Source organism: Micromonospora sp. NPDC049903, from assembly GCF_044460945.1.
In the GTDB taxonomy this organism is placed as follows: Bacteria; Actinomycetota; Actinomycetes; order Mycobacteriales; family Micromonosporaceae; genus Micromonospora.
The window spans coordinates 56282-113952 of the sequence record NZ_JBITKL010000020.1 but is presented as its reverse complement, the minus strand read 5'-3'; the positions used below and the strand labels follow the sequence as shown (position 1 = coordinate 113952).

The window sequence follows — 57671 nt, the reverse complement described above, 5'->3', positions numbered from 1 at the left end:
TCGCCGAGGCCGGGATGGCCGCCTCGCGGGGCGGCCGGCGGTCAACTCTCGTCGAACTGAGCCCTGACCTGCGGTTCGCGGCCGTCGACCTCGGGGCCAGCTCCATCGACGTCGAAGTGGTCAATGGCCGCCTCGAACCCGTGGCCGCGTACGCGGAGACGGCCGACATCCGCACCGGCCCCAAGGTGATCCTGCACCGGGTCAACGAACTGCTCGCCAAGGCCCGGGTGGACGGCGTCTACGACCGGCTGAACGCGGTCGGCATCGGGGTGCCCGGTCCGGTCAGCTTCCGTGACGGGGTGCCGGTGTCCCCGCCGATCATGCCGGGCTGGGACCGCTTTCCCGTCCGTGAGCTGCTGACCCGCGAGCACGGCTGCCCGGCGGTGGTCGACAACGACGTGAACATCATGGCGATCGGGGAGCGACACGGCGGCGTCGCGCACTCGGTCGACGACTTCCTCTTCGTCAAGATCGGCACCGGCATCGGCTGCGGGATCTATCTGAGTGGCGAGGTCTATCGGGGCACCGACGGCTGCGCCGGGGACATCGGCCACATCCAGGTGGACGGACATGGCCCGGTCTGCTCGTGCGGCAACGCTGGCTGCCTGGAGGCGCTGTTCAGCGGGGCCGCGCTGGCCAAGGACGCCGCCGCCGCAGCGCGCACCGGCGCCTCGCCCGCGTTGGCCGAGCGGCTGCGCGTGCAGGGGACGGTCACCGCCCAGGACGTCGCCGCCGGAGCCGTCGAAGGAGACGTGGCCTGCATCCAGCTCATCCGCGAGGGCGGTCGACGCGTCGGCAGCGTCCTCGCCGGACTGGTGAGTTTCACCAACCCGTCGATGATCGTCATCGGCGGTGGACTCGCCCAACTCGGTCACGTACTCCTCGCCGAGATCCGCAGCGTCGTCTACCGGCGCTCCCTGCCGCTGGCCACCGGCAACCTGCCGGTCGTCCTCTCCGAACTGGGACCGCGTGCCGGTGTGGCCGGAGCTGCGGTGCTCGCCAGCGACCTGGCTTTCCTGGAGGCAGCATGAGCGACGCGCCGCTGGTCGAGGCCCCGGACGACACCGTCGCCGGCGAGGTGGTCCTGCGACTGTCCGACGTGGTCAAGACCTTCCCGGGCGTACGCGCGCTGGACGGTGTGCAACTGGAGGTCCGGGCCGGCGAGGTGCACTGCCTGCTCGGGCAGAACGGCGCCGGCAAGTCGACGCTGATCAAAGTGCTCGCCGGAGTGCATCGACCGGACTCGGGGCTGGTCGAATGGCGCGGGGAGCCGGTCAGCTTCGCCAATCCGCAGGCTGCCATGCGGGCCGGGATCGCCACCATTTATCAGGAGCTCGACCTGGTCGAGGACCTGTCGGTGGCGGAGAACGCCTTCCTCGGGCACGAGCCGCGCCGGCTCGGCTTCGTCCGGCGGGGACAGATGGCCCGGCGTACCCGACAGATCCTCGGCCGGCTCGGGCACGCGGAGATCCCGCCGGGCCGGATGGTGCGGGCGCTGCCCGCAGCCGGCAAGCAGGTGGTCAGCATGGCCCGCGCGCTCTCCCACGAAGCCCGGCTGATCATCATGGACGAGCCGAGCGCGGTGCTGGCCCACGACGAGGTGGAGAACCTCTTCCGGATCATCCGCGAGCTGACCGCGCAGGGGATCGCGGTCATCTACATCTCGCACCGGCTGGAGGAGATCCGCGCGATCGGTGACCGGGTGACCGTCCTCAAGGACGGCCGGACCACGGCCGCGAACCTGGCGGCCCGGGACACCCCGACCGGGGACCTGGTCTCCCGGATGACCGGCCGGACCATCGAGTACGTCTTCCCGGACCGTCCCGCCGACACCGGCGTCGGCGAGGAACTGCTCCAGGTCGACGGGTTGACCCGCGCCGGGGAGTTCGCCGACGTCTCGCTCTCCGTGCGGGCCGGCGAGATCGTCGGCATCGCCGGACTGGTCGGCTCCGGCCGGTCCGAGCTGCTGGAGACCATCTACGGCGCGCGCCGGGCCGAGGCCGGCTCGGTGCGGATGTCCGGCCGGGCCCTGCGACCGGGCAGCGTCGGCGCGGCGGTCCGGGCCGGCATGGGCATGGCGCCGGAGGAACGCAAGAGCCAGGCGCTGCTGCTCGGCGAGCCGATCTACCGCAACGTCACGCTGGCCACCTTCAGCCGGTACGCCCGACTCGGGTTCACCGACGTCGGGAAGGAACGCGCCGAGGCGGACCGGATCGCGGAGAACCTGGAGATGCGCCCGCGCGACGTACGCCGGGCGGTGCGCACCCTCTCCGGCGGCAACCAGCAGAAGGTGGTGGTCGGGCGCTGGCTGCTCGGCGACACCAGACTGCTGCTGCTCGACGAACCGACCCGGGGCGTGGACGTGGGCGCCCGCGCTGAGCTGTACCAGGTCATCCGACAACTCGCTGCCGAGGGCGTCGGGGTGCTGTTGGTCTCCAGCGAGGTTCCCGAGGTGCTCGGTCTGGCCGACCGGGTGCTGGTGATGCGGGAGGGCCGGGTCGTGCGGACGGCCCCGGCGGCTGAACTCGACGAAGACACCGTGCTCGACCTCGTGATGGCGGGGTCTCTGATGGAAGGCGCACCGGCATGAGCGAGCGTCAGCGAGCGAATCATCGATACAGTGCGAAGGTGTCTCATGGCGGCGCGGAGCGAAGCGGAGCGCCGGCATGAGCGAGCGATCGCCCGCTACCACACAGTTGCCGGCGCAGTCGCCGCCGGTGGACCCGGCACCGGCCGGGGCGACCAAGCACGACCCGTCCGGCGGGTCGCGGCGTGGGCTCTCCTTCTGGAGCGGCGACGGCGGTGAGGGTGCCAAGCGGAACCTGGCCCTGATCGGGGTGTTGCTGGCGCTCTTCGTGATCGGTGCGGTCACCCGCTCCGACCTGTACTCGAACCCGGACTGGGTCTGGGCCAACATGCTCAGCATCCTCAAGCTCGCCTCGGTGGTCGGCGTGGTCACCGTCGGGATGACCTTCGTGATCATCGGTGGCGGCATCGACCTCTCCGTCGGCGCGATCGTCGCGCTCGCCGGGGTCTGGTGCACCACGGTCGCCACGCAGAGCTTTGGCGCCGGCGGCATGATCTTCACCGCGATCGTGGTCGGGGTGGCGGTCGGCCTGGTCAACGGGACGCTCATCGCGTACGGGCGGCTGGTGCCGTTCATCGCCACGTTGGCCATGCTGGTGGCCGCCCGGGGACTGGCCGCCGAGATCTCGCAGAAGCAGACGCAGATCTCGCAGAACACCACCATCAACGGAATCGCCAGCACCGACGTGCTCGGCATCCCGCTGCTGGTCTACATCCTGGCCGCGGTGGTCGTCGCCGGTTGGGTGCTGCTCAACCGCACCACCTTCGGTCGGCGTACGGTCGCCGTCGGCGGTAACCCGGAGGCGGCCCGGCTGGCCGGCATCAACGTCCGGCTGCACACCCTGTTGCTCTATGCGCTTTCCGGCCTCTGCTGCGGCATCGCCGCCATCATGCTCACCGCCCAGGCCACCTCGGCCCAGGCGGGCATGGCAAACCTCTACGAACTGGACGCGATCGCCGCAGTGATCATCGGCGGCACGCTGCTCAGCGGTGGGCGGGGAACGATCGTGGGTTCCCTGCTCGGCGTGATCATCTTTGCCACCATCACGAACCTCTTCGCCATCAACGGCCTCTCCAGCGAGGCGCAGAACATGGTCAAGGGCGGCATCATCGTCGCCGCCGTCCTGATCCAGCAGGTGCAGTTCCGCAGCGTCACGCAGTTCCTCCGCCGCAACAACCGGCTCACCACCACCTGACCCTCTTCCCTCGCACCTCCGCACCAGACCGGGCTACCCGAGCAGACGACGGTGGCCGGGTCGCGCACACCCAATTTCCCTCCACCACCTGACATCAGGAGGTCGTCATGACCCAGCACAGTCGCGACATGTCGCGGCGCCGGATGCTCTTCGGCGGGGCGGCCGTCGGTGCCGGCGTCCTGCTCTCCGCCTGCACCAGCAACGAGCAGGGGACGCCCACCGAGGCGCAGACGAAGGCGGCCGAGAACGGTGCCAATGCCGAGCCCGGTAAGCGGGTGACGATCGGTTTCTCAGCACCGGCCGAGAGCCACGGCTGGATCGCCGCCATCACCAACAACGCCAAGGCCCAGGCCGCCGCCTTCTCCGACGTCGAGCTCAAGTCGGTCGAGGCGGGTGCGGATGCGGCGGCCCAGCGCGCGGCGTTGTCCACGCTGATCTCCCAGCGGCCGGACGTGATCGTGCTGCTGCCGTTCGACGGCAAGGAGTTGAACTCGTTCGGCCTGGAGGCGATGAAGGCCGGCATCCCGGTGGTCAACCTGGACCGCGCCTTCCCGGACGCCAAGGCGTACCGGTTGCAGATCAAGGGTGACAACTACGGCATGGGCGTGGCCGCCGCCACCTTCATCATCGAACAGCTCAAGGCCAAGGGGGTGAGCAACCCGGTGATCGCCGAGATCGCCGGAATGGACGAGCTGGAGCTGACCCAGGAGCGGTCCAAGGGCTTCGCGGACACGCTGGCCCAGGAGGGTCTGCGGGTGGCCAACCGCCGGGCGGCCCGGTTCACCGTCGACACGGGACAGCAGGAGACGAGCCAGCTCCTCCAGGCCCTGCCGAAGATCGACGCAATCTGGAACCACGACGACGACCAGGGTGTCGGTGTGCTCGCGGCGGTCAGCCAGGCCAACCGCACCGAGTTCTTCATGGTCGGCGGGGCCGGGTCGAAGAAGGCGATGGAGGACATCCAGGCCGACAACACGGTGCTGAAGGCCACCGTGACCTACAGCCCGTCGATGGCCTCGTCGGCGATCTCGCTGGCCCGGCTGATCGGCCAGAACCGGGGCATGTCGGACCTGGTGGAGCTCCAGGTGCCCAAGGAGATCATCCTCGCCTCCGAGACGATCACGAAGGAGAACGCGAGCGACTACCTCAAGCTCGGGTTCTGACACCACGGGGGGAGACCCACCTTGTCCACGACTGACAACCAACTGCGGGTCGGCATGGTCGGCTACGCGTTCATGGGCGCCGCGCACTCGCAGGCCTGGCGGACCGTGAATCGAGTGTTCGACCTGCCGGCGCGGGCCCGGATGGTGGCCGTCTGCGGGCGCGATCCGGGAAAGGTGGCCGACGCCGCCGACCGGCTCGGCTGGGAGGAGCACACCACGGACTGGCGGGAGCTGGTGACCCGCCCGGACATCGACGTGGTCGACATCTGCACACCGGGGGACAGCCACGCCGAGATCGCCCTCGCGGCGTTGGCCGCCGGCAAGCACGTGCTGTGCGAGAAGCCGCTGGCCAACACCGTCGCCGAGGCGCAGGAGATGGCCGCTGCGGCGGCCACCGCCCGAGCCGGCGGTGCCCGTTCGATGTGCGGGTTCAACTATCGGCGGGTACCCGCGGTGGCGCTGATGCGTCAGCTCGTCGCCGACGGACGGCTGGGCGAGATCCGGCACGTCCGGGCCAGCTACCTGCAGGACTGGATCGTGGACCCGCAGTTCCCGCTGGTCTGGCGGTTGCAGAAGGACCAGGCGGGCTCCGGCGCGCTGGGTGACATCGGTGCGCACATCATTGACCTGACCCAGCACGTCACCGGCCAGCGGATCGCCGGGATCAGCGCGGTCACCGAGACGTTCGTCAAGGAGCGGCCGTTGCCGTCCGGGTCGAGCGGGCTGGCGGCGCAGGCCGACGGTGCCGCCGCCACCGGACCGGTGACCGTCGACGACGCCGCGATCTTCGTGGCCCGACTCGACGGCGGCGCGCTGGCCACGTACGAGGCGACCCGGTTCGCCACCGGTCGCAAGAACGCCCTCCGGGTGGAGATCAACGGGTCGCTCGGCTCGGTCGTCTTCGACCTGGAACGCCTCAACGAGCTGGAGTTCTACGACGCCACGCGCCCCACGGCCGAGCAGGGCTTCAGCCGGATCCTGGTGACCGAGAGCGAGCACCCGTACCTGTCGGCCTGGTGGCCGCCGGGCCACATCATCGGGTACGAGCACTCCTTCACCCACCAGATGCGCGACTTCATCGAGGCGGTGGCGACCGGCGTCGACCCGTCGCCCTCGTTCGTCGAGGCGTTGCAGGTGCAACTGGTGTTGGACGCGGTGGTCCGCTCGGCCGAGCTGGGGTCCGCCTGGACCGAGGTGGAGCCGACGCTGGCGACGGTCGCCGCCTGAACCGCCTCCGGTACCGACCGGCGAGGGCCGGCCGCGGTTGCGCCCCGCGGCCGGAACGGGGTCGGTACCGGAGGTCGTGCCACCGGCCACCCGGCCCGGGGGCACGAGGAAAGCGGTGCCTCCGGTGCGGCCGGACCGGGATTCCCCGGCCGCACCGGAGGACCGCCACCGACGGCAACGTCGCCGCCGGCCAGGAGATCCCGCCGGGTACGCACCACCCGATCTTCCCCGCCTCTGGGCGGACCTGTTCGCCACGAGTCCTCCGGCCCGGTCACCGACGCCGGTGGCCGACCGGTTGCGGGGGAGGCAGGGGCGCGACGCCGACCGCCCCTGCCTGCTAGCCCCGTCCGTCCGCACCGCCCGAATGCCGGCTGGCATCGTCGCCGCCGACCTCGACGTCAGCCGGTGAGCTTCATCGGGCGGCGCGGCGGACGGGGCGCATCCGCCCGAAGTGATCCGAAGGAGCGCCATGCGTACGGGTGTCTGGCTGGTGGGGGCGCGCGGCTCGGTCGCGACCACCAGCATCGTCGGGGCGCTCGCCCTGCGGGCCGGTCTGACCGGACCCACCGGGTGCGTCACCGAGCTGCCCGAGCTGCGCGGCCCGGCCCTGCCGACCTTCGCCGAGCTGATGTTCGGCGGCCATGACGTGGTCACCACGCCGCTCGCCAAACGCGCCGAGGCGCTCGCCACCGCCGGCGTGCTGCCGGTCCGCCTGGTCGCCGCGTTGACCGAGGAACTGGCCGCCGTGGAACGCGACCTGCGCCCCGCGCCGATCGGCGGCAGCCAGGCCGACCGGGCCGCCGCCACCGTCCGCGACCTCGTCGACTTTCGCGAGTGGCACGGGCTGGACCGGGTGGTGGTGGTCAACGTCGCGGCCACCGAGCCGACGCCCCGACCGCACCCCGGCCACGCCGACCCGGACGCGCTGCGGGCCGCCCTCGCCGGCCCCGACGAGGTGCTGCCGCCCAGCTCCCTGTACGCGTACGCGGCGGTGACGGCGGGCTGCCCGTACGTCGACTTCACCCCGTCGACCGGGCTCCGGTTGCCGGCGTTGACCACGCTCGCCGACACGCACCGGGTGCCGTACGCGGGACACGACGGCAAGACGGGGGAGACGCTGCTCAAGTCGGTACTCGCCCCGATGTTCGCGATGCGCCACCTCACCGTCCGCTCCTGGTCCGGGCTCAACCTGCTCGGCGGCGGTGACGGCGCGACCCTCTCCGAACCGGCCGCCAACGCCGCCAAGGTCCGCAGCAAGCAGCGGGTGCTCGGCGAGACGCTCGGCTACCTGCCGCAGGGCGACACCCGTATCGAGTACGTCGAGGAACTGGGCGATTTCAAGACCGCCTGGGACCTGATCACCTTCGCCGGCTTCCTGGGCACCGGGATGCGCCTGGAGTTCACCTGGCAGGGCTGCGACTCGGCGCTGGCCGCCCCGCTCGTGCTCGACCTGGCCCGGCTCACCGCCGCGGCGCACGCCGCCGGGGTCAGCGGGCCGCTGACCGATCTCGCCTTCTTCTTCAAGGACCCGCTCGGCACCGCCACCCACTCGCTCGGCGACCAGTGGACCCGGCTCGCCGCGTTCACCCGTCGCCTGCACGCCGGAGGTCGCGATGCCTCGCGTGGCTGACCTCGCCGAGCTGGTCCGGGCCCCGGCCGCGCTCTCGGTGCCCGGGGACGTGGTGGCTGGTGCCGCGGCAGCCGGTGCGCTCGGCCCGGGCACGCCCGTGCTGGCCACCGCGTCGGTGTTGCTCTACTGGGCCGGGATGGCCGCCAACGACTGGGCGGACCGACGGCTGGACGCGGTCGAGCGCCCCGAGCGCCCGATCCCCAGCGGCCGGGTCCAGCCCGGACTCGCGGTCGGCCTGGCCGCCGGCCTGACCGTGGCCGGCGTCGGGCTCGCCGCGCTGGGCGGGGGCCGTCGCGCCACCGCCGTCGCGGTGCCGTTGGCCGCCGCCGTCTGGGCGTACGACCTGGCCGCCAAGAACACCGCCGCCGGGCCTGCGGTGATGGCCACCTGCCGGGGACTTGACGTCCTGCTCGGTGCCGCCGGTGGCCGACCGGCCCGGGCGTTGCCGGCGGCGTTGACCGTCGCCGCGCACACCTGGACCGTCACCGCCCTGTCCCGCCGCGAGGTCACCGGCGCCGACCGGGCGCTGCCGAGACGTACCCTGGCCGGCACCGCGCTGGTCGCGGCGAGCGCCGCGCTGCCGTCCCGCCGGCGTGGACCGACGGCCGAAGGCCGGGTGGCGGCGGCACTGCCCGGAGTCCTCGCCGGTTGGTACGCCGCCCGTTACGGCACCGCCCAGGCCCGGGTGGCCGCCGATCCGAGCGCCGGCCGGGTCCGCGCGGCGGTCGGCGCCGGGATCACCGGGCTGCCCGCGTTGCAGGGCGCGCTGACCGCGCGGGCCGGTGCCGGCCTGCTCGGGCTGGCGGTCGCCGCGGCCGCGCCGCTGGGGCGGCGGCTGGCCCGGAAGGTCTCGCCGACATGACCGCCGCCGGCTCCGCGAACCCGGGCGGGCTGCGTTTCGGGTACGGCACCAACGGCTTCGCCAACCACCGGCTGGACGACGCGCTGGCGGTCATCGCCGACCTCGGCTACACCGGCGTGGCGCTCACCCTCGACCACGATCACCTCGACCCGTTCGCGCCGGGGCTGGCCCGCCGGGTCGACGCCGTCGGCCGCCGACTGGCCGACCTCGGTCTGGGTCTGGTGATCGAGACCGGGGCGCGGTACCTGCTCGACCCCTGGCACAAGCACGCGCCGACGCTGCTGCACGACGACCCCGCGCTGCGGATCGAGTTCCTGCGCCGCGCGGTGGCGATCGGCGCGGACCTCGACGCCGAGGCGGTCTCGTTCTGGGCCGGTGTCCGGCCCGAGTCGGTCCCACCTGCGGTCGCCTGGGACCGCCTGGTCGCCGGCTGCGCGCCGGTGGTCGAGGCGGCCGACGCCGCCGGGGTGACCCTCGGCTTCGAGCCCGAGCCGGGCATGCTGGTCGAGGACATCGCCGACTGGCGTCGCCTGTACGCGGCCCTCGGCGCCCCGCCCCGGCTGGGCATCACCCTCGACATCGGACACTGTCGTTGCCTGGAGCCGATACCGGTGCCCGACTGCGTCCACGCGGTCGCCACGCACCTGGTCAACGTGCAGATCGACGACATGCGGCGAGGCGTGCACGAACACCTGGAGTTCGGTACCGGCGAGATCGACTTCCCGCCGGTGCTGGCCGCCCTGCGCGAGGTCGGCTACCGGGGCCTGGTCGCGGTCGAGCTGCCCCGCCACTCGCACGCCGCCCCCAGCATCGCCGCCCGCTCCCTGCACTTCCTGCACACCGCCGCGTCGGTGTCGCCGACTGTGGCTGCGGCGGCTTCGCCGACCGTGGGTGTGGCCGGCATGGTGGCGGCGCCGATCGAAGACACCTCCTTGGGCGCCCTTTGCTCTGCTTCAACGGACGCAACGCCCGGCGTCCGATATCGGGACAGCGACCGTTGCGTGGGGTGAAGCAGGGCAAAGGGGCCGCAGGGAAGTAGTACGGGCGCGGACGGCGGTAGCGGAAGGGGTGCGGACGGCGATGACACCGGACGAACTGCGGGCGGCCCTGCGGGGCGTACCCGACCCGGAGTGGCTGGCGACGGCGCTGCGGCGCGTCGCGGCCGAGCCGGCCACGATCGCGCGGCTCTTTCCCGCCGCCGGACGGCACTGTGGTCGGGCCGAGCTGCCCGACCTGCCCGGCTGGACCGCCGACGAGGCGGCTCGTGCATTGCTGCTGACCGCCCTGCCGACCGCACATACCGGGCTCGCCGGGCAGGCCGAGACGTTGTACCGGACCGGCGACGCGGCCGAGAAGCGGGCGGTGCTCAAGGCGTTGCCGCTGCTGCCGATCGGCGCGGCCGGGGTGCCGCTGCTGCACGACGCGATCCGCACCAACGACACCCGGCTGGTCGCCGCCGCCCTCGGCCCGTACGCCCGTCACCTCGACCAGCCGGCCTGGCGGCAGGCGGTGCTCAAGTGTGTTTTCACCGGCGTACCACTGGCCGTGGTGGCCGACCTCGACGCCCGCGCCGACGGGGAGCTGACGCAGATGCTCGGCGGGCTGGCCGACGAGCGGCGGGCCGCCGGGCGGGAGATGCCCGCCGACGCCGTCGCGTTGCTGGACCGGCTGACCACCCACCACAGGGAGGTGTGATGCGGATCTTCGACCCGCACATCCACATGACGTCCCGCACCACCGACGACTACGAGCGGATGGCCGCCGTAGGGGTCCGGGCGGTGGTCGAGCCGGCGTTCTGGCTCGGCCAGCCACGGACCAGCGTCGGCTCGTTCACCGACTACTTCGACTCGCTGGTCGGTTGGGAGCCGTTCCGGGCCGGGCAGTTCGGCGTACGCCACCATGCCACGATCGCGCTGAACCCGAAGGAGGCCAACGACCCGCGCTGCCGGGCGGTGCTCGACGTGCTGCCGCGCTACCTGGAGAAGGACGGCGTGGTGGCGGTCGGCGAGATCGGGTACGACTCGATGACGCCGGAGGAGGACGAGGTCTTCGCCGCCCAGCTCGCGCTGGCGGTGGAGCACGGGCTGCCGGCGCTGGTGCACACCCCGCACCGGGACAAGGCCCGGGGCGTCGAGCGCACCCTCGCGGTGGTCGCCGAGTCGGGGATCGGCGCCGGGCGGGTGGTGGTCGACCACCTCAACGAGGTGACCGTACGCGCCGTGCGGGACAGCGACTGTTGGCTCGGGTTCTCCATCTATCCCGACACCAAGATGTCGCCGCCCCGGATGGTCGAGCTGCTCAGGGCGTACGGGACGGAGCGGGTGCTGGTCAACTCGGCCGCCGACTGGGGGCGCTCGGATCCGCTGCTGACCCGGGCCACCGGCGAGGCGATGCTGGCGGCCGGGTTCACCGACGACGACGTGGACCTGGTGCTGTGGCGCAACCCGGTCGAGTTCTACGGCCAGTCGGGGCGGCTCGACCTGACCGACGTCGACGCCGAGCCCACCTTCGCCGGCAACTCGATCCTGCGTGGCGGCGGCTGATGCGGCTACGCCATCCCGGCGGGCGCACCGTGCACCTCGGGTACTGCACCAACGTGCACGCCGCCGAGGACCTCGCCGGCATCGTCGCCCAGCTCGACCGCTACGCGGTGCCGGTCCGGGAGACGCTCGGCAGCGACCTGCTCGGCCTCGGCCTGTGGCTGGCCGCCCCGGTCGCCGCCGAACTGGCCGCCGATCCGGACACCCGTCGCCGGTTGCGCACCGAGCTGACCGTACGCGGGCTGGAGGTGGTCACCCTCAACGGTTTCCCGTACGCGGCCTTCCAGGCACCCGTGGTCAAGGGGGCGGTGTACCTGCCGGACTGGACCGACGTGCGGCGGCTCCGGTACACCCTGGACCTGGCCCGGGTGCTGGCCGACCTGCTGCCCGACGACGCCGTGCGGGGCTCCGTCTCGACCCTGCCGCTGGCCTGGCGTACCTCCTGGGACACCGCCCGTGCGGACGCGGCCCGGCAGCGGCTGGACCAGCTCGCCGCCGGGCTCGCCGCAGTGGAGCGGGAGACCGGCCGGACGGTGCGCGTCGGCTTCGAGCCGGAGCCCGGCTGTGTCGTGGAGAGCAGCGCGCAGGCGGCCACCGCGCTGTTCGGGATGGACACCGAGCGGCTCGGCATCTGCCTGGACCTCGCCCACCTCGCCTGTGCCTGGGAGGAGCCGGTCGCCGCCCTCGACCGGTTGGCCGCCGCCGGGCTGCCGGTGGTGAAGGTGCAGGTCTCCGCCGCGCTGGAGGCGGCCGACCCGGTCGGCGACGCCGATGCGCTACGCCGCTGGGTCGAACCGCGCTTCCTGCACCAGACCCGTGCCGCAAGCTGCGCCACCGCCACCGCCACCGACGGCCGGTCGAGCGGCCCGGCCTCGTCGTCGGCGGCGGGCGACCCCGCCGACCCGGCCTGGGCGGCCGACGACCTGGACGCGGCGCTCGACGCGGCACTGCCCGGCCCGTGGCGGGTGCACTACCACGTGCCGCTGCACGCCCCGCCCGAGCCGCCGCTGGGCTCGACGCTGCCGGTGCTGCGCGACGCGCTGGCCGTCCTGCTCGGGGGCGACGACGCGGGCTGCGACCACCTCGACGTCGAGACGTACACCTGGGGGGTGCTGCCGGTCCGGCGGCGCCCGCGCACCGATGCGGAGCTGGCCGCCGGGATCGCCGCCGAACTGGCCTTCACCCGCGACGAACTGGTCACCCTCGGGCTGACCCCGACCCAAGCGGTGGTGACGCCGTGACCGACCCTGGAGGACCGTCGTGAGCCGACCCCTGGTGGTGCTGGACGTGGTGGGACTGACCCCCCGGCTGCTGGCGCACATGCCCCGGCTCCGGGCGGTCGCCGACGCCGGTTTCCAGGCCGAGCTGGGTACGGTGCTGCCGGCGGTGACCTGCTCGGCACAGTCGACGTTCCTCACCGGGGCGCTTCCCACCGAGCACGGGATCGTCGGCAACGGGTGGTACTTCCGGGACCTCGGCGAGGTGCTGCTGTGGCGGCAGCACCACGCGCTGGTCGGCGGGGAGAAGCTGTGGCAGGCGGCCCGGCGGGCCGAGCCCGGCTACACCGTGGCGAACGTCTGCTGGTGGTACGCGATGGGCGCGGACGTGAACTGGACGGTCACGCCCCGGCCGGTCTACTACGCCGACGGCCGCAAGGAACCGGACTGCTACACCGACCCGCCCGAGCTGCACGACCGACTCACCGCGCGGCTGGGCACGTTCCCGCTGTTCACCTACTGGGGGCCGGGCGCCGGGCTGCCGTCGTCGCGGTGGATCTGCCGGGCCGCCCAGCAGATCGTCGAGGAAGAGGCACCGGATCTGACCCTGGTCTACGTCCCGCATCTCGACTACGACCTGCAACGCTTCGGCCCCTCCTCGCCCCGGGCCGCCGCGGCGGCGGCCGAGTTGGACGGCGTACTCGGGCCGCTGCTGGACGCCGCGCGGGACCGCGAGGCGACCGTGGTGGTGCTCTCGGAGTACGGCATCACCGACGTGTCCCGGCCGGTCGACGTCAACCGGCTGTTGCGGGCCGAGGGGCTGTTGCGGGTCTACACGCAGGCCGGGATGGAGTACCTGGACCCGTGGACGTCGCGGGCCTTCGCGGTCGCCGACCACCAGGTGGCCCACGTGTACGTGCGGGACCCGGCGGACGTGCCGACGGTGGCGAAGCTCTGCGCCGCGCTGCCGGGAGTGGCCGAGGTGCTCGACGCCGACGGCAAGGCGGCGTACGGGCTGGACCATCCGCGCGCCGGTGAACTGGTGCTGGTCGCCGAGCCGGACGCCTGGTTCACCTACTACTACTGGCACGACGACACCCGCGCGCCGGACTTCGCCCGACTGGTCGAGATCCACCGCAAACCCGGGTACGACCCGGCGGAGCTGTTCTTCGACCCGGCCGCCCCCGGTGCGGCGAAGCGACGGGCCGGGGTGGCCCTGGCGCGCAAGAAGCTCGGCATGCGGTACCTGATGAGCGTGGTCGGTCTGGACGCCGGTGCCGCCGCGGTGCGTGGTTCGCACGGCCGGCTGCCCGCCGACCCCGCCGACGGGCCGGTGTTGCTCTGCTCGGACGGCTCGGCGGCGCGGGACCGGATCGCTGCCACGGAGGTGAAGGGGCTGCTGCTGCACCTGGCCGGGCTCCCGGTGCGGTGACCGTCACGGTGCCGTCCGCCGACGCGGGCGCGTTACGAGCCAGGTTCGACGCCGAGCTGACCGCGTTCCTCGACCGGCAGGACCCGGACTGGCCGGACGGCGCGCCCCGGGGTGTCTTCACCACGCTGCACCGGTTCGTGCTGGCCGGCGGGAAGCGGCTGCGTCCGCTGTTCTGCTACTGGGGCTGGCGGGGCGCCGGTGGCCCGGACGGCACGCCGATCGTGACCGCCGCCGCGGCGTTGGAGCTGTTCCACGCGTTCGCGCTGATCCACGACGACATCCTGGACGGCAGCGACCGCCGCCGGGGTGAGCCCTCGGTGCACCGGATCTTCGCCGACCTGCACGCCCGCTCGTCGTGGCGGGGCGACCCCGAGGCGTACGGGCGCAACACCGCCCTGCTCTGCGGCGACCTCTGTGCGGCCTGGTCGGACCAGATGTTCCACGAGTGCGGGCTGACCGCCGAGGCGGTGCACCGGGGGTACGGCGTCTTCGCGTTGATGCGGACCGAGGTGATCGCGGGGGAGTACCTCGACCTGGTGTCCGGAGTCGGCGACGGCTCGGTGGCCAGCGCGCTCACGGTGATTCGGATGAAGGCGGCCCGCTACACGGTGACCCGGCCCTTGCAGATCGGCGCCACCCTGGCCGGCGCGCCACCCGAACTGGTCACCGCGCTGGTCGAGTTCGGCGACCCGTTGGGGGACGCCTTCCAGCTCCGCGACGACGTGCTCGGGGTGTTCGGCGATCCGGCGGTCACCGGCAAGTCCGTGCTGGACGACCTGCGCGAGGGCAAGCCGACGGTGATGATGGCCCTTGCCCGCGCCGCCGCCGACCGGTCGCAGAGCACCCGGTTGCGTGAGCTGTTCGGCAACCCGGACCTGGACGGTGACGGTGCCGCCGAGCTGCGGAAGATCATCGAGAGCACCGGCGCCCGGGACGAGATCGAGCGGATGATCCGGCGACGCGCCGAAGCGGCGCTGGCCGTGCTGGCGCACGTCCCGGTGACGCCGGAGAGCCGCGCGGCGCTGAGCGCGCTGGCAAGACAGGCGATCGACCGTCGGCACTGACCCGCCACCCCGGCAACTTTTGATCGAACTGACGAAAGTCAGTGCCGACTCGGCGGAAGATATAGACACATCGACCAATGTCGTTTAGTGTCATCGCCAGCACCGGATTGTTTCGTCGAGGTGAACCGGCGGCGCGGGAACCCACGACAGCACCACCGCACCCCTCCCGCTACGGCATCCGGCGCGACGGCGCGCGCCCCGCCCTGGCAGTCACTCGTCAGGAAGGGACAGGACTCGCATGTCCACCCACCACCACCGCCACCCCGCACGGTGGCTCACCGGCGCCTCGGCGCTGCTGCTGGCCGTCACCGCCGGCACAGTGGCCCTCGGTGCCGGGCCGGCCGCCCTCGGCGGCCCCACCCCCGCCCAGGCCCACCCCATCGTCGCCACCGACTTCCAGCAGGTCACCCTCGCCAAGGGCGTGGCCGAGGTCGGCGAGCCGATGACCCTCGCGGTGCTGCCCGACCGCTCGGTCCTGCACACCGCCCGCAACGGCACGCTGCGCCGCACCGACGCGGCCGGCACCACCACCGTGATCGGCACCGTCCCGGTCTACACCCACGACGAGGAAGGGTTGCAGGGCGTCGGCGTCGACCCCAACTTCGCCAGCAACCGGCACGTCTTCCTCTACTACGCCCCGCCGCTGTCCACCCCGTCCGGCGACGCCCCGGCGACCGCCAGCGACTTCTCCGCCTGGCGCGGCGTCAACCGGCTGTCCCGGTTCACCCTCAACGCCGACTTCACGCTCAACCAGTCCAGCAAGGTCGACGTGCTGGACGTCCCCGCCGACCGGGGCATCTGCTGCCACGTCGGCGGCGACATCGACTTCGACGCCGCCGGCAACCTGTACCTCTCCACCGGCGACGACACCAACCCGTTCGACTCCGCCGGATACTCCCCGATCGACGAACGGACCAACCGCAACCCGGCGTACGACGCGCAACGCAGCGCGGCCAACACCAACGACCTACGCGGCAAGATCCTGCGCATCAAGGTGAACGCCGACGGGACGTACGCCATCCCGGCCGGCAACATGTTCGCCCCCGGTACGGCCGGCACCCGCCCCGAGATCTACGCGATGGGCCTGCGCAACCCGTTCCGGATGAGCGTCGACAAGGCCACCGGCATCGTCTACGTCGGCGACTACGGGCCGGACGCCGGCTCCACCAGCAGCCGGGGCCCCAGCGGGCAGGTCGAGTTCAACCGGATCACCGCGCCCGGCTTCTACGGCTGGCCGTACTGCACCGGCACCAACACCACCAACGAGACGTACGCCGAGTGGAACTTCGCCAACGGCACCGCCGGCCCGAAGTACAACTGCACCGGCGGGGCGACCAACAACTCGTTCCGCAACACCGGCCTGACCACCCTGCCGGCCGCCAAACCCGCCTGGATCCGGTACGCCGGAGACGCCGGCAGCCCGCCGGAGTTCGGCAGCGGCTCCGAGTCACCCGCAGGCGGCCCGGTCTACCGCTACAACGCCGCGTCCACGTCGACCACCAAGTGGCCGCAGAGCTTCGACGGCCAGTTCTTCGCCGGCGAGTTCGGGCGTGGCTGGATCAAGCCGATCCACATCAACAGCGACGGCTCGGTGGGTGCCATCGACGCCTCCTTCCCGTGGAACGGCAAGCAGGTCATGGACATGGCCTTCGGGCCGGACGGCGCGCTCTACGTGCTGGACTACGGCACCGGGTACTTCAACGGCGACGCCAACTCGGCGCTCTACCGCTACGACTACGTGGGCGGCGGCAACCGTGCCCCGACGGCGGTGGCGTCGGCGAACCGGACCTCCGGGGTCGCCCCGTTGACCGTGAACTTCTCCTCGGCCGGGTCGTCGGACCCGGAGGGTGGGGCGTTGACCTACTCGTGGGCGTTCGGCGACGGCACCACGTCGACGGCCGCCAACCCGAGCAAGACGTACACCGCCAACGGCACGTACAACGCCACGCTGACCGTCCGCGACCCGCAGGGCGCCACCGGCAACGCCAGCGTGCAGATCCGGGTCGGCAACACCGCGCCCACGGTCACCATCAACGGCCCGGTCAACGGCTCACTCTTCTCCTTCGGCGACACTGTGCCGTTCAGCATCACCGTCACCGACCCGGAGGACGGCACGATCGACTGCACCAAGGTCCGGATGACCTACGTGCTGGGCCACGACAGCCACGGCCACCAGATCACCTCGCAGACCGGCTGCTCCGGCTCCATCACCATCCCGGTCGACGGTGAACACGACTACGCGGCGAACATCTTCGCGATCTTCGACGCCGAGTACACCGACACCGGCGGGCTCACCACCCACACCCAGCACATCCTCCAGCCGCGCAGCCGACAGGCCGAGCACTACAAGACCTCGTCGGGCATCGCGGTCTTCGACAAGGCCCCGGCCGAGGGCGGCAAGACGGTCGGCAACATCAACAACGGCGACTGGATCGCGTTCGAGCCGTACCGGATCAACAACGTGACGTCGTTCAGCGCCCGGGTCTCCTCGGCCGGCTCCGGCGGCACCCTCCAGGTACGCGCCGGCTCGGCCACCGGCACCGTGCTCGGCTCGGCCACCGTCCCGGTGACCGGCGGTTGGGAGACGTTCACGACCGTGAGCGGCGCGATCACCAACCCGCCGAGCGGCACCACCACGCTCTACCTCACGTTCGCCGGCACCGGCACCGGATCGCTGTACGACCTGGACTCGTTCACCTTCACCACGGGCAGCGGGAACACCGGCGGCACCGGCCCGATCACGGGTCTGGCCGGCAAGTGCCTGGACGTGCGGAACGCGGCGACCGCCGACGGTACGCAGATCCAGATCTACACCTGCAACGGCAGCGCGGCGCAGACCTGGTCGGTGACGCCGAACTCGACGATCCGCGCGCTGGGCAAGTGCCTGGACGTCGACGGGGGCGGGTCGGCGGACGGCACGAAGATCCAGCTCTGGACGTGCAACGGCTCGGCTGCCCAGAACTGGTCCGCGCAGTCGAACGGGACGCTGCGGAACCCGCAGTCCGGTAAGTGTCTGGACGTGTCGAACAACAGCTCGGCTGACGGCCAGGCGGTCCACCTCTGGACCTGTCACACCAACGCCAATCAGCGCTGGGTCCTGCCCTGACAGAAGGAGGGGTCCCCTGCTAACGCCTCGTGCATAGCAGGGGTCCCCTCCTCACACCCACGAACCGTAGGGAGAGCGACATGCGCAGACTCCTCAGAAGACCCGCCGCCGGCCTGGCCACCGCCGTCCTCGCCGTCCTCGCCTGCACCGCACCGGCCACCCCGGCCAGCGCCGCCGACGCCCCGTACGACGTGCTGGTCTTCTCCAAGACCGCCGGTTTCCGGCACGACTCCATCGCGGTCGGCACCCAGGCCATCCGCGACCTGGGCGCGGCGAACAGCTTCACCGTCACCGCCACCGAGGACGCCGCCGCGTTCACCACCGGCAACCTCGCCCAGTACGAGGCGGTCGTCTTCCTCAACACCACCGGCGACGTCCTCAACGCCACCCAGCAGACCGCCTTCGAGTCATACATCAACGCAGGCGGTGGATTCGTCGGCGTGCACGCCGCCGCCGACACCGAGTACGGCTGGTCCTTCTACGGCAACCTGGTCGGCGCGTACTTCCGCTCGCACCCGGCGATCCAGCAGGCCACCGTACGGGTCGAGAACCGCGCCCACGCGGCCACCGCCCACCTGCCGCAGAACTGGGTACGCACCGACGAGTGGTACGACTTCCAGACCAACGCCCGCTCCGGCGCGCGGGTGCTGGCCACTCTGGACGAGTCGACGTACTCGGGTGGGGTGATGGGTGCCGACCACCCGATCGCCTGGTGCAAGACGGTCAACTCGGGACGGTCCTTCTACACCGGCGGCGGCCACACCCAGGCCTCGTACGCCGAGCCGGCGTTCCGGGCGCACCTGCTCGGCGGCATCCGGTACGCGGCCGCCCGCACCAAGGCCGACTGCCGCCCGGAGACCGGCTACACCGCCCTCTACAACGGCTCGACCACCGGCTGGTCCCAGGCCGGGCCGGGCAGCTTCACCAACTCGGACGCCACGCTGACCTCGGTCGGCGGGATGGGCCTGTACTGGTACAGCGCGAAGCAGTTCACGAACTACTCGCTCAAGCTGGACTGGCGGCTCGCCGGGGACGACAACTCGGGCGTCTTCATCGGCTTCCCGCCGTCGAGCGACCCGAACTCGGCCATCAACAACGGTTACGAGGTGCAGATCGACCCCACCGACGCCGCCGACCGGACCACCGGCGCGATCTACGGATTCAAGTCCGCCGACCTCGCCGCCCGTGACGCCGCGCTGAACCCGGCGGGGGAGTGGAACACCTACGAGCTGCTGGTGGAGGGGGAGCGCCTCCAGGTCTTCCTGAACGGGTCGAAGATCAACGACTTCACCAACACGGACCCGGTCCGGTCGCTCGCCGGCCACATCGGCATCCAGAACCACGGTACGGGTGACGACGCGTTCTTCCGCAACATCCGGATCAAGGAGTTGGGCGGTACGAACCCGCCGCCCACCGGCACCGGACGGATCACCGGTCTGGCGGGCAAGTGCCTGGATGTGCGGAACGCGGCGACCGCCGACGGTACGCAGATCCAGATCTGGACCTGCAACGGCAGCACGGCACAGACCTGGACGGTCACCCCGAACTCCACCATCCGCGCGCTGGGCAAGTGCCTGGACGTCAACGGGGGCGCCTCGGCCGACGGCACGAAGATCCAGCTCTGGACGTGCAACGGCTCCGGCGCCCAGAACTGGTCCGCACAGTCCAACGGCACGCTGCGTAACCCGCAGTCCGGTAAGTGCCTGGACGTGTCGAACAACAGCTCGGCTGACGGCCAGGCGGTCCACCTCTGGACCTGCCACACCAACGCCAACCAGCGCTGGGTCCTGCCCTGACGGGTTAGGAGGGGTCCCCTGCTATGCACGAGGCGTTAGCAGGGGACCCTTCCTTACATCCGCCGCAAGCGCGCTACACCCTCCGCACGCGCGTTACGCCTTCCGCTACTGCGCAGGGCGCGCCTAGAGTGAAGGCGGCGACCGCGAGGTGGCCGGTGCACCGACGGGAGGCGCAACCCGTCGGTCCCAGGTGCCACCGCGCCCACCGGTCCACGCCCTCGCAGGCCGCCACGTCCGGCCGCCCTCGCCCCGGTCACGCAGGTACGGAATCCCCACCACACGCACAGGGGAGAAGGACATGGCGCGACCGATCACGCTGTTCACCGGCCAGTGGGCCGACCTTCCGTTCGACGAGGTGTGCCGGCTCGCCGCCGAATGGGGCTACGACGGGCTGGAGATCGCCTGCTGGGGCGACCACTTCGAGGTCGACAAGGCCCTGGCGGACGACTCGTACGTCGACCGCAAACGGGAGACGCTGGCCAAGCACAACCTCCAGGTCTTCACGATCTCCAATCACCTCGTCGGCCAGGCGGTCTGCGACCACCCGATCGACGAGCGGCACCGGGGCATCCTGCCGGCCAGGATCTGGGGCGACGGCGAACCCGAAGGCGTACGCCAGCGGGCCGCCGAGGAGATCAAGGACACCGCCCGCGCGGCGGCGAAGCTCGGCGTCAACACCGTCGTCGGCTTCACCGGCTCGTCGATCTGGCACACCCTGGCGATGTTCCCGCCGGTGCCGCCGTCGATGATCGAGCGCGGCTACCAGGACTTCGCCGACCGGTGGAACCCGATCCTGGACGTGTTCGACGAGGTCGGGGTCCGCTTCGCCCACGAGGTGCACCCGAGCGAGATCGCGTACGACTACTACACCACCAAGCGCACCCTGGAGGCGATCGGGCACCGGACGGCCTTCGGACTGAACTGGGACCCGTCGCACTTCGTCTGGCAGGAGCTCGACCCGGTCAACTTCATCTTCGACTTCGCCGACCGGATCTACCACGTCGACTGCAAGGACGCCAAGGTACGCACCGGCGACGGTCGGCGCGGTCGGCTGGCCTCGCACCTGCCCTGGGCGGACCTGCGGCGCGGCTGGGACTTCGTCTCCACCGGGCACGGCGACGTGCCGTGGGAGGACTGTTTCCGGGCCCTGAACGCGATCGGCTACGACGGGCCGATCTCGATCGAGTGGGAAGACGCCGGGATGGACCGGCTGGTCGGTGCGCCCGAGGCGCTCCAGTTCGTCCGGCGCCTCGCCTTCGACGCCCCGTCCGCCGCCTTCGACGCCGCGTTCAGCAGCAAGGACTGATCCCGCCGACTCAGCAGCAAGGACCGATCCCGCCGACCGGGGGCCGACTGTCCGGCCCCCGGTCGACACACCCCGGTCAGTCGACGGCGAAGACGTGTTCGCTGGCCAGCCGGGCCGCGCCCACCAGGCCGGCCCGGTCGGCCAGGTCGGACAGGACCACCGGCATGGTGCCGGTGGCCGTCGGCGCCGACCGGCGGTAGACCACGCCGCGTACCTCGGCGAGCAGGATGTGCCCGAGCCCCTCCGGCGCGCCACCGATCACCACGATGCCCGGGTTGAAGAAGCTGACCAGGCCGACGAGCACCTGGCCGAGGCGGCGCGCGGCGTCGCGTACCAGTGCCTGGGCCGTCGGGTCCCCGGCGAGCGCGGCGGCGGCGACGTCCGACACGGTCAACGTGCCGGCCTCGGTCAGCCGCGCGGCCAGCGGCGCGCAGCGGCCGGTCCGTGCCGCGGCCGTCGCGGCCCGGGTCAGTCCGGCGTCGCCGCAGTACGCCTCCAGGCAACCCACCTCCCCGCAGGCGCAGGTCGGCCCGTCCTCGGACAGCGGCAGGTGCGCGATGTCGCCGGCGCTGCTGGTCGAACCCCGGTAGAGCGTGCCGCCGAGTACCAGCCCGCAGCCGATCGCCGCGCCCAGCTTGAGATAGAGGAAGTCGTCGAAGGTGCGGCCGATGCCGGCGTGCTGCTCGCCCAGCGCCAGCACGTTCGCGTCGTTGTCGACGAGCGCCGGGCAGCCCAGCTCGGCCGCGAAGGCGTCCCGGACCGGGAAGCGTTGCCAGCCGGGCAGCGCGGTCGGCGCGATGGAGGCGCCGTTGTCGACCGGCCCGGGCAGCGCGACACCGACGCCGGTGGGTTCGCCACCCCCCGCCTCGGCGCGGAGCTTGCCGACGAGTTCGACGCACCGCCCGATCACCGGCTCGGGGCCCCGACGGACGTCGGCCGGCTCGCTGGTCTCGGCCAGCACGTTCAACTCGCCGTCGGTGACCGCCACGCTGATCCGGTCGGCCCCGACGAGCACGCCGACGAACCGTACTCCGGCGGCGAGCCGCAGCAGGGACGAGCGCCGTCCGCCCCGGGAGGCGGCCGGACCGGCGGTCTCGACGAGGCCACGGGCGACGAGGCGATCCAGCTCGGTGGTGAGAGTGGTACGCGACAGGCCGAGCAGATCACCCAGCTCGACCCGGGAACGAGGGCCCTCGTCGCGCAGCAGCCGGACCAGTCGCGCCTGCTGCGGGTTCTCCGGCCGGAGAAGGGCCATCCCCACCACCTCCGGTTCCGGAGTCTTCCACGACGGTGTTTCGGCACTGTGGCCGGAACCGCCCGCCCGGCCCGTCTGCGCTGTCCGGTCCTGGGCCCGCCCAACTCCCGTCCCGCTGCGCCCAGTCCCGCCCGCCCTGGTTCTCGACCTTGGACCGCCACCTCCTGCCGTAGCCCGTGTGCCCCGACCCGGCGCGACCGGTACCTGTCCCGGCACGACGAGCGCGCGGCGAGGGGCGGGAGGTGCTGTAGAGACGGGCGGATCGTGAGGTGGGTAGATTTGTTGTCGCTCCAGCGACAACAAATCTACCCACCACGTCGCTCGGCTTAGCCGAGTGCGGCCGGGCATTGCGCCCGAAGCCTGCGTCGACCGGCGAGCGGCGGGTACACAGCGACGGGCCCGGCCGCCGAGGTGGCGGCCGGGCCCGATCGCGTACGGCTCTAGAGCGTGCTGCCGTTGGTGCCGGTCGACTTGCTGCGCGGGGTGGCCGACGTCGAGCTGGTCGCGCTCGACGAGCTCTTGCTACCCGCCGTCGCCGGAGTGCCGGCGTAGGTGTCGTCCGCCGGGGTCAGCCCGTGCTTGCCGTTGCTGTGCAGCTTCTCGCCCAGCTTGGAGTGCTCGAGCTTGTCCTTGCCCTCCTGGTAGAGGCGGTTGGCCTGGGCCTGCGCGACCCCGGCCGCCTCCTGGACCGTCGGGTGGTCGAGGACCTTGCGGCCCTGGACCATCAGCTCCTCGTACTTCTCACGGCCGGCACGGGCGCCCAGGACGAACCCCGCAGCCAGCCCGCCAAGGAACATGATCTTTCCGCGCATGGCGGCTCCTTTCGTACCTGGCGCACTGTCTTCCGTGCCCGAAGTCCGGGCGGCGGTCGATCAAACTCGCGCCTACGTCATGTCGTCGGCAGTTATCTACCCATCCTCCTCTCCGCTCATACCTCCTTGGGCCGCGATGACGATTTATCCGCTTGCGTCCGGTTAGCGACCTGTCCGGCGGAAGGGTAACCCCCTAGCCCACGACCCCCCGGAATCCTGTACTCTTGTGCCGGTCGCGCGGCGCGGAGAGATCCGCATCGAGCGGTGGCACGGTCCCCCGTAGCTCAATTGGCAGAGCAGCCGGCTGTTAACCGGCAGGTTTTTGGTTCGAGTCCAAACGGGGGAGCTTTCCTTCTCGTCCCGACGCCCACCGGCACCCGGTGGGCGTTCGTCGTATCCGGGCCCGGACCACCTGAGCCAGCCCCGCCCGAGCCCGCCCCCCGCCCCGGGACCGGCTGACCCGGACCTGCCCACACGGCGGCGGCGGGCAGCGAAAACGGGGACACCGGAGCCGAAGATGATCACCTATGATCCTCGCTGTGCCCGCACCCCTCCCGCCGGTGACCTTCGACGTCGCGGCGGCATATCCGCAGGTCGCGACCGGTCGGGATGCTCTGGCTGCCGGTGACTGGCCGACCCTGCGCGCGCTCGTCGACGCCCAGGACGCACACGGCCGGACAGTCCTGGTCGGCGAGATCGGCGACGTCCCCGACGCGGAGAGGTTCCTGCGCGAGGTGTTCGCCGAGCATCCCGAGGACCCGGTGGCCGGGGCGATGCTCGGCGCACACCTGATCCGGGCCGGCTGGCGCATCCGCACCGCCCAACGGGCCCAGCATGTCAGCCGCAAGCAGTTCGCCGACTTCTTCGACCACCTGCGCCGGGCCGAGCAGATCCTGATCGAGGTCACCGCCCGCCACCCACAGGATGCGGCAGCCTGGACCCAGCGGGTCACCAGCGGCCGGGGACTACAGGTCGGGCAGGCCGAGGCCCGCCGTCGGTACGACCGGTTGGCCGCCCACCATCCACACCACCTGCCGGCCCAGGCGTCGCTGCTCCAGCAGTTCTGCCCCAAGTGGAGCGGCACCTGGGAGAAGACGCACGCGTTCGCCCACGAGTGCGCCGAGGCCGCGCCACCCGGCGCCGCCAACGCGGTACTCGTCGTCGAGGCGTACCTGGAACAGGCTCTGGACCATGACCGGGTCTCCGCCGCGAGCGAGTTCCTGCGCGACCCGGCGGTGGCCGCCGGGATCCGCGCGGCGGCGGAACGCTCCGTCTGGCACCCCGACTACCGCGACGGCTGGGGTTGGGTGTGGGTACGCAGCACCTTCGCCCTCGCGTTCTGCCTGATGCAGGAGTGGCACCCGGCGGCGCGCGAGTTCGCCGCCCTCGGCGGCTTCGGCGACGAGTCGATGTTCGGCTATTTCGGTGACGGGGCGACCGAGTTCCAGCGGCTGCGCGCGAAGGCGTACGCGAAGGCCGGCCTCCCGTGATCGCGCACCTGGACACCGACGGGGTCCCCACGCTGCTCGCACCCACCGGCGGGCCGATGCGGGCCGGGCTGACCTTCCGGGTCGGCACCGCCGACGAGACCCTGGCCCGCCACGGCATCACCCACCTGCTCGAACACCTCGCCCTCGCCCCGCTCGGCAGCGCCGACTACCACTTCAACGGCGCCACCGGACCGGTCTTCACCACCTTCCACATGCAGGGCTCCGAGCAGGACGTCGCCACCTTCCTCACCGCCGTCTGCGCCCACCTCACCGACCTGCCCACCGGGCGGCTGGAGGTGGAGAAGGACATCCTGCGGACCGAGTGGAGCAGCCGGGGCAGCGCCGCCATCGACGACATTCCGCTCTGGCGGCACGGTGCCCGCGACTTCGGGCTGAGCAGCTACCCCGAGTGGGGACTCGCCGCGCTCACCGCCGACGAGCTGCGCCAGTGGGCCGCGCGCTGGTTCACCCGGGAGAACGCGGTGCTCTGGATCGCCGGTGACCGGGTCCCCGACGGGCTGACCCTGAAGCTGCCCAGCGGCACCCGGCAGCCCGTACCGGCCGCCTCGTCGGCACTGCCCGCCACCCCGGCGTACTTCGTGCGCGGCAACCAGGCCGTGGTGCTCGACGCGGTGGTGCGGCGCGGGCCCGCCGCCGGTCTCTTCGCCGACGTGCTGGAACGTGAACTGTTCCGCGCGCTGCGCCAGGACGCCGGCCTCTCCTACACGATCGCGGGCGGCTACGAGCCGCGCGGCGACGGCCACGCCATCCTGCGCGCCCTCGCCGACGCGCTGGCGGAGAAACAGGACGCCGTCCTCGGTGGCTTCGTCGACGTGCTGGCCAAGCTGCGGGTCGGCCGGATCGAACAGACCGACCTCGACGCCGCCGTGGCCAAGCGCATCGACCTGCTGGCCACCGTCGAGGCCGATGCCGCCAGACTGACCGGGTACGCGTTCAACCTGCTCACGGGCGAGCCCAACCTCAGCCTCGACGAACACCGCGCCGCGCTGACCGCAGTCACCGTGGCCGACCTGCACCAGGTCGCCCAGGAGGTACACGCCTCGGCCCTGCTGATGGTGCCCGAGGGCACCCGTGCCGACTGGGCCGGTTTCGTCGCCGCCCCCACCGTCTCCGAGGCGATCCCCGCCGGCACCGCCCACCGCTCCCGCGACGACGACGGCCAACTCCGCGTCGGCCCCGACGGCATCAGCTACCTCGGTGACGGCGGCCCGCTGACCGTCCGGTACGCCGACTGCGCCGCCATGCTCGCCTGGCCCGACGGCGCCCGCCAACTCATCGGTCACGACGCGATCGTGCTGCACGTCGAGCCGACCCTGTACGACCTGCGCCCGCCCGGACTGGCTGTGCTGGACACCGCCGTGCCCGCCGACCGGCAGGTCGCCATGCCACCCCGCGACCCCCAACAGATCCCACAACCCCGCGCCGTACGCGACTACCGCGACCACCTGGCCCGCCCCCGGCGTGCCTGGTGGGAGACCCTGCTCATGGTGCTCAGTGCCCTGGCCACCGCCGGAATCGGCGGACTGACCCTGCTGCTCACCATCGGCATGTTCATGGAACCCAGCGAAGAGGGCGACGGTTGGCTGTGGGGTGCGGTCGTCGTGGGCTGGCTGCTCACTGTTATCCTCGCGTTGCCCATCGTGCTGTTGGCGCGGGGGCGACGCCGGTGAGAAGCGGCCACCGATGCTGGCCGGTGATCGACTGGGCGGGATAAGATCCGCGCGGTGCCGGGGCGGTAGCTCAGCCGGTTAGAGCAGGGGACTCATAATCCCTCGGTCACGGGTTCGAGTCCCGTCCGCCCCACCAGCTACGGATATCCCCAACCGAGGGTGCAAGGTCGCAGAACGCAGGCTACGGGCCGACGCCGCGGCCACGCGGTGGCCGGACTCTGTGCGGGGTGATGATGGATTCGTGCGTCAGTTCTGGCCGGGGCTTGCTACGGGTAGCCCTGCTTCCTTGGCACAAGCGAGCAGCCGCCGGTCGTAGGTGACGAAGGCGGTGAGTGCCGTGCCGGACTCGTTGGTCAGCACCTGGGCGGTGGCTAGGTGGATGGCGTCGAGGCTGCGAAGCGTCGGCTCGGCGAAGGCGGCCGCAGTGGCACGGATCGTGCTGTCGATCTCCAGCCGGAACAGTCGTCCGACAGCAGCCGGCACTCCGATCAACGCCTGCGGAGCTGATCGGCGGAGCGCTCTGGGTACTTCCACCTCGACGAGCGCGGAGGAGACCAGCGGCACGTCGTCGTGCTCGTTGAGCCAGGAGACGAGGTCGGCGCTGCATGCTTCCTGCCGCACCAGCTTGATGACGGCGGCGGAGTCGAGATAGATCACCAGCGCTCCTCGTCACGCATCGCAGCGAGCGAGGCGGCCACGTCCACACTCTCGTCGCCGAGCTTCGGAGGAAGTGGGACAGAGCCCCCGCCGGTGGGGGCGACTGCCCGCCCTGCCGCTACCAGCTTGGCCAGAATCGACCTGTCGTCACCTACCGGAACAAGTCGGGCGATCGGGTGTCCACGATCGGTGATCTCGACGGTCTCCCCGCCACTCACCCGAGCCAACACCTGGCTCGTGTTCTGGTTCAGCTCCCGGACACCGATGCGTTCCATGGACCCAAGTGTAGAACCAGATGTTCTACGCATTTAGCTCCTGGCGTAACCCGGGCTGTCTCTTCGCTGACCAGGGAGATCATCGAGATCTAGGCCATGGCGGCTGGCCGGCGGGCTACGTAGTCAGCCAACTCTGCCGCCACCTGCTCCGGCTCCGAGAGGCAGCGCCAGGCGGGCACCCGACGGACAGGTGCGGAAGTACGTGTCACATCGAGTCGGGCGAGCGCCCGGCGCAGTCCCCGGCCGTCGGGATCGCCCATCGGATCGTCGACGACGACGGCCAGTTCGGCATCTCCGCGCCCAACCATGAAGTCGACAGCCTGCCCGGCCACGGCAACGCCACGGCGCACGGTGAGACCGCTGCCCCGTAGAGCGAGGTGCAGTCGGTCCGCTGGCACCGCCGGGGCGTCCGGTTGGGCGTCGGCGACATCATGAACCAGCGCCAAGGCGGTCAGCAGGCCGCGTTGACCCGACCACCACGACCGATCACCGACCACGACGAGCTGGGACTTTGCCCGGGTGATGGCGACGTTCCACAGATTGGTCTGGTGAACCAGCCAGCCCCGGGTGCGGTCCGGAATGCCGTGCGCCCCGACCGGCGAGACGACCATGATGTCTCGTTCGCTGCCCTGGAATTTGTGGATCGTCGCGCAGAGCAGGTTGTCGGTGAGGCCGGCGTCGCGCAGGGCTGCAGCCAGGCGACGCTGGTGTGCGGCAAGCGGCGTGACCACCCCGATCGAGACGTCGGGGTACGCGGCCCGCAGTCCCGCCACCTCGGCGACGACCGCGTCGATCTCAATCTGGTTGAGCCCGGACCCGGTTGCGCCACGGCTGAACTGCCCGGGCACGTCGCGCCAACGGACTGCCGGATCGGCCGCAGCGGCCAGCCGATTCGGATCCGTCAACACCGTGAGCCGACCCTGATAGACCTCCCGGTTCGGCACCTTCACGATGTCCGGGTGGCACCGGTAGTGCTCGTCGAGGAGATGCGCCGTACCCGCAGCGGTGGCGAGCGCGTCGTACGCGGAGTGCGCTGTGTAGATCAGCCGGCGGGTGGTGAGCCAACCCGTGCTCAGGTCGGCTCGGGCGCGTTCGGCGACGTCGTCGCTCTCCGGCAGGTCCACGACGGGTGCGAGCTGGCGAGGGTCGCCGATGAGAAGGGCACGCTTAGCGCGATAGAGCATGGGCAGGATCGCGGGAATTGTGCACTGTGCCGCCTCGTCGATGACCACGAGGTCGTACATTGCGGGGGTTCTCTTCAGTCTCCGGGCGGAGAGGGCGGTCACGGCCCAGCCTGGCAGCACTCGGAGCAACTCCGGGAAGTACGCCCAACTGTCCGACTGGGGCTTGGCCATCTCATCGGCCCGGTCCTGGAGCAGCCGTGCTCCCGCAGCCACCCGCCGGGCGATCTGGGCCCGCAGCACATCGATGCTCAGCGCGGGCCGTTCAGTGCCGATCAGGGCGACCAGGCGCTGCCACGAGACGTCGGCGTCGGGCAGCTCAGCGAGGCGCCGTCGACCGTCACGCCAGCGCAGCTCGACCACCGCCCGATCGGCGAGCGCCTGGACGGCGTACCGGTCCGCCAACTGATACGACCGCAGCCGCCACCGGTACCACCACCCGAACCACCTGCTGGCGAGGGCCCGGTCGGTCAGCTGAACGAGATGCGCCAGCGTCGCGTCGTCGGCGGGCAGTGGTGCCGCACCGACGGCGGGGTCGATCCCCCGCTCAGCGGCCAGCTCTGCGAGGTCACGTTCGAGCAGCCGACGTTCGTCTAACTCCTTACGGAGGCTGGCTGCCTCTTCGTTCACGAGTCGCAGCTCATGGCGGGGCGTCTGGTCTTCGGGGGAGGGCCGCTCGACCGGTGGATACGCCGCCAGGATGTCGGCGAGATGCTTCGGCTCCTGCATACGGTGGTCCTTGTTGCCCGTACGCAGCAGCAGACCCGGGCCGATCAGCTCGGTCACCTTCTCAAGCACCGAGTTGACGGCCTGGTTGCTGGTGGAGCCGATCAGCACGCTCTGGCCGGCGGCGGTGGCGGTGGCCAGCAGCGCCGTGACGAGCTGACTCTTGCCGGTGCCCGGCGGCCCCTGGGCCACGGTCAATGGCTGTGACATCGCCGCCTGGATGATCTCTTCCTGTGCCTCGTTCGTCGCGCTCATCGCCACCGTCGTGACCTGTGCCGCCGCTGCCTCGTCCGGGCGGACCGCCAGTGCAGCCAGCGCCGTCCTCTCGATGAGTCGAGGATTTTTGATCATGCCCCGCAGATCGTCGACGAGCTGCCGTTGCGGCGACTCGGCGGCGTCAACGGTGTACAGGATGGCGGCGTTCTGCACCCCGTTCACGGGCCCCGGCCGGATGGTGCCGCCGAGCGTGGCCGGGTCCAACTCGGTCACCGGGCTCAACCCGAATGTCTTCACGAGCACGTCGACGGTGGCGGCGAGGGAGGCGGGGTCGCCCGGTGCGAACGCCTGCTCGACGCGGAGCCGTAGCTCGTCGGACTCCACCTCGGACAGTTGGAACAGATCGACGAGTGCGGCGCTGGGGCGGGGCGGGAACGAGGCGTGCAGGACGTGGTCCTCGCCGACGGTGACATCACAGACCAGCAGCGGAGTGAGCCGGAGTGGCTTCTGCCGGGCCGACCGAACTGCGACGACGGGATAGCCGTACTGCATCTCCCTGCCGTCGGCGCGAGCCTGGGCGGCGAGTTTCACCGCCGCACCGCCCAGTTGGACTGGCGTTTCCGAGGTGAAGACGGCCTCAGCCCCGGGCGGTGCCGTGACGTACGTCCTGCTTGCTTGCGGATCGATGAACGACTGCAGCACGGTCGACCGTTGCATGCAGTTGATGTAGTAGGTCACCAGTCGGCGCCACTGGTCCGCATCGAACGGTGCCTCGTCCGCCGGGCTCGTCGTGACGATCGTGACCTGCCGTGCCGCGGCAGTGGACCCCGGAGCTGCTATCAGCCGGATCGGCTCGGTGACGCCCTCACTCGACTCGACCGGAGTGTGCTGGCGGCGTCGGGCCATCTCGCTCGGGACGTACCGGGAAAGGTCGTTGGTGGTGATCCACCCATCGTCGGAAGGCCCTTCAGCGGCACCGCGCAACCCGTCGAGCAGCACCTCGGTGAAGACCGACGGGCGGTCGGGACCCTGTGCCTTCGACGCCTTCTGGTGTGTGCTGGAGGTCAGGATGAAGGTGCCGCGCTGTCGTTTGAGACGACGTGGCTCTTCGCGCACACCGCCCCGGAAGCGATGCCGGGCCGTGAACGCGCCGGAGAAACAGCAATCGAGGAGAACGACCTTCTGGCTGGCCTTGGAGTCGTTGAGCAGGTGACGCAGCATGCCATCGGTGTCGAAGGCGGTCGCGTGCAACTGCCCGCTGACCGTGTCGGTCGCTGCGAGGAACAGCGACTGGCCATCACCATGCAACATCCCATGGCCCGAGTAGTAGAGCAGGGCCAGGTCGCCGGTGCGCCGTGCCCCGTAGAACTCCTCGACGATCTGGCGGAGGTGCGCCGATGGCAGATCCAGTTCGGCGCGAGCGGTGTCGAATTCGCCGGCGCTGTCAAGCAGCGCCTTGAGCTGAGCGACGTCCTGCCGTACCGAGGGCAGGGGCGCAAGCTCACGGTCGGTGTGGCAGGTGGCGGTGCCGAGCAGCAGGGCGTGTCGGCCCATCAGGGATGGGCCCGTTCGATCGCGGCCCGCACGGTGCTGATCAGTTCGTCGGTCTGTTGGTGGGTGGGCTGATCGATGATCAACTCAATGTCGCCGACTCGCAGCTGCACACGGCGGCCGGTGTGGCGTTGCAGGAAGGCCAGCACGACGTCGACAAACGCCTGCACATAGCCGGGCTCGGTACCCGCCAGTACCGTGACGACGCCGAGCGCCAGCTCCGCGACGCCCTTCGCACCTGGAACGGCAGCGCGTTCGACGCGCTGCGCGTCACCGATCTCCCGGAGGTCGTCCGCCAGCTCGTCGGTCAGCTCACCGAGGACGAACTCGTCGTCGTCGGCGATCGGCGTGAAAGCGATCTGGATGCGGACGCGGGACATCCAACCTCCTGACTGTGTGGCGCTGACCAACCTACGGAGGAGGAGCCGTCGACATGTGCTTCTGTCAGCTATTTGATCGAAGTCCCCTACCGAAAAGGGATCTGCACTCCTCGGCGGGGCATGAAGTACTCCTATGTGGACTCATGCACTATCCTTCACGCTTGCCGTATGGGATGACACCCCTCCGATAGCTGACGCAGGAATGGAGCACTGTGGACGCGAGTGAATCCGACGCGGGCGAAAGAGGCGATGGTCCCTCCAACGTGATCGTCCGCTATTTCCAGGACCTCACCGTGAAGGTCATCGAGGATGGCGTCGGTCCGATAACCGGTTCCATCCCCTATGCGGTGGACCGTCTCGGCAAGGCCACGACGGACCTGGGTGGCCCGATCATCGAGCCCGACGGCGTGCTGCTGCGTGACCACACGAGCGAGGCGGCGATCGAGCGGGTGATCGATCGACTGGTCATGGAGGCGGTGGCGGCGTCTTCGACGAATGGGTTCGTCACCGGCCTGGGTGGTTTCGTCACCATGCCCATCACGATCCCCGCGAACATCGCCGGGTCACTGGTGATCAACGCGCGACTCGTCGGGGCGATCGCCTACCTTCGGGGCTACGACATCTCGGATCCACACGTCCAGACATTCGTCACTCTCACGACGGCAGGCGGGACGCTGGCGAGCACGCTCCACGGGGTTGGCGTCAAGATCGGGACGAAGTTGACTGCGCAAATGATCAAAGCGATCCCGATCGCCGTCATTCGGAAGATCAACGCCCAGGTCGGCTTCATGCTCCTCGCCAAGTACGGCACGCAACGGTCCGTAGTCACCCTGGCCAAGGGCATCCCGATCGCGGGGGGCATCGTCGGAGCCGGGGTGGATGCCGCTCTCACCGCTCTGGTTGGTCGCGCAGCCAAGGCGAACTTTCCGGCGTCCATCTGATGCTCCGGCCACACGGGCCAGGGAGTCATGCTGGCAGAGCGAGTGCCGTAACGGACCGCCGGTGTCCGGGTCGGGACAGAGCGCGCCCGGGTGGCCGACGATGCCGTCATCATCGTCGATATCCACCCCTCGCACGACTCGCGTCTGAACGGAGAAACGATGCGGACGCACGCCCGACTGCGGTCCATCGCCACACTGGCCGCCGCCCTGGTCGCCACGCTCACCGCCGCCCTGCTGCCGGCCGCGCCGGCTCTCGCGCTGCCCTCGGGCACCGGCTGGTCGGCGTCGTGGAACTACTACCACCCCACCGCCTACCAGTACTCCGGCACGCTGCCCGGGGTGCGCCTGACCGGGTACGCCACCGACAACGCCGGCATCTCGTCCACTGTCGGCACCATCGAGGACATCGCGGCGGACGGGCGCTGCGCCCGGGTGCTGCTCTACGCCGCCGGTGTCGGCTACATCGCCGACCGCACGGCCTGCGGCAACGGCACCTACCTGACCTACAACACCGGCACCTACAACCAGGGTCTCCTGGTGATCGTGTACCGCATGATCGACGGCACCACCACGTACGACAAGGGGTTCGACCTGTTCATCCCGGCCTCGGCCACGGACTCCGGGCTGCGGACGGTCGGCACCGGCGCGAGCTGGTCGTACTACACCTCGACCGCCTTCCAGTACGCGATCACCCGCGACGGCGTCAGCTCGGTGGGCTACGGCGCACACCAGTCCGGTGACCTGCGCTCCTCGCTGAGCACCGTGGAGAAGACCGCCGGCACGGCGGGCTGCGCCTCCGGCAAGGTCACCGGCGGTACGACGGTCAGCGGCAGCACCTGCGTCAACGGCGGTACGGCCTCGTTCCACCGGTTCGACCACAGCTACAACCTGGAGGCGTCCGCCTGCTACCAGCCCACCGCCGGCACCCAGCGCTGCCTGGCGGTGAACATCCCCGAGCCCTGGTGACACCGGTCGTCCCGCCACCGGCATCGCCTCGACCGGGCCGGGCCGACTCGGACCGGCCCGGTCGACGGGGTCAGCGGCGGGTCTTCGGCAGGTCGAACTGGTCGGCGCGGCGGCAGTCCCGCTGGTTGCCGATCGCCTCGGGACCCAACCGGTCGAGTACCGCCCGAGCCCGGTCGCGACCCCGGTTCCAGGCGTACCACGGGTCCGGTTCGGCCAGGTCGTCGGCGATCCAGCTCAGGGTGCACCGGCGTACCGGGTCGGGCAGGGCGGCCAGCGCGGGCGTGGCGTCGGCCGAGAGCGCCCGCAGATACCAGGCGTCGATCCGGCCGGTCTCCTGGTAGCGGTCGATGTTGCGGCGGGCCACGTAGTCCTCGGGGTTGAGCGCCGCCAGCCCCAGCAGCATCACCACCGCGAGCGCCGTGGTGAGCCGGGGGATCCAGCCGCCGCGCCACCGGACGCCGGCCACCAGGACCATCAGGAAGACGGCTCCGAGAAGCAGCTCGAACGCCATCACGAAGACGCGCTCGCCGGTGAAGCTGTAGACCTTCTGGTAGGTCCACATCCGCGACAGTGCCGACACCACGATCACCACGCTCAACGCGCTGAGCAGGCCGAGCAGGATGCGCAGCAGCAGCCGGTCGCGCGGGGTGTCCCGGCGGGCCCAGCGGGTCACCCCGCCGAGGACCGCCAACGTCAGCACGGTCACCGCGACCAACTGCCAGAAGCCGCTGCGGGCGTACTCGGCGTAGCTGAGGCCGGTGGTCGACAGCACGTGCCGTTGCCCGCCGAACAGGACGGTGAACTGCACCAGCACGAAGCCGCCGAAGAGGGCGGTCAGGGCGGCGATCGGCGGGGCCCACTCGACCAGGCTGAGCCGCCGGGCGGTGGGCCGGTCCACCAGGGACAGGTCCGGTGGCGCCGCGAGTGTGAAGAGCGCGGCCACCGCGATCAGGCCACCGACGGCGGCCAGGAACAGCCACCGGACCACCCCGCCGGCACTGACCTCGGGGACGAGGACGCCGAGTGCCTGGGAGAAGGCGGCGTCGGCGGAGGAGAGCAACGCACCGAAGACGACCAGGACGGCCACGGTGGCGGCGACCGAGCCGACGACACGGCGGGTGGTGCCGTCGCCGCCGGGCGCCCGGACGTGGGCGCGCACCCACGGCAGTCCGCGCAGCGCGGCGAGCGGGGCGGCGCCCAGGCTGAACAGGATCGAGCGCATCCGCCGTCCGCCGACTATCGCCAGGGCCGCGCAGCACAGCGCCGCGAGCACGCAGAACGTCACCAGCCACCAGGCGTTGCGGAAGGCCAGCACCGCGAGCAGCGCCAGGGCGGCACCGGCCCAGCCGGCCCGGACCCACCGCTCGGCCCTGGGCAGGTCGGCGGTGTGTCGGCGGACGGCGACCAGCACCCCGGCGGTCAGCACCAGCCAACCGAGGAACCAACCGACGCCGGTACGCCCCAACGGCACGAACGCGGCCACCCCCAGTGCCCCGGCCAGGACCGCCAGCGGGGTGGCCCGATCCCGGGCCGGGGCCGGGCCGGGCCACGCCCGGTCCAGGAACGACGGTTGGAGTGGCCGGGACCGGAAGTCGTACGGCGAGCCGGGCATCCGGTAGCCGGGCGCGGGCGGCACGGGAACGCCGGGCAGCGCCGCCGATGGTGCCGCACCGGGAACCCGCTGGCCCGCCGCTGCCGTCTCCGGAGTCCGTTGTGCTGGTGGTGATGCCGCCTTCGAGACCGGCTCGGTCGGCGGAGAGGACTCCGGAACCTGCGTCGTCGACGACACCGCCGGGCCCGACGGAGCCGGAGCCGCCGCCTCCGGGCGAGGGGACGGGTCCGGGCTCTGTCGGCCCGCCGCCTCGGCACTCCGCTGGGCCGGCGCGGTCACCGCCGGAGCCGGGAGGTACGGGGGAGTCCCGGGCGGGGGAGTGGAGCCGACCGGGGTGGAGACCGTCGCGGCGGCCGGGGGCGGGGTCGCCGAAGCGGCCACCGTCGAGGTGCCCGGGGCGGTGGCGGCCGGGTCGTCGTCGGTCGCCACCAGCGGGAGGAAGATCGCGTACCCCCGGGTGCCCGGCGGCACGGTCACCGGGATGGCCCAGGCGGGCTGGTCGGCGGCGCCGGGCCAGACGATGGGTGACAACCCGTCGGTGGGCGGCAGGACCAGCAGCCGGGGTGGCGTCCCGGTGGGACCGGCGTCGGGTGGCACAGGGATGTCGCCGGGTTCCTCGGTCGGGAAACGCTCGGCGGGTGGCGGCTCGGACACCGCGCCCTCCTCGATGGACGAATTGCCGTCACTCTAAGGGCGGTACACCTCTGCGCGTTGCCCCCTCTGCCCGGGATGCGGCGACCCGTCGGCCCACGCTCACTCGGGCGTGCCGGTGCCCCGGCCCCGGTCGTCCAGGACCAGCGGAGCGCGGCCGCGTACGGCGTACCGGATGTGGGTGACCTCGGGGGTGGGCACCACCCGGATGGGGGACATCTCGATCGCCTCGAAGTCGTCCAGGCCCAGGTCGGGGTCGAACAGGCGCAGGCCGTCGCCGAGCACCACCGGCACCACGTGCAGTTCCACCTCGTCCAGCAGACCGGCCCGCAGCACCTGCCGGACCAGGCTGCCGCCGCCGGCCACCGCCACGTCCCTGTCGCCGGCCGCCTCGCGGGCCTGTGCCACGGCGGCGGCCACCCCGTCGGTGACGTAGGTGAAGCTGGTGCCGCCCTGGCGCAGCAGCGTCGGGCGGGGCCGGTGGGTCACCACGAAGACCGGGGCCCGGAACGGCGGCTCGTCGCCCCACGGCACCTCACCGCCGTCGGCCATCCGCCGCCCCATCACGTACGCGCCGGCCGCGCCGAACGACTCGGCGACGATCTCCGAGTTCACGTCGTGCTCGCCACCGGCGAATCCCTGCCGTTCGCGCCACGACATCGCGGCGGTGACCCAGCGGGTGACCCGGAAGAAGCCGTGGCTCTCCGCCGAGTGCATCCAGTCGCCGGTCCCGTCGTGTCGTGGGCCGGCGTAGCAGCCGTCCAGCGACACCGACAGTTGCGCGGTCACCTTGGTCATCTCCGTACCTCCGTAGTCTGCGGCGGGCACCCGCCGCTCACCGGTGGATCGGAGCCGGACCGGCCGCTTCTACCGATCGTCGCTGTGTCCTGGGTCACTCTCGCAGCGGGCGGCGCGGCGCAGCAGGTGCCGCCGTTCGGCGTCGTTGCCGGCGAGGTCGGCCGCCCGACGCCAGGCCACCGCCGCGGAGCTCCGGTCGCCGGCCAGCTCCAGCAGGTGGGCGCGGACCGCGTACCGCCGGTGATGGCCGGCGAGCAGGCCCGACTCCACCTCGGCCAGCAGCGCCAACCCGGCCTCGGGCCCGCGCACCATACCCACCGCCACCGCCCGGTTCAGCGTCGCCACCGGGTTGGGCGCCATCCGCTCCAGCACCTCATAGAGGGCGAGGACCTGCGGCCAGTCGGTCTCCTCGGTGTGCGGTGCCTCGGTGTGCACCGCGGCGATGGCGGCCTGCACCTGGTACGGGCCCGGCGGCGAGGTGGCGAGGCTGTGCGCGACCAGCGCGCAGCCCTCGGCGATCGCCGCCCGGTCCCACCGCCGACGGTCCTGCTCGGCCAGCGGCACCAGGTCGCCGTCGGGGCCGACCCGGGCCGCCGCTCGCGCCTCGGTCAACAGCATCAACGCGAGCAGCCCGGCGGTCTCGCCGTCGTCCGGCAGCCGCTCGTGCAACCGCCGGGTCAGCCGCAGCGCCTGCCGGGTCAGGTCGGCCCGGCGCAGCTCGGGGCCGCTGCTGGCGCTGTATCCCTCGTTGAACATCAGGTACAGCACATGCCGGACCACGGCCAGCCGACGGCCCTGTTCCGCCGTCTGCGGCGGGGCGAACCGTGCGCCCGCCTCGCGCAGCCGCTGTTTGGCCCGCACGATCCGCTGCCCCATGGTCTTCTCCGGCACCAGGAAGGCGGCGGCGACCTCGGCGGTGGTGAGCCCGCCGACGGCCCGCAGGGTGAGAGCGAGCTGCGCCGGTGCGGGCAGTGCCGGGTGGCAGCAGAGCAGGAACAACTCCAGCAGGTCGTCGCGGGGCGGCGCGGTGGCGTCCGGTGGCGGCGCGACGAGCGCGTCCCGCGGCAGGGCGTCATGGGCGGTCCGTTCCCGGCGTGTCCGGGCCGCCTCGGCGCGGACCTGGTCGACGTACCGGCGGGCGGCCACGGTGTGCAGCCAGCCCGACGGATGCTCCGGTACGCCCTCGCGCGGCCACGCCTCGACGGCGGCGACCAGTGCCTCCTGGACCGCGTCCTCTGCGGTGGCGAAGTCGCCGTAGCGGCGTACCAGGGTGCCCAGCACCTGCGGGGCGAGGCGGCGCAGCAGGTCGACGGTGGCCTCGTCCAGGCTCAGCTCCCGGCCCCGTCCTGGGTCATCAGCGGCCAGATCTCCAGACCGCCGCCGATTCCCGTGCCCATCCGCAGCCCCGGATACGACCGGGCGATCTCCAGCGCGCGCTGCTCACTGTCCACGTCGACCACGAAGTACGACCCGACGTACTCCTTGGCCTCCAGGTACGGCCCGTCGGTCACGACCGGCGCGGCGTCGACCATGCGGACCGCCCGGGGGCGGGTTTCCAGGCCCTGCGAGTCCACCAGTTCGCCGGAGTCGCGCAGCGCCTGGTTGAAGGCGTCCACCTCGCCGATCAGCGTGGCCAGGTCGCCGTCCGGCAGGCTGCCCCAGACCTCTTCGTTGCCGTAGATCAACATCAGGTACTTCATGCGCCATCCTCATAATGATCGATATGTCCGTAAATAGACAGGACAACGGGTCCTCTCCTGACGCACTGTTGTAGCAGGTGGAGAGGCTGCGGACGGCGGACCACGTCCGACTGGACCGCCCGGTGGACCGGGCGGATGCCCGCCCCGCCCGACAGCGACGTCGCCACCGTCATCACGCCGAATTCTCCACCGGACGGGTACCTGCCCGCTCGGGCCGTCGCCGCACCTCCCACCGGCCGACGGGGCAGCCCGCCGGTCACCGCGATCGAGCCAGGAAGGAGCTGCCATGGCCGCTCCCACCGTCACCGCCGCCCTCAACGCGAGCACCTACGCCCCTGGGGCACAGATGCTGCTCACCGTCACCTACGGCGATCCGGACACCAAGACGCTCACCGTCACCGTCGTGGTCACCGACGCGCAGGGCAACAGCAGCGCGCCGGCCAAGGTCACCGCCGTCATCGACCCGCTCACCGTCACCGTCACCGACGCCTCCGGCCGCACCTGGACACGGGTGTCGGACAACGGCGCGGTGGCCGTGTACCGGGCGGTGGCGTGATGACCCGGGTCACCGTCACCGTGCGCGACTCCACCGGTCAGGCCGCCAGCGCCTCCGTCGACTACGCGATCACGCCGCCCGTGCTCGGCGGCTACTACCTGGCCGGGAACGCCGACCCGACCGCCGACATGGCCGGCGGCAACTTCCGGTCGCTGACCCAGTACCGCAGCTTCGCCGACAGCTACGTCTTCCCCGGGTACAACCGGCCGTGGCTGGTCACTCTCGGCCGTGGCGGGATCCAGATCAACATGGTGCTGGAGCTCAAGCACTACGGGGCGGCCGACACCGGTGCGCAGACGTTCACCGTCGACGGGGTCCGCTACGTCGTGCCCGCCCCGGCGATGACCATCCAACAGCGTCCCGGCGCGGTCTGGCCCAAGGCGTACGGCTACGGCCAGGTGCTCGCCGGGCAGTGCGACGGACTCTTCGCCCGGGCGCTGTCGCAGTACCGGACGATGGGGTTCGGGGTGAACATCCAGCTCGCCTCCGAGTTGGACACCGACCACGAGTTCGGCACCACCGAGTCCGGCCGGGCGTACACCTGGGCGGAGTCGGACGTGCGTGCGGTGCAGGCGATGACCTACATCGTGAACTGGTTCCGGGCCAAGTCGCTGCCGCAGGGCACCACCTTCTCGGTCGGTCTCGGCGGCTTCGACCGGCCCTGTTTCCAGCGCACCCACCCGGAGTCGCTGATGTCGCGGCTCGACTTCCTCCAGTGGAACGTCTATGCCACCAGCGCCTCGCACACCGCGCTGGACCGGTTCCGTCGGACCAAGGACTGGGCCGTGGCCGACCTCGGCCCGGTGGCCCTGGCCCGCCCGGTACTCATCGCCGAGTGGGGCGTACGCGCCGCCGAGATCCCCGACCAGCCGGCCTGGATCGCCACCGTGCCGGCCGCCATCGCCCGGCTCAACGCCGAGCGGGGCCCGTTCATCGTCCGGACCAACTACTTCAACTCGGGCTGGGGCACGCTCAGCCCGAAGGCGCCCGGACTGGCCGCCCTCCGGGCCGCGTACGCCCGTCCTCCGTACGCCTGACCGTCACCGGGCGGGCGGCGGGCCGAGCAGATCGGTGAGCGCGTCGAGCAGCGGCGCGGTGACCTGGGTGTTGACGCTCCAGAGACGCCGGGCGCTTTGGCACGGGGTGTGCCGGACCCAGAATTCGGCCGTGGCGCCGGTCGCGTCGGCCACGGTCAGCGTGTCGAACGCGGTGGGCGCGGGATAGCCCGGCCACTCGCCGCAGTCGCTGCTCTTGGCCTTCCGGTCGAACGTGTCGTTGAGCACCGGGCGCAGGTCGTCGGCTCCCGCGCGCCGCCGTTCCTGCCGGACCAGTTCGGCGGTGCCATCGGCCACCTCGTACCGGCAGGCGGTGACCTCGACCAGCGGGGTCGGCAGGACTGTCACGTAACGGTCGCTGTTGTTGAGTTGGATCCGGTCCGGCGGCCCGGGGTTGGACGGCTTGCTCCGTACCCGGTCGGCGGGGATCGTGGCCGGGCAGTCCGGGGTGGTGATCGTGGCCGGGTCGGTGGTCACGGCGAGCTGCTCCCGGTACCGGTCGAGGAACGTCGAGAAGACCTCGAAGTCGGCTCCCCGCCCGTGGGTGGCGGTGACCGCCACATGGCAGGCGCCGCTCATCCAGACCGTCACCGGCTCGCGGTCGGGGTAGCGCAGTATCAGCACCGTCTCGCCGTCGACCCCTGGTGCGGTGCACATGATCTGCCCGGCCGGCAGTGGTCGCCCCGCTCGGTCCGTTGGTCTGAGCGGCTGGGCGTTGAGCAACCGGACGATCTCGTCCACCCCGGTGGTGAGGGTCCGCGGGCCGGGGTGCTCCTGCCCGATCCCCGGAGGGCCGACCTGCACCTGGCAGTTGGTGATCTCGACCGCGCCGGGTGGGACGAGTGGCTCGTCGTCGCCGTAGCGCACGGCGTCCAGGTCGGGCTGCCCGGCGAGGCTGGTCGGGCAGACGACCTCGCCGATCGGTTCGGTGGTCGTCACCGGTGGGCCGCTCCGGTCCGGCGTCCACAGCGCCGGCAGGCCGACGCCGAGCGCCACGACCAGGGTCACGGCCGCCGCCGTGCCGGTGACCATCCGGCGGCGGTGCCGGCGTACCCGGGTCCCGACCTCGGCGATGCGGTCGCGCGGGGCGGGCAGCGGGGGGACGGCGTCGGCGAACAGTCGGCGGATGTCCTCGTCGTCACGGGTCACGACACGACCTTCCGTTGGGTGAACAGGTCCAGGTTCGGATCGGTACGCAGGCTGCGCAGGGCACGGGACGACTGCACCTTCACCGTGTTCGTCGAGCAGCCCAGCACCTCGGCGGTCCGCTCCACGGAGAGGTCCTCGGCGTAGCGCAGCACCACGATCGCCCGCTGTTGGCGGCTGAGTCGGGCCAGCGCCCGGCGGAGCGCGTCCCGGTCGGCCGACTCGCGGGCCGGGTCGTCCGGGACGGCCTGCTCGGGTGGTGCGGCGGACGGGACCTCGGCCCGCCACCGGCGTCGCCACCACGACACGTACGTGGTGAACAGGGCGCGTCGCAGGTACGCCTCGGGATGTCCGGCGGACACCGTCGGCCAGCGCTGCCACGCGGCGGCGAGCACGGTCTGCAACAGGTCCTCGGCCCGCCCGGCGTCGCCGGTCAGCAGCCAGGCCGACCGCAGCAGCGCGGGGGACCGGGTCGCCACGAACTCGGCGAAGCCCTCCGGCGGCGCCGGGTGTCCGTCGGTCATGCGCACCTCCCGGTACGTAGACGCGCGGACCGGGTCGGAAGGTTAACGGCCCGCACCCCGGCTTGACAGCGACACCGCTCCGGTTGCATGGTTAGTTACATGAGTAGTGAACCGGCCAACCAGGGTGGCGGACCAGGGTGGCGGACGTGATGGAGGACGGCCGACCGATCTTTCTCCAGATCGCGGAGCTGCTGGAGAACTCGATCCTGGACGGGACGCTGGCCGAGGAGGAGCAGGTGCCGTCCACGAACGAGCTGGCGGCCTTCCACCGGATCAACCCGGCGACCGCCGCCAAAGGGGTCAACAAGCTCGTCGACGACGGAACGCTCTACAAGAAACGAGGAATCGGGATGTTCGTCTCCTCCGGTGCCCGCGCCAAGCTGCGCGGTCGACGCCGTGACGAGTTCGCCCGGCAGTACGTGCAACCGCTGGTCACCGAGGCACGCAAGCTCGGCATCGACCCGGCGGAACTCAAGAGCATGATCGACAACTGGGAGGGGGAGCGATGAGCCCCGTCGTCACCGTCACCGACCTCACCAAGAAGTACCGGGGCGTCACGGCGCTGGACCGGGTCAGCTTCTCGCTCGCCGGGAACCGGATCTACGGCCTGCTGGGACGCAACGGCGCGGGCAAGACCACGCTGATGCAGATCCTCACCGCGCAGAACTTCGCCACCTCCGGCGAGGTCGCGGTCTTCGGGCAGCACCCGTACGAGAACGAGGGCGTGCTGTCCCGGATCTCGTTCATCAAGGAGAGTCAGACCTACCCGTCGAACCTCCAGGTGCGGCACGTGCTGCGGGCCGCCGCCCTGGTCCACCCCGGGTGGGACGAGCAGTTCGCGCAGCAGTTGGTCGAGGACTTCCAGCTGCCGCCGAGACGCAACGTCCGCAAACTCTCCCGGGGCATGCTCTCGGCACTGGGGATCATCGTCGGGCTGGCCTCGCGGGCACCGTTGACCTTCTTCGACGAGCCCTACCTCGGCCTGGACGCGGTGGCCCGGCAGATCTTCTACGACCGGCTGCTGGCCGACTACACCGAGCACCCCCGCACGGTCGTGCTCTCGACCCACCTCATCGACGAGGTCAGCGACCTGATCGAGCACGTGCTGCTGATCGACGCCGGACGGCTGCTGCTGGACGAGGAGGCGGAGGTCCTGCGCGGCCAGGTGCTCACCGTCGCCGGCCCGGTCGCGGCGGTGGACGAGTTCAGCCGTACCGCCACCGAACTGCACCGGGTGCTGCTCGGCGGCACGGCCCGCGCCACCGTACGCGGTGACTTCGGCCCGGCGGACCAGGAGCGGGCCCGGTCCCTGGGCCTGGCCCTGGAGGCCTCGTCGTTGCAGGACACCGTCGTACGTCTGACCACCTCGGCCGACGGGCAGGCCGCCGGCGCCACCAGCAAGGAGGCCGTCCGATGAACCGTGCCCTGACGGTCCCCCGGTTGCAGTTCGTCGCCTGGCCCAGCGTGGTCGGCTGGCCCGTGGCGATCCTCTCCCTCAGCTTCCTCATCAACCTGGCCTTCTTCGCCTCCATGGACGGGCGGGACATCGAGCAGACCACCGGTGGTCTGGCCAGCATCTACGTGATGATGTTCATCGCCTGCATCAACGTGATCACCCAGGACTTTCCGTTCGCGATCGGGCTGGGCATCTCGCGTCGCAGCTTCTACCTCGGCAACGTGCTCTCCTTCGGTGCCCAGGCGGTCGTCTATGCGGGGCTGCTCTATCTGCTCGCCGTCATCGAGGAGGCGACCGACGGCTGGGGCGTCGGCCTGACCTTCTTCGGCATCCCGTTCCTCTGGGTGGAGAACCCGGTGCTGCGGTTCCTCGGCTTCGCGATCCCGTTCCTGCTGCTCGGGTTCCTGGGGATCGCCATCGCCCTGGTGTTCAAGCGGTGGGGCGTCAACGGCATGCTCACCCTGAGCACTGCGGCGCTGGTCGTGATCGGCGGGGCCGTGGTCCTGGCGACCTGGCGCGGCTGGTGGTCGGCGATCGGTGGCTGGTTGGCCGACCAGTCGGGCGCCGCCCTGCTGGTGGGCTGGCCGGCGTTGCTCACGCTGCCGCTCGCCGTCGTCAGCTACCTGATCATCCGGCGCGCGACCCCCTGACCGTCGACGGCCCGGTGACGGACGCCCGAGGGGGGTTCGGGGGCCGTCGACCGGGCAGAACGGGGGCGGCCCCTCCCGACCGGGTGTCGGGAGGGGCCGTATGCGGTCGATCGCGGTCAGCGCCAGGTGTCGGTCAGGGTGACCGAACCGGTGGCGGTGGCGGTGCGGTTCCCGCCCGACTCCCAGACCACCTGGCCGGAGTCGGTGCGCTTGACGTACTTGTAGGAGAACGTGGTGCCGGCCGGCACGCCCAGCCCTCCGGTCCAGACCGGGTAGGCGGTCGGCGACAGCCGGACCCCCTTGGCCGGGTCCCAGCCGCCGAGCGCGGGCAGGTCACCGACGACGTAGAGGTTCTGGCCGGGCGTCGTGGTGGCGGTCGTCCGGAAGGAGACCGTGGTGGCGTCCGGCGGGTTGCTGACCTGCTGGTTCCAGGTGGCGGTCAGGGCGGTGCCGGCGGAGCCGGTGCGGTTCGGGTCGTTCTCCCACTGCACGGTGCCGTTGCCGACCTTGACCAGCTTCCACTCGAAGGCGGTGCCCGCCGGCACCGACACCGACCCGGTCCAGGTCGGGTAGCTGCCGGACGTGGTGGAGAGCTTGACGCCGTTCGCCGGGTTCCAGGAGCCGAGCGCGGGGATCGAGCCGACGACGTACACCTCCTGGCCGGGGTTGGTGGAGACGGTCGCGGTGAACCGCGTCGACCCGGCCGGGACGGACGGGCTGGCGGTCGGGGTCGGCGAGCCGGTCGGGGTCGCCGTCGGGGTCGGCGTGGCACCGTCCAGACGGGCCTCGACGTGCAGGGCGACCGCCTGGTCGGCGGCGATCGACGCGGTGAAGGCGCCACCGGTGACGGTCACCGCACCACCCGGGCAGGCTCCGGTGGACCGGTCGTACGCGCCCCGGCCGACGTTGCAGTAGCGGCCGTCCGGCAGCGAGGTGGCGAAGCTGCGGCTCCAGGTGCTGGTAGTGGCGTTGAAGGCGGCGTACCCCCGGTTGCCCCGGGCGAAGGCCAACCGCCCGTTGCCGTCGGTGACCACCGACCCGATGCCGGTGCCGGCGACCGCGTTGCGGAAGCCCGGCATGCCCGCCACCCCCGCGTTGCGGTGCTCGCAGATCCAGGCGCTGCCGGTGCAGTCGGCGGCCAGCGTGGTGCCGTTGGACGAGCTGGGCGGGCCCTGCCCGTGCACGGAACCGAACGCGTAGCTCGACATGAGCTGGGGCCGACCGTACGGGTGGGCCATCATGAACGTGTCCGCCAGGTAGTAGCGGGCGCCGCTCTTGTAGGTCAGCGTCGGGTTCTCGCGCTGGGTGTCGTGGTTGTCGACGAAGACGACCGCCTGCCCGGCGGTGAGCCCGCCGTAGTTGGGCAGGTTGCCCAACTGGGCGATGGTGCCGTCGCGGAACGCCGAGGAGACGGCGCGCTGGTAGTCGAAGTTGGTCACCCCGCCGTACGGCGCGTACGCGGTGTAGGGGATCGTCCCGTCGCCGTACACCTCGTGGAACAGGTCAGGCCGACCGCCGAACCCGGGTACGTCCCGCAACCGGTTGATGATGTCGCCCAGGTGCGCCTCCTGCACGTGCTTGGCCGCGTCCACCCGGAAGCCGGCCACGCCCAGGTCGATCACCGCGTTCATGTACTTGGCGATCTTGCGCCGCACCTCGGGGTCGGCGGTGTTCAGGTCGGCCAGGTCGAGCAGTTCGCAGTCCTGGACCTCCTGCTTGTTGCTCCAGTTGCTGATCCGCCGGTAGCAGGGCGCGAAGTCGCCGTATCCGTAGCTGTCGCCGGAACCGTCGTTGAACAGGTTGGGGTAGCTGTACTTGCCGTAGACGGTGCCGGCGCTGCCCGGGCCGCTGCCCGCCGAACCGGTGCCGCTCATGTGGTTGAGCACCATGTCCACATAGATCTTCACGCCCTGCGCGCGGCAGCGCTCGACCATGTCGACGAACTGGGCCTTGGTGCCGCGCCGGGTCGAGTCCAGCCGGTACGACACCGGCTGGTAGTCCTGCCACCACGGGTACGTGGCGCCCTCGGCGCTGGGCAGCACCACGTGCTCCTGCGGCGGGGAGACCTGCACGCCACCCCAACCCTGGGGCCCGAGGGTGCTCTCGCACTCCTGCGCGACGGAGTCCCACCGCCACTGGAACAGGTGGACGATCGCGTCGCCGTTGACGCGTACGTCGGCTGCGCTGGCCGGCGCGGTGCCGGCGGCGACGACGGTGAGACCGGCCGCGACAAGTGTCGCGGCCAGGGCCGCGGGTATCGCGGCGCGGGGACGGGGGATTCGCACGGGCCCTCCTCGGGGGACGGTCAGGCAGACGTGGTGACAGCACAGGTTCCTGCAAGCTATGCAAGAAGTTGCGGTGATGGCGTGACCGTAACAGTGACGTCGATGCTTGGGAACCTCTGATTCACACGTCGACCCAACTGCGAGCAGCCTCTTGCGGATGGCTGAAAACGCTGCAAGAATTTGCGTCCACCTCGGCCGGAACAGTCGGTGGCTCACACCCGAGGGCGACGTCCGTCCGTGCCGAAACGCAGATAGGCCAGCACCGCCAGCACCGCGCACACCGCCTGGACGGCGACCCAACCCCAGCCCGGCCGGACCGGCCCGAGCAGGGCGACCAGGGTCGGCGTCGCGAACAGCAGCACGTCCGTCCCGTTGAGCAGCCACAGCACCGGGCCGGGCGAGAAGGCACCCATCGGGGTGACGACCAGCGGAAGGGAGTGGTCGATCCGACCCGCCTGCGCCCGCCGGACGGCCATCATCGCGGCCGTCGGGCCGAACGCCAACCCGAGCGCCCACCAGGGGCCCGGCGGCAGGTCACCGAGCAATCCCAGCACCGCCACGGCCAGTCCGGACCACGCCGTGGCCAGCGCCGTCGGCACGACCAGCCGGATCGCGACCGCCCGCCGGCCGGTCAGCCCGAGCAGCCGCAGTAGCGCCGGATGGGCCGCGTCGCGGCGCAGCGCGTCGAGGGTGACCCCGGCGGTGGTGACCGCCCCCAGCACCAGGGCGGTCGCCGGCAGCCAGCCGGCACCGGCGGTGAGCAACGCCGGCAGTGGAGTCGCCAGGGCCAGCCAGCCCAGCCGCCAACCGCGTCGGCGCAGCACCAGCAGGTCCTGTTGCAGCGGCACCAGCCGGCCGAACCGGGGACGCAGCGGCCGGGAGCGTAGGGTCCGCCGCCGCCAGTACCGTCGCTCACGCAGGTCGGCGAGGAACGACGGCTCGACGGCGTACGCGGCGTCCAGGTACGTGCCGACGGTCAGCGACGGCTCGTGCAGCCGGACGTCGGGTAAGCGCGCCAGGTCGCGGACGGCCAGGGCGGTGAGGCCCGCGACGAGGAGCAGGACGCCGAGGGTGAGCGGGAGCGGCGGCGCGTCGACGCCGGGCAGCGTCGGCATCGGTCGTACCCGGGTGAGCAGCACCGTCGCGCCCAGCGCCACCAGCAGCGCCGGCAGCGTGGCGTCCAGCACCCGGGCGTACCCCGGCCGTCGCTGCGCGGCCGTCGCGAGCAGTGCCAGGAGCGCACCGACGGCCGCACCCAGGGCGAGCCAACCGGCCAGGGCGGACCCGGAGACCGGGCGGACCGCCAGGCGGGCGGCGCCGGCCAACGCCAGCAACGCGCCGATGACCGCACCGACCGCCAGCGCCCGCACCAGTGCCGGCAGCAGCAGACCACGCCGGGGCACCGGCGCCGGCAGCAGCCAGGTCAGCTCACCGCGTCCGAGGACCAACGGGCCGGTCTGACGCAACAGCAGCATCAGGCCGACAGCACCCGCACCCAGCAGCACCAGCACCACAGGTCGGTCCGGCGGGGCCGCCCCCGCCGCCGGCCACATCGCCGACCCGACCCCCGGACCGAACAGCCCGACCGCCATCGCCACCGTCAGCACCAGCAGGTACGCGCTCTCCAGCGAGAGCGAGGGGGCGCGTTCGGCCCGCCGTCGGCGCACCCAGCGGCGTAGCCGGCGGGCGGTCGGCGGCACCGGCTCCCGGCGGGTCGGCGCCTCGGCCACCCGCGTCATGTGCCCGCGTCGGGCGTCGGTGACCATGTGCCCCCGTCGGGCACCGGTGACCAAGTGCTCGCGTCGGGCGTCGGTGACCCGGTGTGCAGCCGGAGGACCGGACAGTCGAGGGCGGCCACGAAGACCGGATCGTGACTGGCGAACAGCAGGCTCCCACCGGCGGCCAGGTGGTCGCCGAGCAGACCGGCCACCACCGGCCGGATCGCCGCGTCCAGCCGCTGCTCCGGCTCGTCCAGCACCAGCAGCTCCGCCGGACGGGCCAGGGCGGCGGCCAGCAGCAGCCGTTGCCGCTCGCCCGAGGAGAGTCGGTCCGGGGTGCCGTCGCCGAGGTCGCGCAGGCCCAACACGGACAGCAGTTCGTCCACCCGACCGTCGGCCGGGTCGTCGCCACCGGCCAGCCGGACCAGCTCCACGTGCTCCCGGACGGTCAGTCCGGCGTACCAGCTCGGCTGCTCGACGGTGGCCACCACCCGGCGCCAGAACGCGGCCGAGCCGTCCGGCGCAGCCCCGAAGACCCGGACCCGGCCTGCGGAGGGGTCGGTCAGGCCGGTGACACAGCGCAACACGGTGGACTTGCCCGCACCGTTCTCGCCGACCAGGCAGAGCGCGCCGCCCGCCGGCAGATCGAAGTCGACGTCCCGCACCACGGTCACGCTGCCGAACGTGACGTGCAGGTCCGCGACGGCGACGACCGGTTCACTCACCGCACCACCCTAGATGGGTGACACAAGTCGGGCGGCACGGCGCTGGGCTTTCTATGCTCGGTCCATGGAACTGCGGATCTTCACCGAACCTCAGCAGGGTGCGACCTACGACGACCTGCTAGCCGTGGCCCGCCGCGCCGAGGAGACCGGCTTCGGCGCCTTCTTCCGCTCGGACCACTACCTCAAGATGGGGTCGGTCAGCGGCGAGCCGGGCCCCACCGACGCCTGGACGACCCTGGCCGGGCTGGCCCGGGACACCCGCTCGATCCGGCTCGGCACGCTGATGACCGCCGCGACGTTCCGGCTGCCCGGCCCGCTGGCCATCACCGTCGCGCAGGTCGACCAGATGAGCGGCGGCCGGGTCGAACTGGGCATCGGCACCGCGTGGTACGACGCCGAGCACAGCGCGTACGGCATCCCGTTCCCGGCGCTCAAGGAGCGCTTCGACCGGCTGGACGAGCAGCTCGCCGTGATCACCGGTCTGTGGCGTACCCCGCCGGGGGAGACGTTCGCGTTCACCGGCCGCCACTACCAGGTCAGCGACTCACCGGCGCTGCCCAAGCCGGTGCAGCAGCCGCACCCGCCGATCCTGCTCGGCGGCATGGGCGCGAAGCGGACCCCGCAGCTCACCGCCAGGTACGCCGACGAGTTCAACCTGCCGTTCGTCTCGATCGACGACACGGTCACCCAGTTCGGTCGGGTGCGTGCCGCCTGCCAGGAGATCGGCCGGAACCCGGACGAGTTGACCTGGTCCAACGCGCTGGTGCTCTGCTGCGGCAAGGACGACGCCGAGGTGGCCCGGCGGGCCGCCGCGATCGGCCGGGAGGCGGACGAGCTGCGCGAGAACGGGCTGGCCGGCACGCCCGCCGAGGTGGTCGACAAGCTCGGCCGGTACGCCTCGGTGGGCAGCCAGCGGGCCTACCTCCAGGTGCTCGACCTGGGCGACCTGGACCACCTGGACCTGGTCGCCTCGGAGGTGCTGCCGCAGCTGTGAGCGGTGCGGCTGGTCTTGGCGGTGCGGTGTCGACCCCGGCCCGTCAGCGGGTCGGGGTCCGCAGCACGGTCTCCAGCCGCCCGTCGCGGTCGTTGTCGAGGTAGGTGACGTCCGGGATCCCGTCGCCGTCGAGGTCGTACTGCACCACGTCGGCCACACCGTCGCCGTCGAAGTCGGTGACCACCGCGACCGAACCGTCCAGGTGCCGGCTGACGATCGACCGCGCGCCGCCCTCGATCCGGGGCGGCGGGCCGGGGGTCGGCACCGGCGCCGGCGCCGGTCCCGGCGCGGGTGACGGCTGCGGGGTGGGCTGGCCCGCCGGGTACGCACCGGTCGGCGCGCTGGCCGGGAACACGCCGCTGCCGGTCGGGTCGATCTCCTCCTCGGAGGGGTACACGTCGCCACGAGGGGCGGGATCACGGTAGCTGCTCATCGGCGTAGGGTTCCCCGACGGAGCCGACGGTAACCGTCGGCAGGGCAGGGGGAGGTCGCGTGTCGACGCAGCGCAACTGGGCGGGCAACATCCGGTACTCCGCGCGGGCGTATCACCGGCCGTCGTCCGTGGACGAGCTGCGCGAGCTGGTCGCCGGAAGCGAGCACATCCGGGCGGTGGGCAGCGGGCACTCCTTCAACCGGCTCGGTGACACCACCGGCGACCTGGTCGACCTGTCCGGGTTGCCGGACACGATCCGGCTCGACCCGCAGCGCCGGACCGTCGACGTCCCGGCCGCGATCCGCTACGGCGACCTGGCCACCTGGCTGCACCAGCGGGGGTACGCGCTGGCCAACCTGGCCTCCCTGCCGCACATCTCGGTGGCCGGCGCGGTCGCCACCGGCACCCACGGTTCCGGTGTCACCGTCGGCAACCTGGCCACCACCGTCGCCGGACTCGAACTGGTCACCGGCACCGGCGACCTGCACACCGTCGACCGGGACTCGGCCGACTTCGCCGGCACGGTCGTCGCCCTCGGGGCCCTCGGCGTGGTCACCCGGATCACCCTGGACGTGGTGCCCACCTACGACATCCGGCAGTACGTGCGGCTGGACCTGCCCCGCGCCGCGCTGGACGAGGCGCTCGCCGCCGCGTACAGCGTCAGTGTCTTCACCGACTGGCGCTCCACCCTCGGCACCCAGGTCTGGCGCAAGCAGCTCGCCGACCAGCCGCCACCGCCCGCCGACTGGCTCGGCACCACGGCGGCCGACCGGCCCTGGCACCCGGTGCCCGGCATGCCCACGGTCAACTGCACCGAGCAGCTCGGGGTGGCCGGGCCGTGGCACGAGCGGTTGCCGCACTTCCGGCTCGGCTTCACCCCGAGCAGCGGCGACGAGTTGCAGTCCGAGTACCACCTGCCGCGCGCCGACGCCGCCGAGGCGCTGGCCGCGCTGGACGAGGTGGCCCACCTGATCGCCCCGGTCTCGCAGACCAGCGAGCTGCGGACGATCGCGGCCGACCGGCTGTGGCTGAGCCCCCAGTACGACCGGGACACCCTTGCCGTCCACTTCACCTGGATCGCCGACACCACGCAGGTGCTGCCGGTGCTCGCCGAGGTGGAGCGCGCGCTGGCCCCCTTCGCCCCGCGCCCGCACTGGGGCAAGGTCTTCACCCTGCCGCCCGAGACGATCGCGGCCACCTACCCCCGCTGGGCGGACTTCGCCGCGCTGCTCACCCGGCTGGACCCGACCGGCCGGTTCCGCACCGAGGAACTGGACCACCTCTTCCCCCGCTGACCTGTCAGCGGCCGGCGGTGACCTGGTCGCGCATGCTGCCGCGTTGCACGGCCCGGCTGATGTCGCTGGGCGAGACGATGCCGACCAGGCGACCGTCGGTGACCACCAGCGCCCGCCCGTCGGCGCAGTCGCTGAGCCGGGGCAGCAGGTCGGTGAGCTGCTCGTCGGGGGAGGCGAGCACCAACTCGTCGGAGCGGCAGGCCACCGACTCCAGCGTGGTGCTGCCCCGCGCGTCACTCGGCACACCGCGTACCCGGTCGAGGGTGACCAGGCCGACCGGTCGGCCGTCCTCGGTCAACGGCAGCGCGGTGTGGCGGTACGCGAAGAGGTAGTTGTCCACGAAGTCGGCCACCGTCATCTCGCCCGAGGCGGTCTGCGGCTGCGGGGTCATCACGTCGGCCACCCGGATCCCGCGCAGCGCCGAGCCCACCCGCGCCTGCCGCTCCTCCAGACTGGCCGCGCCGATCAGGAACCAGCCGATCAGGGCCAGCCAGAGCCCGCCCACACCGGCGCCGGTGAGGAACCGGAACAACCCGAAACCGATCAACGCCAGACCCAGCACCCACCCGGCCCGGGCCGCCACCACCGTCGCCCGGGTCCGGTCCCCGGTGGCCTTCCACACCGCCGCCCGCAGCAGCCGCCCACCGTCGAGCGGGGCGGCCGGCAGGATGTTGAAGACCGCCAGCAGCAGGTTGATCCCGCCCAGCCAGGCCATCACACCCAGCCACAGCCCGTGTACCCCGGCGACGCTGAGCAGCATCGCGAGCACCCCGAAGAAGGCGCCGATGATCAGGCTGACCAGCGGCCCCACCCCGGCGATCCGCAGCTCGGCACCGGGCGTACGCGCCTCGCCGCGCAACTCCGCCACCCCGCCGAACAGCCAGAGGGTGATCCCGCCGACGCCCAACCCGTTGCGCTTGGCCACCACCGCGTGCGACACCTCGTGCGCCAGCAGGCCCAGGAAGAACACGATGGCCGCCGCCAGCCCCGCCAGCACGTACGCGACCACCGACCGGTCCGGGTACGACACCGGGAACAGGTTGGCCGACAGCCCCCACCAGATCAGCGCGAAGATGACCAGGACGCTCCAGTTGACCCCGACGGGTACGCCCACGATCCGGCCGAGCCGGAAACTCGCCCTCATGTGTCGCTGATACCCCCGCAGGTCGTTTCCATGCAGTCCGGAACGTCACCACTGCGGCTACCTACCGGTCCTCGTCCCCGAGCGCCGCAAGGAGCCCGGAATGGCGCATCAGCCACGGCGCTCGACGAAGCTCATGAATCCGTGGCGGCCCGAGCACTATCCGACATCTATGCGCGTCGCCGCCCCGAAATCCCTAAGCGGCGGGCTTTGCGCACTGGACCCTCGATGGGGCTGGGCCGCTGTCGAGCTGATGGCGCAGGCGGTTCGACCCCCGGTCGACGTGGCGTCTGGCTAGTGCGTCTACATGGTTGATCGAATCAAATCGATCTGACTCCAGAGCAGTGCTCCCGCCACGCTGGCCACCACGGACGCCGCGACGAACGTCGGCCAGGACCTCGTGGCCCTGCGGTGAGCAAGGAGAACGGTGACGCTCACCGTCGCGAGCGCGATGCCGGCCCCGGCAGCGACGAGGTGGCCCAGGAAGAACGGGTCGTCCAGGAGATGCCACGCCTGGAAGGTGGCCACGAGGTGCAGCCCCTGGCCGGCGAGCAGGCCCACCGCCGCCCCGGCGGCGAGCGAGGCTCGCAGTCGTGTCCCGCGCCGGACGGTCGAACCCAGCCAGCCGAGTGTCACCCCGGCGGCGACGGAGGCGACGAGCCAGAGCGCGGCGTGGCGACCCACCGAGGCCAGGCCCGACATGGCGGCAGAACTGCCGTCCGCCAACTGCCCGGAGTGCCAGCGCCGTCCGTGCACCAGGATGAGCCCGTAGTACGCGACGGTGGCGACGAGCAGCAGCGTGGTGGCGTTGCGGACGGCGCTCCAAGGGGTGTGCGACGCGTACCCGGCCAGTAAGGCTGCCATGCCCCAGATGAAGCCGGTGCTGGTCAGCGTGAGGATGACCAGTCCCACTACACCCGGCACTTCGTCGCCGACGAAGGCGAACAGACCGAGGACCCCACCGCCCGCCAGGACCGGCCACCAGAGCCGGGCCTGGCGGGTGACGGTCGGCACCGCAGCGGGTGGGGTCATCCGGTCTCCTCGCTTGACCTCGTCTACGTGGTGGCCGGAGGGCGGTCGATCACAGGTCCGGGATCTCGCCGCCGCTGGTGCCGCTGAGCATGCCACCGTCGACCACGACGCTCGTACCGGTCAGGAAGCTCATCTCGGCCGAGGCGAGGTTGAGCGCGGCGGCGGCCATCTCCTCCGGCTTGGCCATCCGGCGTAGGCCGTCGACGTTGACGCGGCCCCATTCGGCCTTTCCGGCCGCCCACTGCTCGTCGGTGATGCCCGGCGGTCGTTGCGCCTCCACCAGCGCGGTCTCGGTGGTGCCGGGGGCCAGCGACACGACCCGGATGCCGTACTGGCCGAGCTCGATGGCGGCGGTACGGACGATCCCGGTGACCGCGCTCTTGCTCGACGAGTACGCGGACAGGCCGTACCGGGTGGTGAACTCGTTGGCGGAGCCGGTGACCAGGATGACGCCGCCCTTGGCCTTCATGTGCCGGATCTGGTACTTGATGGAGAGGAAGACGCCCCGGGTGTTGGTCTCCGCGTGTGCGTCCCAGCCGGCCACGCTCGTCTGCTCCAGGGTGGTCCACGGTTCCTGGATGCCGGCGTTGTTGAACGCCACGTCCAGGCCGCCGTAGCGCTGCGCGATCCGGTCCACGAAGGTCTTCACCTCGGCCGGCTGTCGGACGTCGGCCCGCAGGTAGGTCGCCTCACCGCCGGCCGCCCGGATCTCCCGTTGCACCTCGCGTCCCAGGTGCTCGCGTCGGCCGCAGAAGCCGACCTTGGCACCTTCGGCGGCGAAGGCGAGGGCGGCGGCCCGGCCGATGCCGGAGGTGGCACCGGTGATGAGGACGACCTTGCCCGCGTACCGGCGCTGTCGGGCCGGAGTGGCGGCGCCGGCGGGGGTCGCGCTGCCGGCCAGGACGCCGGTGGCGGCGACGGCTGCGGCCGTGCCGGTGAGCAGGGTGCGTCGGTCGACGGATCGGTGGTCGGGCATGGCTGGACTCCTTGTCGGGGTGCCGGGTCGTCCTGGCGCGGGGTTTCGTCGATGGGCCCGGTGCGGACGACGGCGTGGAGTGCGATCGCAGGAGGCCCCGCCGCTGGTGCGCGCCGGGCACGGTAATCTCCCGCTGAACGGTTTGCGAGTCGCCGCTCGTGTTCGTTGACCACGATACGAGTAATCGCTCGTATTTTTCAAGGGGAGGGCTCGACAGTGGAGGCGACTGAGGATCGGCCACGGCGTCGACAGGCGCGCGGCGAGCGGCGGATCGCCGACATCCTCGACGCGGCCGCATCCGTCTTCGGTGAGTCGGGCTACGAGAAGGCGACGACCAACGCCATCGCCACCGTGGCCGGCATCTCACCCGGCTCGCTGTACCAGTTCTTCCCGAATAAGGAGGCGATCGCGCAGGCGCTGGCCGACCGGTTCGTCAGCCGGATGCGCGAGGCGCACCAGGGCGCGTTCGAGGGTGCCGACTTCGCCACGATGGACCTCGACGGCCTGCTCGACCGGGTGGTCGACCCGATCCTGGCCTTCAACCTCGACAACCCGGGATTCAAGGCGCTGTTCGCCCGGCCCGACATGCCGGCCGGACTCACCCAGGCGGCGGCGCCGATCCAGGCCGCCCTGCTGGGCCGGGTCGAGGCCGTTCTCGCCGCCCGCGTGCCCGACCTGGCGGCGCAGGATCGCACCCGGGCGGCGCGCACGCTGGTACAGGTCTTCAAGGGGATGCTGCCGATCGTCGTCGCCGCGCCCGAGGGCGAACGGGAGATCGAGGTACGCGAGCTGAAGAAGGTGCTTCGCGGCTACCTGGTCCCGATCGTCGGCTGAGCCGGGTGCGGCGGCCCTGCTGTGTGTCGGCGGTCTGCTCAGGCGGTGGCCGGTGCGGCGGGTAGTTCGTCGACGACCACCACGGGGCTGCCCTCGGGCACCTCGGCCAGCAGTTGCCGCTGACCACTCGGGGTGAGCCGGATGCAGCCGTTGGTGGTCTGCCGACCCAGTTCGCCGTCGTGGTACCAGGTGTGGATGCCGATGTGGGCGCCGCGCAGCCCGGCCGGCACCGAGTCCGGGTCGTCGGGGATCGAGCCGAGGGCGTAGATGTCCACCCCGCCGTAGACGCTCTCCGGCGGTGGGGTGCGGCCCAGGACGAAGGTGCGGCCCAGCGGTGTCTCCTGGCCGCGCTGGCCCAGGCTGACCTGCCAGGTGCGGCGGGCGACCCCGTCGCGGTACCAGGTGAGGCGGTACGGCACCCGTTCCACCACGATCTGGTCCCGCAGCGCGACGGTCCGGAAGCCACCGGGCGGCAGCCAGGCCAGCTTGCGGTTGGCCGACGGCAACAGGACGGCGGTCCAGCCCTGCTCGCGTCGGGCGATCGGTACGGTGAGCGGCACCCCGCTGATGGTGGGCATCAGGAAGGCGACCGGTCGCCCGCCCGGCCCGTCGTATGCGGCCAGTCGTCGGGTCGGCCGCAGCCCCTCGGTCAACGGGGTGGTGTCCAGGGTGTCCGGATCGTCGGGAAAGCCGGTCGGCGCCGGGTCGTAGTCGATCTCGGGCAGGTCGTCCGGTGCCGGTGCGGCGGACGCGACGATCTCGTCGAGCGGTGGCGGCGTCGTACTCGGTATCTCCGCCCGGTCGCTCGGCCGTGCGATCGGTGCCGGCTCCGGCGACGGTGTCAGTGCCCAGCCCGCGTACGTCGACCCGCCCAGCAACACGGCGGCCCCGACCGCCGCGACGACTCCCCGTCGCCCTCTGCCCCAGTCCCCAATCCGCACAACTAACCCTAACAACCCAACAACCCCAAAAACCCCATTTCCCCACACCCACCCACCCACCCACCCACCCACCCCCACCCCCACCCTCGGATCGCGTTGATCAAGAAGTTCGCGTCACGCCGAGATCGAAATCCTGACGCAAACTTCTTGATCACCCCGTCCCAGCGAACGGGTGCGTTGCCGCGTGCGGGCTGGCCGGGGGTGCCGGTGATCAAGGAGTTTGCGTCGAGATTCGGTGAGGTTTTGGCGCAAACCTCTTGATCAACACGGCGGGGCGGGGGCGGGGCGGGGGCGGGGCGGGGTGGGGTGGGGTGGGGACGGGGGAGGGGGGACGGGGGGTTAGGGGAGGCGGGCGTTTGTGTGGAGGGCTATGGCGTCGTGGGCGGGGATGGTGGCGGCGAACCAGCCGTTGGCGTCGACGGTGATGACCGGGCCGCTGCAGGTGCCGTTGGCGAAGGTGCCGTGGATGACGTCGCAGTAGCGGCCGGCGGGCAGGCCGGTCTGGTACGAGCGGCCGGTGATCGGGAAGTCCTCGTCGTTGATGGTGACGAAGCCCCGGCCGGTGCGGCTGAAGGCGATGTGCTGGTAGCCGTTGTCGTACCAGTTGCTGACCCCGGTGCCCTCGGTGGCGTTGCGGAAGCCGACCATGTTGGCGATCACCGGCCAGCGGTGCTCGCATTCCCAGCCGGAGTAGCAGGTGGTGTTCAGCGTCCTGTTGTTGCCGTCCGAGGGCGGGCCCGCGTCGCGGTTGGTGATGGTGTAGCTGGACATCACCGTCGCCGAACCGTACGGCCAGGCCAGCATGAAGGCGTTGGCCAGCGCGTACGTGCCCCGGTCGCGATAGGTGAGCACCCCGCCGTCGTCGCGCTGGGTGTCGTGGTTGTCGACGAAGACCGACGCTACCGAGCTGGGCAGGTGCCCCCAGCCCTCACCGAAGTTGCGCAGGTAGGCGAGCCGTTCGGAGCGGAAGACCCGGGCCAGGTCCTTGCCGTAGCGGAACTCGTGCACGTCACCGTTGCCGGTGTACTCCTCGGGCCGGATCGGTTCGCCGGCACCGTGGATGACCTCCTGCACCACGTACGCGGGGCGGTTCAGGCGGCGCAGGATGTCGGCGATGTCGGCGGCGGGCATGTGCTTGCTGGCGTCCAGCCGGAAGCCGTCCACGCCCAGTGACAGCAGGTCGTTGAGGTACCCGGCCAGCCGGGACCGGACGTACTCGGAGCCGGTCTTGAGGTCGGCGAGGTTGACCAGCTCGCAGTTCTGGACCTCGTACCGGTCCAGGTAGTTGACGATGTCGTTGTTGCCGTTGCGGCCGCAGTAGTGGAAGTCCTGCGCCTGGTAGATGCCGGGGTAGACGTGGTGCTGGTAGGACGAGCCGGCCCAGCCGGTGCCGCCGTTGGTCTGGCCGGACATGTGGTTGACGACGGCGTCGACGATCACCTTGACGCCGGCCGCCTGGCAGGTGGCCACCATGGACCGGAACTGCTCGCGGGTGCCCTTGCGGGACTCGATCCGGTAGCTGACCGGCTGGTAGGCGACCCACCACTGGTTGCCGCGTACGTGTTCCTGCGGGGGTGAGACCTGGACGTAGCCGTAGCCCTTGGGGCCGAGTGTGCTCGTGCACTCGGCGGCCACCGAGGGCCAGTTCCACTCGAAGAGGTTGGCGATGACCTTCTTGCCGCCGGTCGGGGCGGCGGCGGCCGGGGGTGTGGCCACGGTGCCGGGTGCGAGGAGGCTGGCGATCACGGCGAGAGCGATGATCGCCGGGCGGAGTCGACGTCGATGCATCGGGTGCTCCTGGGGTGCCGGAGGACGGGGGACGGCAGTGCGGTTGACCGGATCTTGCAACCGGGGCTGAAAATTTCGGCAAGGTTACAAGCGCA

At 71.6% G+C, this 57671-nt stretch carries 49 protein-coding genes and 2 tRNA genes (1 of these 51 cut by a window edge); 30 read left to right on the top strand and 21 right to left on the bottom strand.

Annotation, left to right across the window (positions count from 1 at the left end):
• From ACIBO1_RS24915 to ACIBO1_RS24840, 16 genes are all read left to right on the top strand, one after another.
• A protein-coding gene (locus ACIBO1_RS24915; RefSeq protein ID WP_396750512.1) for an ROK family protein crosses the window boundary here: on the top strand, window positions 1-1031 show its 3' portion. It extends 148 nt beyond the left edge of the window; 1031 of the gene's 1179 nt are visible here — the last part of the coding sequence; the start codon falls outside the window, past its left edge; its stop codon occupies window positions 1029-1031.
• A complete protein-coding gene (locus ACIBO1_RS24910) occupies window positions 1028-2590 on the top strand; it encodes a sugar ABC transporter ATP-binding protein (RefSeq protein ID WP_396750510.1) in 1563 nt (520 codons plus the stop codon). The genes ACIBO1_RS24915 and ACIBO1_RS24910 overlap by 4 nt, the downstream gene beginning before the upstream one ends.
• A 76-nt stretch (window positions 2591-2666) precedes the next feature.
• Window positions 2667-3782, top strand: coding sequence for an ABC transporter permease (locus ACIBO1_RS24905; RefSeq protein ID WP_396750508.1), 1116 nt, complete (start codon window positions 2667-2669; stop codon window positions 3780-3782).
• Between the two features lie 107 nt (window positions 3783-3889).
• A complete protein-coding gene (locus ACIBO1_RS24900) occupies window positions 3890-4945 on the top strand; it encodes a substrate-binding domain-containing protein (protein WP_396750506.1) in 1056 nt (351 codons plus the stop codon).
• 54 nt (window positions 4946-4999) lie between these two features.
• Complete coding sequence (locus ACIBO1_RS24895) at window positions 5000-6172, top strand: Gfo/Idh/MocA family protein (protein WP_396750554.1); 1173 nt, start codon at window positions 5000-5002, stop codon at window positions 6170-6172.
• A gap of 469 nt (window positions 6173-6641) precedes the next feature.
• Complete coding sequence (locus ACIBO1_RS24890; protein WP_396750504.1) at window positions 6642-7802, top strand: inositol-3-phosphate synthase; 1161 nt, start codon at window positions 6642-6644, stop codon at window positions 7800-7802.
• Window positions 7786-8664, top strand: coding sequence for an SCO3242 family prenyltransferase (locus ACIBO1_RS24885; protein ID WP_396750502.1), 879 nt, complete (start codon window positions 7786-7788; stop codon window positions 8662-8664). Before ACIBO1_RS24890 ends, ACIBO1_RS24885 begins: the two co-directional genes overlap by 17 nt.
• Window positions 8661-9674 carry a sugar phosphate isomerase/epimerase family protein gene (locus tag ACIBO1_RS24880; protein ID WP_396750500.1) on the top strand — a complete coding sequence of 338 codons (1014 nt, stop codon included), beginning with the start codon at window positions 8661-8663 and terminating at the stop codon, window positions 9672-9674. The genes ACIBO1_RS24885 and ACIBO1_RS24880 overlap by 4 nt, the downstream gene beginning before the upstream one ends.
• 70 nt (window positions 9675-9744) lie before the next feature.
• Window positions 9745-10359, top strand: a complete 615-nt coding sequence (locus tag ACIBO1_RS24875) for an EboA domain-containing protein (RefSeq protein WP_396750498.1) — start codon at window positions 9745-9747, stop codon at window positions 10357-10359.
• On the top strand, window positions 10359-11207 hold the full coding sequence (locus tag ACIBO1_RS24870) for a TatD family hydrolase (RefSeq protein ID WP_396750496.1): 849 nt from the start codon (window positions 10359-10361) through the stop codon (window positions 11205-11207). The genes ACIBO1_RS24875 and ACIBO1_RS24870 overlap by 1 nt, the downstream gene beginning before the upstream one ends.
• Window positions 11207-12445: a metabolite traffic protein EboE gene (gene eboE / locus ACIBO1_RS24865; protein ID WP_396750494.1), complete on the top strand. Its 1239-nt coding sequence runs from the start codon at window positions 11207-11209 to the stop codon at window positions 12443-12445. Before ACIBO1_RS24870 ends, eboE begins: the two co-directional genes overlap by 1 nt.
• 19 nt (window positions 12446-12464) lie before the next feature.
• Window positions 12465-13853, top strand: a complete 1389-nt coding sequence (locus ACIBO1_RS24860; protein WP_396750492.1) for an alkaline phosphatase family protein — start codon at window positions 12465-12467, stop codon at window positions 13851-13853.
• Window positions 13850-14917 (top strand): polyprenyl synthetase family protein, encoded by a 1068-nt coding sequence (locus ACIBO1_RS24855; protein ID WP_396750490.1) that lies wholly within the window; start codon window positions 13850-13852, stop codon window positions 14915-14917. Before ACIBO1_RS24860 ends, ACIBO1_RS24855 begins: the two co-directional genes overlap by 4 nt.
• 238 nt (window positions 14918-15155) lie before the next feature.
• Window positions 15156-18023, top strand: a complete 2868-nt coding sequence (locus ACIBO1_RS24850; RefSeq protein ID WP_396750488.1) for a PQQ-dependent sugar dehydrogenase — start codon at window positions 15156-15158, stop codon at window positions 18021-18023.
• Between the two features lie 80 nt (window positions 18024-18103).
• Window positions 18104-19819, top strand: coding sequence for a ThuA domain-containing protein (locus ACIBO1_RS24845; protein WP_396750486.1), 1716 nt, complete (start codon window positions 18104-18106; stop codon window positions 19817-19819).
• A 298-nt stretch (window positions 19820-20117) separates the two neighbouring features.
• Window positions 20118-21125: a sugar phosphate isomerase/epimerase family protein gene (locus tag ACIBO1_RS24840; protein ID WP_396750484.1), complete on the top strand. Its 1008-nt coding sequence runs from the start codon at window positions 20118-20120 to the stop codon at window positions 21123-21125.
• A gap of 76 nt (window positions 21126-21201) precedes the next feature.
• On the opposite strand, the gene ACIBO1_RS24835 is transcribed toward ACIBO1_RS24840, so the two are convergent.
• Window positions 21202-22380, bottom strand: coding sequence for an ROK family transcriptional regulator (locus ACIBO1_RS24835; RefSeq protein WP_396750482.1), 1179 nt, complete (start codon window positions 22378-22380; stop codon window positions 21202-21204).
• A 440-nt stretch (window positions 22381-22820) separates the two neighbouring features.
• Window positions 22821-23192 carry a hypothetical protein gene (locus ACIBO1_RS24830; protein WP_396750480.1) on the bottom strand — a complete coding sequence of 124 codons (372 nt, stop codon included), beginning with the start codon at window positions 23190-23192 and terminating at the stop codon, window positions 22821-22823.
• A gap of 273 nt (window positions 23193-23465) precedes the next feature.
• Between ACIBO1_RS24830 and ACIBO1_RS24825 the strand changes: the two genes are divergently transcribed.
• From ACIBO1_RS24825 to ACIBO1_RS24810, 4 genes are all read left to right on the top strand, one after another.
• Window positions 23466-23538, top strand: a tRNA-Asn gene (locus ACIBO1_RS24825).
• A 193-nt stretch (window positions 23539-23731) separates the two neighbouring features.
• Window positions 23732-24682: a hypothetical protein gene (locus ACIBO1_RS24820; RefSeq protein ID WP_396750478.1), complete on the top strand. Its 951-nt coding sequence runs from the start codon at window positions 23732-23734 to the stop codon at window positions 24680-24682.
• Window positions 24679-26373, top strand: coding sequence for a M16 family metallopeptidase (locus ACIBO1_RS24815; protein ID WP_396750476.1), 1695 nt, complete (start codon window positions 24679-24681; stop codon window positions 26371-26373). The genes ACIBO1_RS24820 and ACIBO1_RS24815 overlap by 4 nt, the downstream gene beginning before the upstream one ends.
• A 59-nt stretch (window positions 26374-26432) precedes the next feature.
• Window positions 26433-26509: transfer RNA gene (locus ACIBO1_RS24810), tRNA-Ile, on the top strand.
• A 110-nt stretch (window positions 26510-26619) separates the two neighbouring features.
• Here the strand turns inward: ACIBO1_RS24810 and ACIBO1_RS24805 are convergent.
• The 4 genes from ACIBO1_RS24805 to ACIBO1_RS24790 all read right to left on the bottom strand — a co-directional run bounded on the left by ACIBO1_RS24805 (window position 26620) and on the right by ACIBO1_RS24790 (window position 31359).
• Window positions 26620-27030 (bottom strand): type II toxin-antitoxin system VapC family toxin, encoded by a 411-nt coding sequence (locus tag ACIBO1_RS24805; protein ID WP_396750474.1) that lies wholly within the window; start codon window positions 27028-27030, stop codon window positions 26620-26622.
• Entirely contained in the window at window positions 27027-27305 is a 279-nt protein-coding gene (locus ACIBO1_RS24800; RefSeq protein WP_199714641.1) for a type II toxin-antitoxin system Phd/YefM family antitoxin, read from the bottom strand. The genes ACIBO1_RS24805 and ACIBO1_RS24800 overlap by 4 nt, the downstream gene beginning before the upstream one ends.
• A gap of 89 nt (window positions 27306-27394) precedes the next feature.
• Window positions 27395-30982, bottom strand: coding sequence for an AAA domain-containing protein (locus tag ACIBO1_RS24795; protein WP_396750472.1), 3588 nt, complete (start codon window positions 30980-30982; stop codon window positions 27395-27397).
• Window positions 30982-31359, bottom strand: a complete 378-nt coding sequence (locus tag ACIBO1_RS24790) for a hypothetical protein (RefSeq protein WP_396750470.1) — start codon at window positions 31357-31359, stop codon at window positions 30982-30984. The genes ACIBO1_RS24795 and ACIBO1_RS24790 overlap by 1 nt, the downstream gene beginning before the upstream one ends.
• 212 nt (window positions 31360-31571) lie before the next feature.
• Between ACIBO1_RS24790 and ACIBO1_RS24785 the strand changes: the two genes are divergently transcribed.
• Together ACIBO1_RS24785 and ACIBO1_RS24780 are read left to right on the top strand one after the other, a co-directional pair.
• The gene (locus ACIBO1_RS24785) at window positions 31572-32300 is read left to right on the top strand and encodes an EcsC family protein (protein WP_396750468.1); all 729 of its coding nucleotides are present in this window, start codon (window positions 31572-31574) and stop codon (window positions 32298-32300) included.
• Window positions 32301-32459: 159 nt separating this feature from the next.
• Window positions 32460-33266, top strand: a complete 807-nt coding sequence (locus ACIBO1_RS24780) for a hypothetical protein (RefSeq protein WP_396750466.1) — start codon at window positions 32460-32462, stop codon at window positions 33264-33266.
• A gap of 70 nt (window positions 33267-33336) precedes the next feature.
• On the opposite strand, the gene ACIBO1_RS24775 is transcribed toward ACIBO1_RS24780, so the two are convergent.
• From ACIBO1_RS24775 to ACIBO1_RS24760, 4 genes are all read right to left on the bottom strand, one after another.
• Complete coding sequence (locus ACIBO1_RS24775) at window positions 33337-35532, bottom strand: DUF4153 domain-containing protein (RefSeq protein WP_396750464.1); 2196 nt, start codon at window positions 35530-35532, stop codon at window positions 33337-33339.
• Window positions 35533-35631: 99 nt separating this feature from the next.
• A complete protein-coding gene (locus ACIBO1_RS24770) occupies window positions 35632-36327 on the bottom strand; it encodes a dihydrofolate reductase family protein (protein WP_396750462.1) in 696 nt (231 codons plus the stop codon).
• 69 nt (window positions 36328-36396) lie between these two features.
• Entirely contained in the window at window positions 36397-37653 is a 1257-nt protein-coding gene (locus ACIBO1_RS24765) for an RNA polymerase sigma factor (RefSeq protein WP_396750552.1), read from the bottom strand.
• A gap of 2 nt (window positions 37654-37655) precedes the next feature.
• Window positions 37656-38027, bottom strand: a complete 372-nt coding sequence (locus ACIBO1_RS24760) for a YciI family protein (protein ID WP_396750460.1) — start codon at window positions 38025-38027, stop codon at window positions 37656-37658.
• Between the two features lie 286 nt (window positions 38028-38313).
• On the opposite strand from ACIBO1_RS24760, the gene ACIBO1_RS24755 reads away from it, so the two are divergent.
• Entirely contained in the window at window positions 38314-38583 is a 270-nt protein-coding gene (locus ACIBO1_RS24755; RefSeq protein WP_396750458.1) for a hypothetical protein, read from the top strand.
• Window positions 38583-39620 (top strand): hypothetical protein, encoded by a 1038-nt coding sequence (locus ACIBO1_RS24750; RefSeq protein ID WP_396750456.1) that lies wholly within the window; start codon window positions 38583-38585, stop codon window positions 39618-39620. The genes ACIBO1_RS24755 and ACIBO1_RS24750 overlap by 1 nt, the downstream gene beginning before the upstream one ends.
• Before the next feature lie 3 nt (window positions 39621-39623).
• Here the strand turns inward: ACIBO1_RS24750 and ACIBO1_RS24745 are convergent, their stop codons facing one another.
• The gene (locus ACIBO1_RS24745; protein WP_396750454.1) at window positions 39624-40787 is read right to left on the bottom strand and encodes a hypothetical protein; all 1164 of its coding nucleotides are present in this window, start codon (window positions 40785-40787) and stop codon (window positions 39624-39626) included.
• A complete protein-coding gene (locus tag ACIBO1_RS24740) occupies window positions 40784-41308 on the bottom strand; it encodes a SigE family RNA polymerase sigma factor (protein WP_396750452.1) in 525 nt (174 codons plus the stop codon). Before ACIBO1_RS24740 ends, ACIBO1_RS24745 begins: the two co-directional genes overlap by 4 nt.
• Before the next feature lie 137 nt (window positions 41309-41445).
• On the opposite strand from ACIBO1_RS24740, the gene ACIBO1_RS24735 reads away from it, so the two are divergent.
• Genes ACIBO1_RS24735 through ACIBO1_RS24725 form a run of 3 tightly spaced genes read left to right on the top strand, consistent with a single transcriptional unit; the run spans window position 41446 to window position 43414 of the window.
• Entirely contained in the window at window positions 41446-41817 is a 372-nt protein-coding gene (locus ACIBO1_RS24735; RefSeq protein ID WP_396750450.1) for a GntR family transcriptional regulator, read from the top strand.
• Window positions 41814-42725 carry an ABC transporter ATP-binding protein gene (locus tag ACIBO1_RS24730; protein WP_396750448.1) on the top strand — a complete coding sequence of 304 codons (912 nt, stop codon included), beginning with the start codon at window positions 41814-41816 and terminating at the stop codon, window positions 42723-42725. Before ACIBO1_RS24735 ends, ACIBO1_RS24730 begins: the two co-directional genes overlap by 4 nt.
• Window positions 42722-43414, top strand: coding sequence for an ABC transporter permease (locus tag ACIBO1_RS24725; RefSeq protein WP_396750446.1), 693 nt, complete (start codon window positions 42722-42724; stop codon window positions 43412-43414). Before ACIBO1_RS24730 ends, ACIBO1_RS24725 begins: the two co-directional genes overlap by 4 nt.
• Before the next feature lie 116 nt (window positions 43415-43530).
• Here the strand turns inward: ACIBO1_RS24725 and ACIBO1_RS24720 are convergent, their stop codons facing one another.
• From ACIBO1_RS24720 to ACIBO1_RS24710, 3 genes are all read right to left on the bottom strand, one after another.
• Window positions 43531-45699: a carbohydrate-binding module family 20 domain-containing protein gene (locus ACIBO1_RS24720; protein WP_396750444.1), complete on the bottom strand. Its 2169-nt coding sequence runs from the start codon at window positions 45697-45699 to the stop codon at window positions 43531-43533.
• 212 nt (window positions 45700-45911) lie between these two features.
• The gene (locus tag ACIBO1_RS24715) at window positions 45912-47465 is read right to left on the bottom strand and encodes a DUF6297 family protein (protein WP_396750442.1); all 1554 of its coding nucleotides are present in this window, start codon (window positions 47463-47465) and stop codon (window positions 45912-45914) included.
• Window positions 47435-48142 carry an ATP-binding cassette domain-containing protein gene (locus tag ACIBO1_RS24710; protein WP_396750440.1) on the bottom strand — a complete coding sequence of 236 codons (708 nt, stop codon included), beginning with the start codon at window positions 48140-48142 and terminating at the stop codon, window positions 47435-47437. Before ACIBO1_RS24710 ends, ACIBO1_RS24715 begins: the two co-directional genes overlap by 31 nt.
• 64 nt (window positions 48143-48206) lie before the next feature.
• On the opposite strand from ACIBO1_RS24710, the gene ACIBO1_RS24705 reads away from it, so the two are divergent.
• Entirely contained in the window at window positions 48207-49136 is a 930-nt protein-coding gene (locus ACIBO1_RS24705; protein ID WP_396750438.1) for an LLM class F420-dependent oxidoreductase, read from the top strand.
• A 43-nt stretch (window positions 49137-49179) separates the two neighbouring features.
• Here the strand turns inward: ACIBO1_RS24705 and ACIBO1_RS24700 are convergent, their stop codons facing one another.
• Window positions 49180-49569 carry a thrombospondin type 3 repeat-containing protein gene (locus ACIBO1_RS24700; protein ID WP_396750436.1) on the bottom strand — a complete coding sequence of 130 codons (390 nt, stop codon included), beginning with the start codon at window positions 49567-49569 and terminating at the stop codon, window positions 49180-49182.
• Between the two features lie 59 nt (window positions 49570-49628).
• On the opposite strand from ACIBO1_RS24700, the gene ACIBO1_RS24695 reads away from it, so the two are divergent.
• A complete protein-coding gene (locus ACIBO1_RS24695) occupies window positions 49629-50864 on the top strand; it encodes a D-arabinono-1,4-lactone oxidase (protein WP_396750434.1) in 1236 nt (411 codons plus the stop codon).
• A gap of 4 nt (window positions 50865-50868) precedes the next feature.
• On the opposite strand, the gene ACIBO1_RS24690 is transcribed toward ACIBO1_RS24695, so the two are convergent.
• The 3 genes from ACIBO1_RS24690 to ACIBO1_RS24680 form a co-directional block, all read right to left on the bottom strand.
• Window positions 50869-52008 carry a site-2 protease family protein gene (locus ACIBO1_RS24690; protein ID WP_396750432.1) on the bottom strand — a complete coding sequence of 380 codons (1140 nt, stop codon included), beginning with the start codon at window positions 52006-52008 and terminating at the stop codon, window positions 50869-50871.
• A 300-nt stretch (window positions 52009-52308) separates the two neighbouring features.
• The gene (locus tag ACIBO1_RS24685; protein WP_396750430.1) at window positions 52309-53037 is read right to left on the bottom strand and encodes a hypothetical protein; all 729 of its coding nucleotides are present in this window, start codon (window positions 53035-53037) and stop codon (window positions 52309-52311) included.
• A gap of 49 nt (window positions 53038-53086) precedes the next feature.
• Window positions 53087-54013: an SDR family NAD(P)-dependent oxidoreductase gene (locus tag ACIBO1_RS24680; RefSeq protein ID WP_396750428.1), complete on the bottom strand. Its 927-nt coding sequence runs from the start codon at window positions 54011-54013 to the stop codon at window positions 53087-53089.
• A gap of 216 nt (window positions 54014-54229) precedes the next feature.
• On the opposite strand from ACIBO1_RS24680, the gene ACIBO1_RS24675 reads away from it, so the two are divergent.
• Complete coding sequence (locus ACIBO1_RS24675; protein ID WP_396750426.1) at window positions 54230-54847, top strand: TetR/AcrR family transcriptional regulator; 618 nt, start codon at window positions 54230-54232, stop codon at window positions 54845-54847.
• Between the two features lie 38 nt (window positions 54848-54885).
• On the opposite strand, the gene ACIBO1_RS24670 is transcribed toward ACIBO1_RS24675, so the two are convergent.
• Both ACIBO1_RS24670 and ACIBO1_RS24665 read right to left on the bottom strand, forming a co-directional pair.
• Window positions 54886-55728, bottom strand: coding sequence for a L,D-transpeptidase family protein (locus tag ACIBO1_RS24670; RefSeq protein WP_396750424.1), 843 nt, complete (start codon window positions 55726-55728; stop codon window positions 54886-54888).
• Between the two features lie 399 nt (window positions 55729-56127).
• A complete protein-coding gene (locus ACIBO1_RS24665) occupies window positions 56128-57576 on the bottom strand; it encodes an alpha-amylase family protein (RefSeq protein WP_396750422.1) in 1449 nt (482 codons plus the stop codon).
• Window positions 57577-57671 lie beyond the last annotated feature (95 nt).

Bases quoted from the DNA above. Each gene is read 5' to 3' on its own strand.
- ACIBO1_RS24910 (WP_396750510.1), top strand. From the start codon at position 1,028: ATGAGCGACGCGCCGCTGGTCGAGGCCCCGGACGACACCGTCGCCGGC.
- ACIBO1_RS24905 (WP_396750508.1), top strand. From the start codon at position 2,667: ATGAGCGAGCGATCGCCCGCTACCACACAGTTGCCGGCGCAGTCGCCG.
- ACIBO1_RS24900 (WP_396750506.1), top strand. From the start codon at position 3,890: ATGACCCAGCACAGTCGCGACATGTCGCGGCGCCGGATGCTCTTCGGC.
- ACIBO1_RS24895 (WP_396750554.1), top strand. From the start codon at position 5,000: ATGGTCGGCTACGCGTTCATGGGCGCCGCGCACTCGCAGGCCTGGCGG.
- ACIBO1_RS24890 (WP_396750504.1), top strand. From the start codon at position 6,642: ATGCGTACGGGTGTCTGGCTGGTGGGGGCGCGCGGCTCGGTCGCGACC.
- ACIBO1_RS24885 (WP_396750502.1), top strand. From the start codon at position 7,786: ATGCCTCGCGTGGCTGACCTCGCCGAGCTGGTCCGGGCCCCGGCCGCG.
- ACIBO1_RS24880 (WP_396750500.1), top strand. From the start codon at position 8,661: ATGACCGCCGCCGGCTCCGCGAACCCGGGCGGGCTGCGTTTCGGGTAC.
- ACIBO1_RS24875 (WP_396750498.1), top strand. From the start codon at position 9,745: ATGACACCGGACGAACTGCGGGCGGCCCTGCGGGGCGTACCCGACCCG.
- ACIBO1_RS24870 (WP_396750496.1), top strand. From the start codon at position 10,359: ATGCGGATCTTCGACCCGCACATCCACATGACGTCCCGCACCACCGAC.
- eboE (WP_396750494.1), top strand. From the start codon at position 11,207: ATGCGGCTACGCCATCCCGGCGGGCGCACCGTGCACCTCGGGTACTGC.
- ACIBO1_RS24850 (WP_396750488.1), top strand. From the start codon at position 15,156: ATGTCCACCCACCACCACCGCCACCCCGCACGGTGGCTCACCGGCGCC.
- ACIBO1_RS24845 (WP_396750486.1), top strand. From the start codon at position 18,104: ATGCGCAGACTCCTCAGAAGACCCGCCGCCGGCCTGGCCACCGCCGTC.
- ACIBO1_RS24840 (WP_396750484.1), top strand. From the start codon at position 20,118: ATGGCGCGACCGATCACGCTGTTCACCGGCCAGTGGGCCGACCTTCCG.
- ACIBO1_RS24835 (WP_396750482.1), bottom strand. From the start codon at position 22,380: ATGGCCCTTCTCCGGCCGGAGAACCCGCAGCAGGCGCGACTGGTCCGG.
- ACIBO1_RS24830 (WP_396750480.1), bottom strand. From the start codon at position 23,192: ATGCGCGGAAAGATCATGTTCCTTGGCGGGCTGGCTGCGGGGTTCGTC.
- ACIBO1_RS24800 (WP_199714641.1), bottom strand. From the start codon at position 27,305: ATGGAACGCATCGGTGTCCGGGAGCTGAACCAGAACACGAGCCAGGTG.
- ACIBO1_RS24795 (WP_396750472.1), bottom strand. From the start codon at position 30,982: ATGGGCCGACACGCCCTGCTGCTCGGCACCGCCACCTGCCACACCGAC.
- ACIBO1_RS24790 (WP_396750470.1), bottom strand. From the start codon at position 31,359: ATGTCCCGCGTCCGCATCCAGATCGCTTTCACGCCGATCGCCGACGAC.
- ACIBO1_RS24780 (WP_396750466.1), top strand. From the start codon at position 32,460: ATGCGGACGCACGCCCGACTGCGGTCCATCGCCACACTGGCCGCCGCC.
- ACIBO1_RS24770 (WP_396750462.1), bottom strand. From the start codon at position 36,327: ATGACCAAGGTGACCGCGCAACTGTCGGTGTCGCTGGACGGCTGCTAC.
- ACIBO1_RS24760 (WP_396750460.1), bottom strand. From the start codon at position 38,027: ATGAAGTACCTGATGTTGATCTACGGCAACGAAGAGGTCTGGGGCAGC.
- ACIBO1_RS24755 (WP_396750458.1), top strand. From the start codon at position 38,314: ATGGCCGCTCCCACCGTCACCGCCGCCCTCAACGCGAGCACCTACGCC.
- ACIBO1_RS24750 (WP_396750456.1), top strand. From the start codon at position 38,583: ATGACCCGGGTCACCGTCACCGTGCGCGACTCCACCGGTCAGGCCGCC.
- ACIBO1_RS24740 (WP_396750452.1), bottom strand. From the start codon at position 41,308: ATGACCGACGGACACCCGGCGCCGCCGGAGGGCTTCGCCGAGTTCGTG.
- ACIBO1_RS24730 (WP_396750448.1), top strand. From the start codon at position 41,814: ATGAGCCCCGTCGTCACCGTCACCGACCTCACCAAGAAGTACCGGGGC.
- ACIBO1_RS24725 (WP_396750446.1), top strand. From the start codon at position 42,722: ATGAACCGTGCCCTGACGGTCCCCCGGTTGCAGTTCGTCGCCTGGCCC.
- ACIBO1_RS24715 (WP_396750442.1), bottom strand. From the start codon at position 47,465: ATGGTCACCGACGCCCGACGCGGGCACATGACGCGGGTGGCCGAGGCG.
- ACIBO1_RS24705 (WP_396750438.1), top strand. From the start codon at position 48,207: ATGGAACTGCGGATCTTCACCGAACCTCAGCAGGGTGCGACCTACGAC.
- ACIBO1_RS24700 (WP_396750436.1), bottom strand. From the start codon at position 49,569: ATGAGCAGCTACCGTGATCCCGCCCCTCGTGGCGACGTGTACCCCTCC.
- ACIBO1_RS24690 (WP_396750432.1), bottom strand. From the start codon at position 52,008: ATGAGGGCGAGTTTCCGGCTCGGCCGGATCGTGGGCGTACCCGTCGGG.
- ACIBO1_RS24685 (WP_396750430.1), bottom strand. From the start codon at position 53,037: ATGACCCCACCCGCTGCGGTGCCGACCGTCACCCGCCAGGCCCGGCTC.
- ACIBO1_RS24680 (WP_396750428.1), bottom strand. From the start codon at position 54,013: ATGCCCGACCACCGATCCGTCGACCGACGCACCCTGCTCACCGGCACG.
- ACIBO1_RS24665 (WP_396750422.1), bottom strand. From the start codon at position 57,576: ATGCATCGACGTCGACTCCGCCCGGCGATCATCGCTCTCGCCGTGATC.